Consider the following 57,671-nt stretch of genomic DNA (forward strand, 5'->3'; position numbering starts at 1 on the left):
CCCCCCCCCCCCCCCCCCCCCCCCCCCCGCGGCAGGGGCCTACGCTACCCCTGGCTCATCGCGCCGATGCGCCCACTGGTACAACGCCGGCAGCACCAGCAAGGTCAGCGCCGTCGACGACAGGATGCCGCCGATCACCACCGTCGCCAGCGGTCGCTGTACCTCGGCACCGGTACCGGTGGCAAGGGCCATCGGGATGAACCCCAGCGACGCCACCAGCGCGGTCATCAGCACTGGCCGCAAGCGGGTCAAGGCACCCTCCTCGACCGCGGCGCGCAGGCCACGCCCTTCCTCGCGCAGGTTGCGGATGAAGGCGATCATCACCAGGCCATTGAGCACCGCCACACCGCAAAGCGCGATAAAGCCCACGCCGGCGGAGATAGACAGCGGAATGTCGCGCAACCACAACGCCAGCACGCCCCCGGTGAGGGCGAAGGGAATGCCGGTGAACACCAGCAACCCGTCCTTGAGGTTGTTGAACATCATCAGCAGCAAGGCCATCACCAGCAGCAGCGACACCGGCACCACCACCCGCAGGCGCTCGGCTGCCGACTGCAACTGCTCGAACTGGCCACCCCAGCGGGTCCAGTAGCCAGGTGGGATCTGCACCTGGTCGATCAAGGCCTGCGACGCCTGCTCGACGAACGACCCCAGGTCACGCCCGCGCACGTTGGCGCTGACCACCACCACGCGCTTGCCATCCTCGCGGCTGATCTGGTTCGGGCCCAGCTCGAGGTTCAGCGTGGCCACCTGCGCCAACGGGATGAAACCGATCTGCGTCGCGCCGCTCGCGGCATTGGCGGGCACTGGGATCAGCAGACTGGACAGCCCATCGACATCGGTGCGCAGCGTTTCGGACAGACGCACCACCATGTCGAAGCGGCGGTCGCCCTCATACAGCGTGCCAGCGCTGCGCCCGCCCACGGCGATGGCGATGGCGTCCTGCACATCGCCCACGTTCAGGCCGTGGCGCGCAGCCTTGTCACGGTCGATATCGATGGTCAGCACCGGCAGGCCAGTGGTCTGCTCGACTTTCACCTCCGAAGCCCCCGGCACCTGCTGCAGGCTGGCGGCGATCTGCGCGGCGGTGCGGTTGAGCACCGCCATGTCATCACCGAACACCTTCACCGCGACATCGCTGCGCACCCCGGAAATCAACTCGTTGAAGCGCAGCTGGATCGGCTGCGACAGCTCGTAGTTGCTGCCCGGCACGCTGGCGGCGGCCTTTTGCACCTCGGCGATCAGCGCCTCGCGCGGCTTGCCCGGGTCCTGCCACTGCTCGCGCGGCTTGAGCATCACATAGGCGTCGGAGATGTTCGGTGGCATCGGATCGGAGGCGATCTCGGCGGTGCCGGTACGGGCAAATACGCGCTCGACCTCCGGCACCTGGGCGATAATGGTCTTTTCCAGGCGCTGTTGCATGTCCACCGACTGCGACAGGCTGGTGCCCGGCACGCGCAGGGCCTGCAAGGCGAAATCACCCTCGCTGAGGCTGGGGATGAACTCGCTGCCCATGCGGCTGGCCAGCACACCCGACAGCAGCACTACCAAGGCAGCCGCGGCGAACGCCAGGTTGCGCCGGCCCAACACCCAGTCCAGCACCGGCGCGTAACAGCCGCGGGCGGTGCGCATGACCACGCCCTCCTCCTCCTTGACCTTGCCAGTGACGAACAGGGCAAGCGCCGCCGGGACGAAGGTCACCGAGAGGATCATCGCCCCCAACAGCGCCATCACCACGGTGAACGCCATGGGATGGAACATCTTGCCCTCGACCCCGGTCAGGGCAAAGATCGGCAGGTACACCACCATGATGATCAACTGCCCGTAGATCAACGGCCGACGGGCCTCGCGAGCGGCGGCGAACACCTCGTGGAAGCGCTCGGCGCGGGTCAGCATGCGCCCGTGGCGCTGCTGGGCATGGGCCAGGCGGCGAATGGCGTTCTCGACGATCACCACTGCGCCGTCGACGATGATGCCGAAATCCAGCGCCCCCAGGCTCATCAGGTTGGCGCTGACCTTGTTGCTGAACATACCGGTGAAGGTGAACAGCATCGACAACGGGATGACCATGGCGGTGATCAGCGCCGCGCGGATATTGCCCAGGAACAGGAACAAGACGGCGATGACCAGGATCGCGCCTTCGATGAGGTTCTTCTTCACCGTGGCGATGGCCTTCTCGACCAGGTTGGTGCGGTCGTACACGGTAATCGCCACCACGCCCTTGGGCAGGCTGCGGTTGATTTCCTCGAGCTTGGCCGCCACCGCCTGGGACACCGTGCGGCTGTTCTCGCCAATCAGCATGAACACCGTGCCCAGCACCACCTCGCGGCCGTTCTCGGTGGCGGCGCCGGAGCGCAGTTCCTGGCCCAGGCCGACCTGGGCCACATGGCTGACGCGAATCGGCGCGCCATCGACGCTGGAGATGACGATGCTGGCGATGTCCTCGGCCGAAGCCACCTGGCCCGGCGCGCGAATCAGCAATTGCTCGCCGTTGCGTTCGATATAGCCCGCGCCGACGTTGGCGTTGTTGCGCTCCAGCGCGGCGATCAGGTCGTTGAGGGTCAGCTTGTAGGCTGCCAGGCGCTTGGGCTCCGGGGCGATCAGGTACTGCTTGGCGTGGCCGCCGATGCTATTGACCTCGGCCACGCCAGGCACATTGCGCAGCTGCGGCTTGATGATCCAGTCCTGGATCACCCGCAGGTCGGTGGCGGTATAGGGCGTGCCGTCGTCCTTCAGCGCCCCTTGCGTGGCCTCTACCGTCCACAGGAAGATCTCGCCAAGGCCGGTGGAGATCGGCCCCATGGCCGCCTCGATGCCCTCGGGCAACTGCTCGCGGGCCACCTGCAGGCGCTCGTTGACCAGTTGCCGGGCGAAGAAGATATCGGTGCCGTCATCGAAGATCACCGTTACCTGCGACAAGCCCGAGCGCGACAGCGAGCGGGTCTGCTTGAGGCCCGGCAACCCGGCCATGGCGGTCTCGATGGCGAAGGTGATGCGCTGCTCGGTCTCCAGCGGCGAATAGCCGGGCGCGGCGGTGTTGATCTGCACCTGCACGTTGGTGATGTCGGGCACCGCGTCGATGGGCAGTTTTTGGTAGCTGTGGATGCCCACGGCGGCCATCAGCACCACGGCGAGCATCACCACCAGGCGCTGCTCGATGGCGAACTGGATAAGGCGTTCGAACATGGAAGGCGTCCCCGGTCAGTGGCTGTGTTCGGCCGAGCCTTTGCCCAGCTCGGACTTGAGAACGAAGCTGCCAGCGGCGGCAACGACAGTGCCGGCGGCGAGCCCCTCGCGAATCTCCACCTGGCCACTGTCGCGGCGCCCGGGCTTGACCGGGCGGGCCTCGAAGCCCTGCTCGGTGCGGACGAACACCACGGTCTGCTCCTCCCAGGTCTGCAGGGCGCTTTGCGGCACCACCACGGCGGCGTCGAAGCGCTCGACGGTAACCGCGATATTGACGAACAAGCCCGGGCGCCAGGCGCCGTTGGGGTTGTTCAGGGTGGCGCGCACGGTCGCCGCACGGTTTTGCTCACCGAGCAGGCTGCCGACGTAATTCACCTTGCCCTGCACCTCGGCGCCGAGGTCCGGCGCGCTGACGCTGACGCCACGGCCACTGACCACCTTGTCCAGGTCTCGCGGGGCCACGGCGAAGGTGGCCCAGACCCGGCTCAGGTCGGACAGGGTGAAGGCGTTGCTGGTTTCGTCCACCACCTCGCCCACGGTCAGGTGCTTTTCCACCACCACCGCATCGAAGGGCGCGCGCAACTCGAAGCGGTTGCCCTGGCCGGCCGGGGCCACGGCGGCGACCTTCTGCCTGGCATTGGCGGCGGCGATCTCGGCCTCCTGCAAGGCCTGGCGGGCTTGCAGGTAGTCCTGCTCGGCGCTGATGCGCTCCTGCCACAGTCGCTGCTCGCGGCTGAAGGTCAGGCGGGCCAGCTCCAGGCGGCGCTGGGCGGCCTGCTGCTCGCTGCGCAGTTCGGAGATTTGCTGGCTGGCGATTACCGCCAGCACCTGGCCGCGTTTGACTGCCTGGCCGAGCTCGGCCTGCACCGACTCGACCACGCCCGGCACCCGAGGTACCACATGAGCGGTACGGTCCTCGTCAAAACGGATCTCGCCTGGGAAGCTGATGGCGGTGCCGAGGGTTCGCGGGCCGGCGGTGCTCAGTTGCACGCCGGCGGCCTGGATCTGCTCGGCGCTGAGGTGCAGCTTGCCCTCTTCCTCACCGTGATTTTCGCCCTCGCCTTCCGAGGCGCCATGGCCGTGGCCATCGTCCTGTTCTTCGGCATGGCCGTGGTCGTCTTGCTGGGCCTGGCCGCTGGAGGCCTGGCCGAGGGTGCCGGTCCAGGCCAGGCCACCCAGGCCGAGGGCGGCAATGGCGGCGGCGAGGATGGCGAGTTTGCGTGGGTTGGTCATTGTTGTTCCTGCTGGGAAGGGTCGTCAGTCGAATCGCCGGGGCCGCTGCGCGGCCCTTTCGCCGGCAAGCCGGCGCCTACGGAACCTGTAGGAGCTGGCTTGGCGGCGAACGAATGCATCAGCGGTCTACCGCCAGATCGCCGTAAATCCGCTCCACCTGCGCCCGCGCGGCGGTGGCCGCAGCCAGTGCGTCCAGATACAGCCCCCGCGCCTCGATCAGCGTGCGCTGCGCATCGAGTACATCGAGGAAGGCGAACTTGCCCATCTCGAAGCCACGGGTGGCGGTGTCCACCGCCTGCTGCGCCGACGGCAGGATGGTGCGGTCGTAGGCCTGCACCTCGCCCATGGCCGTGGCCCACTGGTCGAGGGCGCTGCGGGTCTCGCTGCGCAGGCGCAGATCGACGGCGTTGCGCAAGTCGCGGGCCTGGTCGCTGCGCCGCGCGGCGGCCAGCACGTTGCCCTGGTTGCGGTCGAACAACGGCAGCGGCATCGACAGCCCCACCACGTTGACCCGCTCGCGGTCCTCGCGGCTGTACTGGCTGCCCAGGCTGACGGTCAGGTTGGGGATCCGCTGGGCCTTTTCCGAGCCCAGGCCGGCCTCGCCTCGCTCGACCTGCGCCGCAGCCAGGCGCCAGTCGGCGGTCTGCTCGACCTTGGCCAGCAGCGGCTCGGCACGTGGCGCCGGGCCAGGCGAAAGGCTGGCGCTGTCGAGACGCTCGAAACCCACCTCGGCGCTGCCGGTCAGCCGTGCCAGGGCTTGCCAGGCAATGCTGCGTTCGGTCTGGGCGCGACGTACCGCCGCCTGGGCCTGGGCCAACTGAACCTGGGCACGGGTCGCTTCCACCGGCGAAGACTGGCCAGCCCGCACCCGCCCTTCCACCACCCGTAGCCCACGCTCAGTCAAGGCCTGGGACTGCTGCGCCAGTTCCAGCGCGGTCTGCGCGCGCAAGGCCGCATGAAACGCCTGGATCACATCGGCGCGCAGGCCGTTGCGCTGGCGCTCCAATTCAAGCCGGGCCACGGCCTGGCCGGCCTCGGCGACCTCGATGCGCGCGCCGCGCTTGCCGCCCAGTTCCAGGGCCTGGCTGAGGGTCACGGTGGTGGTGCTGGTGTTGCGCCGGGTGTCCTCGACCTCCCAGGACAGCTCGGGGTTGGGCAGCAACCCAGCCTGGCGGCGCTCGCCCTCGGCGATGCCGATTTCACGACCGACAGCGGCCAGTTCGGGGTTTTGCGCGAACGCGGCGCTGAGCGCCTGGTCCAGGCTCAGGCTCTGGGCGCTGGCGGGGCCAGCCAGGAGCAGGCAGAGCCAGGCGATCTTGCGGGGGATGGGCACGGCGGAAGTCCTCGTCGACAAGCGGCGGAATGCTTTGGCGTGGGACTTTAGGGAGCGCTGGTTATCGGGGCGGTGGCATGAACATTACAATTCTGTAATCGACACCAGACGCCGTGTAGGCGCCAACCTTGCAGACGGCTTCGATGTGCGATTATCGCCCGGATCTTGGGCGGCAGCATTTGACGAAACTAACCAGATAGTACAAATATCCAAGGCATCCAAAAACAACAAAGCGATGCCCCACCATGCCCCCCCGAATCCTCGTGCTCAACGGCCCCAACCTGAACTTGCTGGGCTGCCGCGAACCTATCCAATATGGCCAGCAAACCCTCGCCGACCTGGCCAGCCTGTGCGCCGCCAGCGCCCACGAACTGGGCCTTGAGCTGGAGTTTCGGCAGACCAACCACGAAGGCGAACTACTCGACTGGATCCATGCCGCCCGTGGCCGCTGCCACGGCATCGTCATCAACCCCGCCGCCTGGACCCACACATCGGTGGCCATCCGCGATGCCTTGCTCGCCGCCGAGCTGCCGGTGATCGAAGTGCACCTGTCCAACGTGCACAAACGCGAGCCGTTCCGGCATCTGTCGTTTGTCTCGGGGATCGCCGTCGGAGTGATCTGCGGCCTCGGCAGCCAGGGCTACGCCATGGCCCTGAGTTACTTGCGCCAGACCCTGAAGGAGCAAGCGGCATGAACAGCCAAGGCATCCTCGCCGGCCTGATCGGCCGTGGTATCCAGGCCTCGCGCACGCCAGCGCTGCACGAGCACGAGGGCGACGCGCAGGCCCTGCGCTATCTATACCGGCTGATCGACGCCGACCAGCTCGGGCTACCCGACAGCGCTCTGGCGCAGTTGCTCGAAGCGGCGCAACGCACAGGTTTTACCGGGCTGAACATCACCTTCCCGTTCAAGCAGGCGATCCTTGACCTGCTCGATGAGCTGTCGGACGAGGCGCGAGGCATCGGCGCGGTGAATACCGTGGTGCTACGCGATGGCAAGCGAATCGGCCACAACACCGACTGCCTGGGTTTTGCCGAGGGCTTTCGCCGGGGCTTGCCGGATGTCGCCAGGCGCCGGGTGGTGCAATTGGGCGCAGGTGGTGCTGGCGCGGCGGTTGCCCATGCGCTGCTCGGCGAAGGGGTCGAGCGGCTGCTGGTGTTCGAGGTGGACCTTGCCCGCGGGCAAGGGTTGGTCGATAACCTCCGCCAACGCTTTGGCAGTGGTCGGGCCATGCTTGGCAGCGACCTGGCGGGGGCCCTGGCCGAGGCCGATGGGCTGGTCAACACCACGCCGGTGGGCATGGCCAAGTTGCCAGGCACGCCCCTGCCGCCGGAACTGCTGCATGCCGGGTTGTGGGTGGCGGAGATCATCTACTTCCCGTTGCAAACCGAACTGCTGCGCCACGCCAGGGCGCTGGGCTGCCGCACCCTCGATGGCGGCAGCATGGCGGTGTTTCAGGCGGTCAAGGCGTTCGAGCTGTTCAGCGGCCGGGCAGCCGATGCCGGGCGCATGCAGGCGCATTTTGCCCACTTGCAGCAGCGTGGCGTCTTGTAGGCAACCTGGCGACGCGGTGGATGGCCGGCCTTGCTGACGGGCTCAGGCCTTGATGTAACGCATCACCGCCTCGCAGATCATCTGCTTGTGGCGGTTTTTGACCTGTTCATCGGCCAGGTCGATCTGGAAGATATCGCCAAAGGTGTGGCGATTGGACACCCGGTAGAAGCAGAACGAACTCATCAGCATATGCAGGTCGATGACCTCGATGCCAGGCCGGAACACGCCCTCCTCCACCCCGCGCGCCAGGGTTCGCCCCAAAGCCTGCAGCACCAGGCTGCTCATCTCGCGAATGACCGGCGACTGCTTGACGTACTCGCCGTAGTGAATGTTCTCGGTGCAGACGATGCGTACGAAATCGACGTTGCGGTCGTGGTGGTCGAAGGTGAATTCCACCAGCCGCTGGATTGCCTGCTCGGCCGGCAGCGATTCGAGCTCAAGGCTGTGCTCGGTCTTGCGAATGTCGCCGTAGAGCTTGACCAGACACTCGAGGTACAGCTGCTCCTTGCTGGCGAAGTAGTAGTAGATCATGCGCTTGGAGGTGGCGGTGCGCTCGGCGATGGCGTCGACCCGGGCACCGGCCAGGCCCTGCTGGACGAACTCGGTAATGGCGGCCTGGAGAATGTTCTCGCGGGTCTTTTCCGGGTTGTTCTTGCGCGATTTGCGCAGCCCTTCGACTTCGGGCTTGGCTACCGAATCACTCATACCGACTCACAGGCTCGTTTTGGGAATCCGGGCGATTATCCGTGAGCGCGGCGATGCAGGGAAGCGCGGTGTTGGCCGGCCCCAGCAGCGCAGGCGCCAGCCTTGCGGGCGAGCAGCGCCTAAGCGCTGCCCTTGCGTGCCTTGGCCATCGCCGCCAAGCGCACCGCCACGTTGGCCGCGCCATAGCCGGCATAGCCGCCCTTGCGCTGCAGGATCTCGAAGAAGAAGCGCCCCTCGAACGCCTCGGTATACACATGGAACAGCTCGCCGCCCTGGGCATCGCGGTCGTACAGCACGTTGTAATACGCCAACTCGCTGAGGAACTCGTCATCGAAGTCGAAGCGCGCCGCCAGGTCGTCGTAGTAGTTCAGCGGGATCTCCAGCAATGGCACGCCAGCATCCTTGGCCCGCGCCACTTCGCGGAAGACGTCTTCGCAGGCGAAAGCAACATGGTGCACGCCCGAGCCTCGATAACTGGACAAGGCGTGAGCAATCGCGGTATTGCGGTTCTCGGAAATGTTCAGCGGCACGCGCAGGCTGCCGCAGGGGCTGCGCAACGCGCGGCTCTTGACCAGGCCGTAAGGGTCGGGCAGCACCACTTCATCATCGGCGCTGAAGTCGAACAGGCTCTTGTAGAACAGCACCCAGCTGTCCAACGCCTCGGCCGGCAACGCCAGGGCCATATGGTCGATCCGCAGCAAACCGCCGCTAGCCTGGGCTTGGCCGTCCAGATGAAAGTCGCTGTGGTAGATACCCTGCCCTGCGCCCTGCGCTTGCACCAGGTACAACAGGCTGCCATCCGGCGCGCGCAGCGCCGGGATCTCGCGCTCGTTGGGGCCCACCAGCCCACGGAACGGCTGGCCACGGTAGGCCGTGGCGCGCTGCAGCGCCGCCTGGCCATCGCTGACCCGCAGCGCGGTGGCGCACAGCGATGGCCCATGGGCCTCGAAGAAGTTGTGGGCGAACGAATACGGTTCGGCATTGAGCACGATGTTGATATCGCCCTGGCGCAGCAGGCTCACTGCCTTGCTGCGGTGGCGGCCGGCAGTGGCGAACCCCAGACGCTTGAGCCAGCCCTGCAGACGCGCGCCGACGCTTTCGTCGACGGCGAACTCAAGGAACTCCACACCCTCGTAGCGGCTGGCCGCAGGCGGCGCGAACAGCAGGTCCGGCGCCAGGCTGCGCGCCTCGCGCCGCAGCTGCAGGCGGGTCTTTTCTTCCAGGTACAGCAATGAGCGCAGGCCGTCGGCCGCGGTCTGCCGGGCAGGCGCTGCGCGAAAGCCATCGTTGAAGATCTCCAGCGACAAGGGGCCCTGGTAACCGCTGGCCAGGATCGGCGCCAGAAAACCCGCCAAGTCCAACTCGCCCTGCCCTGGAAAACAGCGAAAATGCCGGCTCCATTCCAGCACGTCCATGGCCAGGATCGGCGCATCGGCCATCTGCACGAAGAAGATCTTCTCGCCGGGGATGTCGCCGATGGCCCCTGGGTCGCCCTTGAGCGACAAGGTGTGGAAGCTGTCGAGAATCACCCCCAGGGCCAGGTGGTCAGCCTGGCGCACGAGATTCCAGACCTGCTGGTAGGTGTTGACATGACGGCCCCAGGCCAGGGCCTCGTAGCCGATACGCAGACCGCGTGCGCCGGCGTGCTCGGCTAGAAGGCGCAAGTCGTCGACCAGCAGTTGCTCATCGCCCAGGGCATCGGCTTGCACATTGCTGCACAGCAGCACCAGGTCGGTGCCCAGTTCGTGCATCAGGTCGAACTTGCGCTCGGCGCGGTCCAGGTGCTTGCGCAAACGCTCGCGCGGGCAGCCTTCGAAGTCGCGAAACGGCTGGAACAGGCTGATGGCGATACCCAGGTCGGCACAGCGCTGGCGAATCTCGCGGGGGCTGCCGGCGTAATACAGCAGATCGTTTTCGAATATCTCGACGCCATCGAAGCCCGCGGCGGCGATGGCCTCGAGTTTTTCCGGCAGGGTGCCGCTCAAGGACACGGTTGCAATCGAACGCTGCATGGGGGAGTTCCTTGTTGTTAGGGAGGCCACTGGTGCCAGGGCTAGCCCGTATCCAGGAAAAATGGGGCGGATCTGGCACGTCGCGCCTGGCAGCATCGATTATTCGCAGGTAAAGTCGCCCTCGCAACGCACTTTGTACGGAACAGTTAGTTTTTGTTCGATTATCGAACAAAACCCCGTTTGGCGAATTGCTTCAGCAGCCCTCGTGCACAACCATGAACAGCAGCCGCAGGTCAGCCCGGTCGTTCGGCGGGCCCTGCGCTGCAACGCCCAACGTCACCACATAATAAGTTCAAGAAAACGGGTACCGACCTATGCACACCTTGCTCGCCCTACGCTGCGCAATGCCTCGTTCGTCTTCTCCTCATAGCCGCCGTTCGTGCCTCCAGCACTGACCCACCGGCCCCTGACAAGAACAACGGAGACAACATGGCCCACTCAAGCTCCCAAGCGCGCAAAGCTACTGCCAGCGGCTGGATCGGTTCTGCCCTGGAGTACTACGACTTCTTCATCTATGCCCAGGCCGCGGCGCTGATCTTCCCGCAGATCTTCTTCCCCTCCAGCGACCCGAAGATGGCCATCATCGCCTCGCTGGCCACCTACGGCGTCGGCTACCTGGCGCGCCCTGTCGGCGCCTTCGTGCTCGGCCACTGGGGTGATACCCGCGGGCGCAAGAACGTGCTGCTGCTGTGCATGTTCCTGATGGGCCTGTCGACCATGGCCGTCGGGCTGTTGCCCACCTACCACGACATCGGCCTGCTGGCCCCGGCGCTGCTGGTGGTGCTGCGACTGATCCAGGGCTTCGCCGTGGCCGGCGAGATTTCCGGGGCCAGCTCGATGATCATGGAACATGCGCCGTTCGGGCGCCGCGGCTATTACGCCAGCTTCACCCTGCAAGGCGTGCAGGCCGGCCAGGTGATGGCGGCGGCGGTGTTCCTGCCGTTGGCCTATTTCATGCCCAGCGCAGCGTTCAACGAATGGGGCTGGCGTATTCCCTTCCTGATGAGCGCGGTGGTGCTGATCGCCGGTTTCATCATTCGCAAGGAGGTGCACGAAACCCCGGCGTTCGTCCAGGAAGAGCAACAAGCCAAGGTGGTCAAGTCACCGATCAGCGAAGCGTTCCGCCACAGCTGGCGGCATATGCTGCTGGTGATGTTCATGGCCCTGATGAACGTGATCCCGGTGGTCGCCACCATCTTCGGCGCCGCGTACGCGGTACAACCCGCCTACGGCATCGGCTTCGACAAGAGCGTGTACCTGTGGATCCCGGTGGTGGGCAATATCGTCGCGGTGCTGGTGATTCCCTTCGTCGGCAACCTCTCCGACCGGATTGGCCGGCGCCCGACCATGATCGCCGGCTGCCTGGGTTCGGGGCTGCTGGCATTCGTCTACCTGTACGCGATCAGCATCCAGCACGTGCCGCTGGCATTCGCCGCCTCGATCATCATGTGGGGCATGGTCTACCAGGGGTACAACGCGGTGTTCCCCAGCTTCTACCCGGAGCTGTTCCACACCCGCCACCGGGTCTCGGCCATGGCCATCGCCCAGAACATCGGCACCATGATCACCGCCATGCTGCCAGCGCTGTTCGCCACCGTGGCGCCACCAGGGTCGGATAACATCCCGCTGGTGGTCGGTGGGCTGGCGTTCGTGATCACCTGCGTGTGTGCCTTCGCCGCCTACCTGGCGCCGGAAACACACCGCTTGGCGATGCAAGACCTGGGTAATCCGCACGCGCGGCCGATGGCGCGCGAGGCCTATGAGGCCAATCGCCAGGAGCAACTCAAAGCGCTCAGCCATTGAACTGACCGTGTGCGAACCAGGGGTCGTGCCTATCGATCAGCCGTTCCCCAGGGCACCCTGCCAGGCATGAGCTTGCGCAGGGTGCTTGGACTTCGAAGGCCTCGCTACTCGCGCCTCCTCAAAGCAACAAGTTGCCCCGTTCCTCCTCGGTCAACTGCGCCTTGGCCCGCTCATCCAACACTCCCGCGCCCAGCACCTGCACAGGGCTGTGTCGGTTGTATTGCGGGTTCAGGCTGGCCCCCTCCTGCCCCGGCACTAGCCGCTCGCCACCAAAACCCAGAACCTGCACGGTAATCACCGACGGTTGCCGCTGCCGCGCCGCTGCCTGCTGCTGACGCCCGGCCTCCTCGGCCGCCTGGGTTGCTGAAGACGCCGCCGCGCTGGCCGAAGCGATCGCGCCGGTATTGACTGCCGCCACCACCGGCATGCCCTTGGCATCGCCCTGCACCTGGATGTTGGCGGCGTTGACCACCTGCAAGGCGGCGATGTTGACGTTGCCCGACACGCGGATCCCCGCCTCGCCAGCATCGATGGTGCCCAATGGCGCGATCAGGTCGATATCCCCCGGTGGCACTTCGGCGATCGGGTTGAGCGTGGCGATACCGGCACCGCTGCTCGGCACGCTCGGCGCCAGCCCGACGTTACCCCACAGGTCGTAGGTACGCTTGGGCGGGGTATACACCAACGTGGTCTTCGACCCGCGTCCGGCGTTGATGTCGCCACTGGCCGACCAGCCGAGGATCGAGCCGCCGAAAGTAGTCATGATCCGGCTCTGGCCAAGCAGGATGCTGCCCTGGGAGTACAGCTGGATATCGCCGCTGCCTTGGGTGATCACCCCCGCCGTGGCGGGTGGCGCCTCGCCCTCGATACCGAACACCTGCTGGCCGCCCGGGGTGAGCACCTGAATGGCGCCGCCGAAGTCGGTGTGGATACCGGCGCCGCCATGGAAGGTGGCATTGCCGCTGTAGCTGATCGGGTTGCCGGCCACGTCCTTGGTCGGGAACAAGGTGGCGATGGCCTGGCGGCCACGCAGGTAGCTGCCGCTGCGCGGGCCGTCGACATCGTTGTACTCGCGCCCCCCCTCGCGCAGCTCGGCGAAGTACAACTGGCGAGCGAAAATGCGCTGCTGCTCGGCAGGCAGCGCGGCAAAATAGCTATTCGCCGCCTCGCCATCGCCGTCGAAGGCAAAGCCCGCGCGCAGCCAGGCCAGCAGCTCCTGGTCATAGACCTTGGCCACCTTGCCCGGCTGGCTGGCCAGCGACCGCGACGGGTCGGCCAATTGCTCCTGGCCCAGGTAGCGCGCCAGCAGCCCGGCATAGTCCGGCCCCTGGGCCGCGCCGACAACGATGGCGATGGCTGCGCCATCATTGCCCGCACCGCCGCCGCCCACTCGACCGATACTGCTGATCGCCGCTTCCTGGTAAGCCGAACTCACCCCCGGGCCGGACTGGTACAGGTTGCGCCCGGCCAGCACTTCCAGCTGGCCGGGGCCAGCGACATTGAAGCTGCTCAGACGAATGTCGCGACCAGCGCTGACCAGCGACACGTCGTGACGGTCGCCATGGATGAACAGGTTGCCGGCAGAGCGGCTCTCGCTACCACCGCGGGTATCCACCAGCCCAGCCGCGGCCTGGCGTTGGTTGTCCAGGGTGGTACCGGCGTTGACGATATCGCGGCCAGCGATGATGCGTGCCGGCCCGCTGCCCTGGTAGAGCTTCAAGCCGAGCAAGGGGTACTCGATGATCTCGCCGGTGTTCAAGCCGACGATATCGCCGTCCAGGGCATAGAAACGCACCGGGCTGGCTGGCCGGCTGCCCCGGTCGCTGTAGGTGTTGACGCCAAAGCTGTACAACGGCGCCGACCAGGGCTCGCGCGACAGATCGCCGTGCAGGTTGCTCGAAAGCACCAGGTTGCCTGTGCTGGTGCCCAGGAATGCCGGGCGCCACGGCGTGGCCAGCGCGCTGTCGTCGGTGCCGCCCTGGCTGACTACGTAGCCGCCGGCATAGATCGAATCCCCGGCCAGCAACTGCAAGCGGGTCTTGGCCGAAGGCGCGGTCATCAGGCTGTAAAGCGAGGACGGCCCGTCCGTGCTGCGCACCGAGTCGCCGTAATACAGGCTGCCGTTGACCGCGGTGGCGCTCAGCGCGGTCGGGTAGAACACCCGGCCGCCATAAATGGCCAGGTTGCGCGTGGGCGCCGTCACGTTGTTGTAGGCATTGGGCGCCAGGTCGCCGCCCAGGCTCATCAGCTCGACCGAGGTCTGCGGCGTCCACAGCGTGAACCAGCTGTTGCCGCGCCCCGCCATCGACGCGCCATTGTCGGCGCTGAACGGCGTGCTATTGAACTGCGGTACCCGCCCCGGGTCGCCAACGCCCTTCACCACCAGGTCGCCACGGCTGCGCAAGCGCACGCCGCTGTCGCCCGGCATCAGCGTGATGCCGCCCAGCGCCTGGGCGCGGGTGGCGGTATAGGGGTCGTAGGCACGGGATTCACTGTTGTCGTGCTGGAAGCCGTAGCTGCCGTAGATCGACTTGAGCAGGCCGATGCTGGCGGCGTCCACCTGCAAGGCACCGCGCAGGTTGACCAAGGTGCCTTGCAGGTCTACCAGGGCATCCGCGGCCGTGGCGGCGGCCAGCATCGGGTTGAGCCCGCCGCCGACCCGCAGGTCGAGGTCACCACCACCGGTTTGCACCAGGCGCCCTTCGGCGTTCATCCGGCCAGTACTGGCCACCACCAGGTTCAGGCCCTGGCTGCGCTCGACGTCGCTGGCCGCGGCGCTGTTGGCCTGCAGCAGGCCGGCCGCGCCAGCGACGCGCACGTCCAGGTTGCCGCCGCCCAGCGTGCCAAGGCCGGTGAAGCCGACCAGGTAGGGCAAGCCAGGGTCGCTGGCCGGGTCCTGGGCGAAGCTGGCAAAGTTGAGCCACCAGGCGGCCGGGGTGCCGGCATCGCTCTGGCCCTGGCGCCACAGCCAGTTGCCGACGGCGGCCGAGGGCACCTGACGGCGCGTCAGGCGATCATTGCTCTTGGCCCCGACCAGGTTGCCGGTCAGGTCGCCACCGGCCACCACCAGCAGGTTGCCGCCTTGGTGCGGGTACCAGGCGCGGTAATCGCTTGTGCTCGCCTCGTAGGCCGTCCCCAGCGGGCCCAGCACACTGCCGTTGGCCTGGCGACCGCGAGCCAGCTGGTGTGGATCGCGGCCCTCGACGAGCAGCGCCGGCGCCTGGGTACCGGCGGTGTACACGCCATACAGCGAATCCATGCGCCAATCGCCGGCGCTGAGCAGCTCGAGGTCGCCGGTGCCGGTGCGCAACACGCTGAACAACTGGGTCTGCGGGGTAATCTGGGCCTTGGTGATCCCGCCAGGGGTTTCGATCTTCTGGCACCAGGTCGGCCGCGCGGTACATAACGGCAGCAAGTTGGCCGGCACCGGCTGGCCGGGCACCCGGCCCACGGCCAGGTTGGTCCAGACATAGCTGATGGTCGGCGGCGTGGTCTCGATCACCCGCGTGGCGATGTAGTGCTGGTCGGCCAGGCGCAATGCGCCGGCCTCGGGCTCGACCTGGGTAGTACGGCTGTCGGCGGCGCCCAGGTCGGCACCGGCCACCAGGCGTATCGACCAGGACTGCGAGCCCTGCGCCAGCATCTGTCCCAGCGCCCAATTGCGCCCCTGCTGGCCGGCGATTTCCTGACGCAGATCGACCCAGAATACCCCGCTGGGCAGCTTGACGTCGGTGTCGGCCGGCAACAGCGCGCCAACCGCCAGGGACAAGCTGCCACGCTGGACAAGGCCGCCGCTGGGCAACGCCGTGCCCTTGCGCCACACGCCGCCGCGCACGGAGGCCTCGACCGGCAGGCGGCTGCCGGCGTCCAACTGCGTATCGGCGGCCAGGGTAACCGCCTGTTCGAGCAAGGTGCCTGGCGCGAACAGCACCTTGCCGGCAGCGTCGCGCACGGCGGCGTCGAGCACGGTGCCGGCCGGCAAGGTCAGCGCCCTGGCCAGGCTCAGCGGGTTGTTCAAGCGGGTGTTGGCCGGCAGCGCGGTAGCGGCGAACGGCAGGTCGAAATTCAAGGTGCTGCCGCCTGGGTAGCGGGTCCCCTCGGCCAGCTGGACGCCACTGCGCGGGATGACCAGGTCGCTCTGGAACGGCTGCTTGCCAGGGACCAGGATCCAGCCACGGCCGTCCAGGCGGTCGCTGCCGCTGGCCAGCTCCGGCGGCAGGAAGCCGTCGCTGATACTGCCATGAACCTCCAGGTTGCCACCTGCACGCAGGACCAGGTGGCCGACCTCGCCCGAGCCTCGGATCAAGGTCTGGGGCGTGCTGGGGTTGAGGCTGGCATAGCGATGGCCAGACAGGTCGAGGTCACCGCGCACCACCAGGTCGGTGCTGGCATCGCGGCTGGCGACTTCCAGGCCCGGACGCAGGTGCAGGGCCTGGGCGTAACTGGCGTTGTTCAGGCCGGCAAGGCGGTTGTCGAGCAAGTCGCGGTTGGCCAGCGCGGCATCGATGAACAGCACGCTGCGCCCGTGCTTGGCATCCAGGTAGGCCTGGTCGATGTACTGGTAGGGCCGGCCGCTGGCCGCGGTGCCGCCGTCCGGGGCGTCGCTGTAGCGCTGGTTGCCGACCACGGCGATGGTCTTGGCTCCGAGGATGTCCACCCGCCCACGGGCGTCGATGGCGATATCGCCGGCAATGTCGCCACCCACCCGTGGCGCCGTCAGCACCAGCGAACCACGGGCTTGGCCATCCTGTTGCGCGGCGGCCGCCGCCGTGCCGTGGCGCAGGTCAAGGCGCGCGCCGGGGCGCAGGGTCAGCAGCCCGTCGCCGCTGTCGAGTTCGATCAGGGCACGGTTCGGCGCATCGATGATAGCGCCCTGGCTGTCGACCCGCAGCAGGCTGCCATGGGCGTCGAGCACCGCGTCGGCAGCCAGGGTCAGGCCATGCTTGGCCGCCAGGCGAATACTACCGACCTGGGCGCCACTGGCGTCCACGGTACCGGCCACGGTGAGCTGGCCGTTGTCCAGCGAGACCGTGATCTCCCGGGCCTTGAGTTGGTCGCCGATCACCAGGTCGCCCTGGCTGATCTGGAAGCTGCGCGCGCCGAACACCTGGTCACGGTTCAGGCGCTGGTTTAACCCGGCAAAGTCGTCGAGCTGGCGAGCACGCACTTGCACCGCGCCCTGGGCATAAGGCACCCAGGCGCCGCCGGCATCGTACTCGCCGCTGGCACCGCCGAGAATCTGCCCCAGCAAGGCCACCTGGCCCCCCTGCGGGCCTTGGGCGGTGGCACTCAAGCGGCCAGCGCGGTTGTTGCGGGCACTGAGGTCGACCAGGCTGCCGGCAGCCTGGCGGATATCACCTTCGCGGCTGCTCAGCAGCAGCTCGCCGCCCCAACTGTACTGGGTCACGTCGTTGAAGGTCAGGGTACGACCGGCCAGGTCGATATGCGCACGGTCGTCGAGCAGCAGATCGTCTTGCGCGAGGACGCTCAGTTTGCCGCTGGGCAGGCTGAAGGTACCGTCCAGGCTGACCTGGCGGCCACTGAGCGCCAGCTCCGCGCCCAACCCGTCGCGCCCGCTGGCCAATGCCGTGCCGCCGCCGGTCACGCGCAACTGGCCGCCGGCGCTGATACGGTTGATCGAACCGGCGCTGCCGGTCCACAACGGCGTGTCCACCAGCAGATCGCCGCCGCTGTACTGGAAGCCGCCCTCGGCCTGCCAGGCGCCGCGCTGATGGTAGACCTGCAGCGCGCCGGCATGGTTGGCGCTGACCTGGTGGCTGGCGCGGATATTGACCTGGCGGAAACCCAGGGTCTGGCGGCTCATGCTGGCGGTACCGTCCGGCTGGCTGGCCGGGCCGTAGCCAAAGGTCAAGTCCGCCACCTGCAGTTCGAGCACGCCGTCGCCGCTGCCAGCGCCGCCGGCAATCGGCGCGCCGGGCAGCGTGCGGGCGCCGTTCCACACCAGGTTGCCGGTGCGGATCAGCGCCCGCTCATCGGCCTGGCCCAGGCCATACAGCGCCGGCGCGCCGATGATCAGTTGCTGCACCCGGTTACGCCCGGTCAACGGGTCGTAGGTGTCGAGCTGGCTGTTGCCGAAGAAGTTCAGCGAGTCCGCCGCCGTCAAAGTCAGGCTCTCGAGTGCCGGCACACCCTGCTCGGTGCTGCCCTGGAACAAGCGGTCGAGCACCTGCTGGTTGAGCGTCAGCCCCTGCCCCAGCACCCCGGCGTTGGCCGCGGCGGCCAGCGCTGCCGCCGAGCCGACATTGATCCGCCCCACCGCCAGGCCTAGGTGGCGCGTGCCAAAAAGCACCTGGTCATCGAGGTTGAAGGTGCGGTCGGTGGCGGCGAACAGCGAACCCTCGGCGTACAAGCGGGTCAGGCCGTCACAGCGGCTCGACACGCAGCCGCCGATCAGGATGCTGCCTGGGGCGAAGAAATCGTCGGCCACCGACGGCAGCACGTCGAGGCGGCCATTGGACAGCGCCAGCAAGCCGTGGGCATTGGGGTCGAGCAGGTAGCCGTCGGTGGCATCGTACGGCACCTTGCCCCGGCCCAGGGTGATGATCCCCGCGCCTTGTTCGACGACGATCGCCCCCTGCCCTTTGTTGGTCGCCAGGAACACTTCACCGGCGCGCAGCTCGGCACCACTGCGCAGCAGGATGTCGGTGGACGACTCCATCAAGCGCAGCATGTTGCCACCCTGGCCGTAGCGCACCTCCGGGCGCGCGCCGATGCTCAGCCGTGGCGCCTTGAGCGCACTCAAGTCACTGGCCCGCAGGGCCACGCGATTTGGCTGGTCCCAAGTGCTCGCCTGACCATCGGCAAGCAGCTCGATGGCATCGAGCCCCAACACCGTCACGCTGCCGCCGCGCCCGCCGCTGGCGGCATCGAAGCGCGCCTGGCCGGCGAAACGCAAAGTGCTCTCAGGGTCGCTGTTGGGCTTCAGGCGCAAGGTCAGCCATTTGCCGTCGGCCTCCAGCGCCGCCCGCGGCACCCCCTTTGCCTGCGCATCGGCCTTGACGAAGCCGGCGTAGGACATTTCGTTGTACTGGCTGTAACGGCGCAAGGTGTCGGCGGCGGTGAGGATGACCTGCCCCGACAACGGTTGCGCGATGGCGGTATTGGCCACCGACAGGCTGCCCGAGGTAGTCCAGGAGCCGTTGCGCATGGCCAGGCTGACGTTGCGCTGGCCGGCCATGGCCAGGCCGTTGAGCTCGAGACGAAAGGCGCCCGGCAACAGGGCGTAGCTGGCCGGCAGCAAGGTATAGGTGCCCGCCGCGAGGCCAGGGATGCCCTGGTCGAGGGTGATGCGCTGACCAATGGCCGGGTCGGCGACCCCGGCCTCGCCCGCCAGGGGCGCATAGTCACCGACAAGGCCCGGGACGATGGCGTACACCGGGTTGCTCGAAAGCGTCGGCAACAGCAGGCGGCCGTTGCCGTCGAGTTGCAGTAACGGGTGGTAGCGGGCATCGGTGGAGCCCCCGCGCCCGGAAACGAAGCCGGCACCGCTCAGCTCGCCGCCGCCGGCCAGGTCGATCAACGCCCCGGCCTGGACCTCGATGCGTTTGCCGGCCAACACCACGCCATGGTCGTTGTCGCCGCTGCCGCCGAGCAGCTCCACCGGTTTGCCGTCGTAGAGGTAGCTCAAGCCGTCGGCCGTGCCGCCATAGGGCATGCGCAAGCCCGCCGCGCTGACCGAGGTGATGCTGCCGGGCAACAGGCGCAAGTCCTGGCCGGCTTCAAGGGTATCCCCCAGCAGCACCTGGCCGAGCGGCGCGCGCACCACCCCGCCCTGTTCCACCGTGCCGGCGCTCAGGTGCAAGCGCCCGAACACCGACAACGGCAGCGCTGGCGTGTCCTCGCCAACCCGGCCGATGCGCAGGCTGGCATCGCCGCTGGTCTGGACCCGGGCGTAGGCGCCGGTCACCGGGTACAGCTGGGCGGCCAGCAGTTCCAGGTCGGCATTGCTGCTCAGCACGGTCGGCCCTGAGGTCGAGTCGCGGCCCAGGAAGCGAATGTCGCCTTGGCTGCGCAGCCGAGCCAGGGCGAAACCCCGGCGATCGAAAGTCAATGGCTGGCCATTGCCCAGGGCGAGGCTGCCGTGCGCACCCAGGCTCAGTTCGTCACGCACTTCGAGCAGGTTGGCCTCGACCTGCAACAGGGCATGGGACGCCTGTTGCGACAAACCACCCTTGACCGTCGGACGCACGGTAAAATCGCCACCGAAGTGGTTGCTGCCGGCCAGGCGCACGTAGGGCGCGCGCAGATGGATGCGCGCATCGTCGGCGCTGTCGGCGGCCAGCACCAGCGAGCCGGCGTACAGTTGCAGGCTTTGGGCCATCGCCAGGTCCAACCCACCGTCGAAGGCCAGCACGCCGTCGCTGAGCAGGGCCAGGCTGGCGAAGCCGGCACGTTCGACCAAGTCCATGTCCAGGCGGCCATGACCGTAGCGCAAGCCGTCATCGCCGGCCCCGCGCCCCAGGACCAGTTCGCGGGGCACGTTCAGGCCATCTTCGAGCCCATCCTTGTAATAAAGGCCAGTGTCGAGGGCGACGCCGAGGCTGCCCCCGGCAGCGTTGGCGCCGCCGGCCAGCGCGCTCAGGCTGCCCTCCAGACGCAGACCATAGCTGGAGGCCAGGCTGATGCTGCCACCGGCGCTGGCCACCGTCAGCGGCCCCTGCTCACGGATATCCAGCACCGCGCTGGCGCCATCGGCATGCAAGCGGGCGCCACGGGCGATGTCGACGAACAGATAGGCGCCGTCACTGATGCCCTTGGCGTGGTCGATCTGGCCGCCAATGACAATGCTGCCGCCAGCGATCACCTGGCCATATCGCCGGCCCTGGCTGTCGAGGGCGGTGAAGGCCTGGCCGGACACATCGATCGATGCCGCCTCGCCCAGGCGAATGGCACGCTCATGCAGGCGCTCGCGCACCCCGGACGCGGCGCTTTCCGGTAGCGCCTGGCGCAGGCTGACCCTGCCGCCAACGGCCTGCAAGGCACCCTCGAGGTTCAGTTGCGCAGTGCTGCTCAGCTCGATCGCCTGCAACGGGTCGACACTGATGCGCGCGCCACGCTGCACGTCGAGCACGGCGGCCTCGCGCTGGGCCACGGTCTGCCTGGTATCGCCCGCGGCCAGGCTCAGGCTGGCACCGCCGCGCAGGCTCAGCACGCCCTTGGCTGCGTTGTCCTGCTGCAGCGGTGGCAGCCATGTCGTGGCCTGGTCGCTGACTGGCTGACTGCCATCGAGCAATTCCACCGGCCGCGTGACCTGCACCTGGGCGCCCTCTGCCACGGTCAGCTGGCGCGCGGCGCGCACGCTGTAGCGGGCAAAGCCGCGGCTGAAGAAATCCTCACCCAGGTGCAGGCCGCTGCCGTCGGCTAACCCGCCGATGCGCACCGTGTCCGCCTGTAGGTCGAGAGTGCCGGCGCCTTGGCTGCCATGGCCACGCAGCTCCCCGGCCAATTGCAGGCGCCCGCCCTCGCCGGGGTTGTAGGCGCTGGCGTGCAGCGTCAGGTTGCCGCCATGGCCGCCGTTCAACTGGTTGCGCTCGCCGCGCACGACCCCGGCGGCCACATCCAGCACACTGCCCTGTCCCAACAGCACGTCGCCAGAACTGCGCAGCGACAGGTTGCCGCCATGGCGCCAGGCCATGGCCGGCGCATCGTTGCGCTCGCTGCGCACACCGCTGGCATCCAGGCGCACGCCATCGCCGACCACGACCTGCGCGCCCATCCCGGCCGGGGTGGCCAACACGCGGTCCCGCAGATCGGCGCCGTCGCGCTGATACAGCACATCGCCCAAGGTCATCTGGCCGCCCTTGGCGGTAAGGTTGGCAGCAACCCGTACCTGCGGGGCATATAGGGTCAACTGACCGCCATCGGCCAGGCGCAGCGCCTCGTCCACCTGCACCGACTCGCTGGCGGCCACGCTCAGGCCGCCCAGGGCAAAGCCGTTGAGCAGGCTGCTGTCGAGCAGCAACTGGCCACGGCGTTGCTCGTCCAACGGCGCCTGCAACTGCACCTGGGCACTGGCGCCACGACCGCCGGCGTCGAGGGTGACCTGGCGCATCACCGGCGACAGGCTGAAGACCAGGTCCTTGCTGGCGGCGAGATAGCCTGGAATCTGCTGGCCAATGACCAGCTGGGCGCCTCGGGCAACGGCGCTATGCACCTGTTTGTAGCCATCCAGGCCGGTCACCGGCGCCTGCAGCTGGCGCGGGTCCTGCCAGGTTGCACCGATCAGTTGGCCATCGAGCACGGCGCTCTGGGTGGCCACCACCAAGCTGCCGGCGTCGCGGCCGACGGTATAGCCCTGCTCGAAACGCTGCTGCGGCGCAATCAGCGGGTTGTAGAACAGGCGGGTCTGGTTCCAGCGCGTGGAGTTGTCCTCGAAGCCTTGGTAGACGCCGCTGTAGAGCAAGTCGCCCGGCGCCTTGGACAGTTCGTACAGGCGCCCGTCGGCACCGCGCAACCAGCTTTGCCGGACATAGCCGTCCTGTACCGCCAAAGTGCCACCAGACAGGTTGATCTGCGCGCCAGCACGGGTCACCAGGTCCTGGCCGGTGAAAGTCAGCGTGCCGCCCTGGGCCATCCACTCGCCCACGCCGTGGCTGCGGGTGCCCAGGTAACCGCCGACCTCCAGCAGGCCGCCAGCGGTGTACCAGCGGTCCTTGGCATAGCCATTGACCCCCGCCGCCACGTGCACCAGTTCGCGCACATCGACCCACACATCGCGATTGCCCAGCCCACCCTGGTCACGGTTGCCCGCCGCATCGCGCTGCTCGTTGCCCTGCACGTTGACCTTGATGACGTTGCTTTCCATCGCCACCTTGACTCCGAGGGCGCCGGCCACATCCAGGCGCGCACCGTCGTCGACCAGGCTGCGCCGGCCCGCGCTCACCGCCACCTGGCCACCGCTGGCCAGGGTCAGCGAGCCGTCCTGGAAGTGCACCGTGGCGCCGCTGACTATCTCGACCCGCGACTGCTCGGGGCGGTCGATGACCGTGCTGAGGTTGTCGAAGCGCCCGCTGGCCAGGTTGCCGTTGCTACCGTTGACCACTGCCCGCGAAGCTTCGCGCTGGCTGTCGAGCGCCGCGCTGTCGTCCAGCAGCACGGCGGTGACGCTGCCCTGCCCGAGGCTGACACTGCCGGTGGTGTCGCTGGCAGCGTTGAGCAGGTGGATGCTGCCGCGGCGGTCCACCGAGGTACTGGCCAACGCCACGCCCTGCTGACGCACCTGGTGCCCGGTCAAGGTAATGTCGCCACCGGCGGCCTGGATCAGGCCATTGTTGACCACCGTGCCGGCACTGCTGCCGGCCTGGAGGCTGCCGGCCACTTCGTTGCCGCGGGTGGTCGAGTAGCGGTTGGCCTCGGTGCCCTGGCCGCGGCGGATGTAGAAATCGTCCGCCGCCGCCAGGGTTGCCTGGCCCTTGCTGGTGATGATCTGCCCATCGTTGCCCACCTCGCTGCCAAGCAGCAGCACGTAACCGCCGCCGCTGGTGGAACTGGTCGGTTCCTGGGTGCGGATCTGCGCGCCGCGTTCGACCAGGACCTTGCCGGCGGCCTGGGTGAAGGTGGCCTGGCTGGCGCTGTTGTCGACATACAGGCCGCGCTGGCTGAACTGCTCGTCGCTGATCTGCGCGGCCGCGGCCACCAGGTTGCGCACATTGACCTGGCTGGTGCCGTTGAACACCACTCCGTTGCGGTTGATCAGCATCACCGTGCCTGGCGCCTCGATCTGCCCGTGGATCTGGCTCGGGCGGGCAGCCGGGTCGTTGACCCGGTTGAGCACGGCCCAGTCGGCCTGCTGTTGGAAACGCACGGTGGTGTCGCGACCGACGTTGAAAGTCTCCCAGTTGAGAATGGCCTTGTCGGCCGTCTGCTCGATACGCACCTGGGTCTTGCCACCGGCCTGGCTCTGCTGTGGCGCCTTGGCATTGCGCCAGCCCTGGGTGAGCGGGTTCTCGTCGACCTTCAGGCCGCCCTCGCCCAGGCCATTGGGGATCACTTGCGGCTGCACCTGGGCCAAGGTCCGGCCATTGGCCTGGGCCGCCTGCTGGGCGGCGATGGCTGCCACGGTGCTGTTGAAGTTGCTCACCGTGCGCTGGAACTGCTGGTTCAGCCGTTGCTGCTGGGCCAGCGGCGGCGGCGAACCTGGCAGCGCCTGCCCAGCCCCGCCCACGGCGCCGCTGCCGGCCGGGGCGCTGGCAGCGCCCTTGGCGGCGAACCAGGCCGAACTGAACGGTTGCCCGGCCTGGGCGCTGCCGGCCAACAGCAACAAGGCAATGGCCTGGGCCAAGGGCTTGAGCAGCAACGGCTCGCCGCTGGCAGGCTTGCCGCGACGCAGTGCGGCGGTGGCTGGGAGGGCTGGCTGGGGCATGCCGCGCGACATCGCAGGGTTCCTTGTGCTGGTTCTCGAAAATCGTCAGGCGGCGCTGATGCCGCTTTGCCATAAGGCACTCCGGCCGCTGGGCGACCGAAGCTTTGTCATGCAAAGTTCATCTGGCTGGGGTATGGCGACGCACGCGGGCGGCTCAAGGCCGGCCGATGCCGTTGCACACCGACGGGTTGCCGATATCGGTGCCTTCGCCATAGGCATCGAACAGGAAGGTGCGGCGCAGCTCATCGGCGAATGGCTGTGGCAAGGTCACGAAGACATGGCCCATCACCGCGATCCGCCGCTGGCCGGCGTACAGTTCGCCGAGGAAATCGCGAATCGCCCGGGTATCCGCGGGGTTCTGATAGCACTGGCCGAGCAGCAGGTTGCTGAAACCGACGATGGGGTAACCCGTGCTGGCAACCGGCAGGTCGCCGGCGGCACTGCCATAGGTCGGTACCCAACGCAGCGGGTTGCCGCGCTCGGCGGCGCTGGCCGGCGCCTGCGGGGTACCCAGCCCGGCCTGGGCCGCCAGCACGGTGGGTAGCGCCGCCGTCCCGGCGGCCATGGGCAGCTTGCTGACCCGGGCGACCTTGCTGTTCTTGCCCGCTTCGGTGTAGTTGGCGGCCACGTAGCCGATGGCCCCGTCGTTAAGGTTGACCTGAGCCGTCACGTCGGCACTGGTGGCAACCGCCAGCCAATGGCCAGGCGGGGTGGCGAGGCTGGCGGTGGTGAAGCGGGACGCTACCCTGAATGCCGACGGGCAGCTGTCGTTGAGGAACCGCGACAGCACCTCGGTGGTACCGCTGTCGCCCGCGCGGTACACCACCCGTACCGGCGTGCTGTCGGCAGTGCCCAGCACCTGGCCCCAGGTGGCCAACGCCCCGGAGAACACCCCGCACAACTGCTGAGCGCTGAGCTGGAGCGTATCGAGCCCGCTCTTCTGATAGGGAATCGCCACCGCCATGCCGGCCACCGGCACCTGGATCATCGGCCCGTAGGCGCTTTGCCGAGTGCTGCGATAGCTGGCCAGTTCGCTGGCCGTGAGCACTGCCTCGCCCGCGGCGAAATCGACGGTGCCACCCGCCGCCTGCCAGATCAGCGTCGGATCGTTGGCCAGGAACGCCTGCTTGCCGGCCAGGCTGTTGACGGCGCTGTAGGTGAAACCATCGGGCAACAGCCGTGGCAGCGTGGGGTACAGCGGGTTGCCGGTGTAAAGCCGCTTCACCGCCGTGGAACCGCCACCGTTGACCTCGGCGCAGGCCGTGCCGGCCAGCAGCGCGGCACAGGCCAGGGCGGCCAGTTGCAGGGATCTTTGCTTGAACACGTGTTGGGCTCCTTCATGCACACGAAGAAAACCCCGGCGGCGCCCACGGGCACCGCCAGGGTCATGCCCTCATCCAATAGATGCGGGCCACTGGGGAACAGCCGTATTACGAGCGACCGATACCGTTGCAGACGTTGCTGTTGCCGATATCGAGGCCTTCGTTGCCAGCGTTGCTGATGAAGGCTTTCTTGACTTCTGCGGCAAACGCCGGTGGCACCGGCACGAACGAGTGGATGCCGATGGCCAGGTCGTGGTTGCCGCTGTACAAGTCGTCGAGGAAGCCGCGAACCGCGGTGGCATCGGCGGCGTCCTTGTAGCATTGGCCAACCAGCAGGTTGGTGTAGCCGACGATCGGGTAGCCGGTGGTCGGGACCGGTTTGTCGCTGGCACCACGACCGAAGGTGACAGCCCAGCTGGCTGGGTTGGCACGGTCGGTGCTCGGGGCGGTGGCGCTGCCCAGGGCGATCTGCGCCTGGTCGACGGTCGGCAGCACCGCGGTGCCACTGGCCAGCTTGCTGACACGGGCGACCTGGGCATTGTTGGCGGTGTCGACGAAGTCAGGGCTGACGTAGCCGATGGCGCCGTCGGTAGCGTTCACCGCGTTGACCACATCGGCGCTGCCAGCAACGGCTTGCCAGGTGCTCGGCTCGGTGCCGACGTTGGCGCTGGTGAAGGTGCTGCTGACCGAGAAGGCAGTCGGGCAAGAATCGTTGAGGAAGCGCGCCAGCAGTTCGGTGGTGCCGCTGCTACCGGCACGGTAGATCACCTTGATCGGGGTGGTGTCGCCGTTGCCCAGCAGGGCACCCCAGGTAGCGATGCTGCCGGAGAACACGCCGCACAGTTGCGCGGCGTTGACCTGCAGGTTGCTGACACCGTTGCGGTGGTAAGGAATGGTCACGCTGGTACCGACCGCCGGTACCTGGACCAGCTTGCCCCAGGCAGCGGCGCGGGTGCTGTTGTAGGTCGACAGTTCGCTGGCGCTGAGCACCGAGTCGGAGCCGGCGAAGTCGACGTTGGTGCCGGCAGGCTGGTTGATCGACGCAGGCGCGTTGGTCAGGAAAGCGGTCTTGCCACCGCCGCTGCCCACGCCGGTGTAGCTGAAGCCGCTTGGCAGGATACCTTCCCAGGTGGCGTTGCCGTTGTACAGCGGCTCAGGCAGGGTGGCACCGCCGCCGACCACGGCGGCCATGGATTGGGCCGAAGCCAGGGTAGCAGCCACCAGGGAGGCGGCGATCACAGTACGCTTAAACATGAAGCAATCTCCTATCGTCGTGTTCGTACGTTGAGTGGGTCGCGCATTGCTGTGGCCGAGGCCGTACACCCTGATCCAGAGGGGCTGGAGGCCTGTCCACGAAGGCAACATTCGCAGCTTGTGGTGACAGCCAAAGGAAAAAACATCGGGAGTTCGGCAGGGAAAAACTCGGGTGTCGCGGGGTGGTTCCGGCGGTTTTTCCGGGAGGTGAAGGAGGCAGGCCAGCGGTTATGGGTGATGCTGATCTGGAGGATTACCCGCAAGGCACTCGGGAGGTTGGCCAGGCCGCGAAAAAAGTTTCAATGCAGAGTGACTGATAGGCGCTGCTGGGGTCGTGGTGAACGCCTGGTGGCCCTCCACACGAAATCGAGCTGTTCAGGCGCCAGTGAAATGTTATACGATAACATTTGATTTGAAATGCCATTCCTGTCTGCGACCCAGCCAATGACCAGCGCCACTGCCCCTTCCCCCCTGCCCAACCAACGCCTGCAAAGCATCGACGCCCTACGCGGCCTGGTGATCCTGTTCATGCTCCTGGACCACGTGCGCGAAACCTTCTTTCTGCACCGCCAGGTCAGCGACCCGATGACGATCGATGCCACCGACCCCAGCCTTTTCGCCAGCCGCACCCTGGCGCACCTGTGCGCCCCGGTGTTCGTGCTGCTCACCGGGTTGTCCGCCTGGTTGTACGGCGAAAAGCACCAGGGCCGTGGCGACGTCTCGGCCTTTCTGTTCAAGCGCGGGCTGTTCCTGGTCGTGCTGGAGGTCACCTTGGTCAACTTCGCCTGGACCTTCCAGCTGCCACCCAGTGTGATCTACCTGCAGGTGATCTGGGCCATAGGCCTGAGCATGATCGCCCTGTCGCTGCTGGTGTGGTTGCCACGCCCGGCGCTTATCGCCCTGGGCGCGCTGATCGTCGCTGGCCACAACCTGCTCGATGGCCTGCACTTCGAGCAGGCATCGGCCCTGCATGTGCCCTGGGCGGTCCTGCACGATCGCGGCTGGTTGGAGGTCTGCGACAACTTACGCTTGCGCACATCCTATCCGTTGTTGCCGTGGATCGGCGTGATCGTCCTGGGCTACGCCCTTGGCCCATGGTTCGCCCGCACCAGCCAGGCCGATGCCCGCCAACGGCGGCTGCTGCTGGCCGGGGCTCTGGCCCTGCTGGGTTTCGTTGCACTGCGCCTGCTCAATGGTTACGGCGAAGCGCCCTGGAGCAGTTACCCCAGTGTCACGCAGACGCTGATGAGTTTCTTCAACATCACCAAGTACCCACCTTCGCTGCTGTTCCTGGCCCTGACCCTGGGCGCCGGGCTGCTGTTGCTACGCGCCTTCGAGCGTGCCGGCAGCGCTCGCTGGATCGGCGCGCTGGCGGTGTTCGGCGCGGCGCCGATGTTCTTCTACCTGCTGCACCTGTATGTGCTCAAGGGGCTGTACCTGGCCAGCGTCGGCCTGTTCGGCCGCAACCAGGGCGAATATTTCGGTTTCGAGGGTGTCGCCGCGGTCTGGCTGCTGGCCATGTTGCTGGCTGCCGCGCTGTACCTGCCGGTCCGCGGCTTCGCCCGGTTGAAGGCGCGGCGCCGCGACCTGGCCTGGCTCAAGTACCTGTAAAGGCGTTTCGCCCGGCGGTGCGATGGTCTACCATGCCGCCCGCCGGTTTCCACACGGAATCAAAAGGGAATCCCAGGCGCGTCCAGCGCGCGCCGAACGGAACTGCCCCCGCAACTGTAGGTGCCGAGCCCACGCCATCGATGCCACTGGATGATCCATCCGGGAAGGCCGGCGTCGGGCCTGGACGCACCAGTCAGGAGACCTGCCGGCACGTGTTCACCAACCGGCGGGGTGTCCGGGATGGTCATCCGCCTTGCGCTCGCAGCCCCTCGCTCGTGCCCGGCGATGCCTGTCCGTGCCCATGACCGCACAACGCAAGACAGGAGACCGCCCCACCATGTTGCCCCACCTCGCCACCGTCGTCGCCGGCTTGACCCTGTGCGCGCTGGCCCAGGCCGATAGCCCTGCCAGTGCCACCCAGTATCCGTTGACCCTCGACAACTGCGGCGTGCCCCAGACCTTCGCCCGGGCGCCCGAACGCGCGGTGACCATCGGCCAGGCCGGCAGCGAACTGCTCTATGCCCTGGGCCTGGGCGAACGCCTGGCCGGCACTTCGTTGTGGTTCAACAACGTACTGCCCGAGTTCAAGGCGCAGAACGACAAGGTCGAGCGCCTGGCCGATAACGAACCAAGTTTCGAGGCGGTGGTGGCCAAGCGTCCGCAACTGGTGGTGGTGCAGTTCGAATGGATGGTCGGTGCCCAAGGCGCGGTCGCCACCCGCGAACAGTTCGCCGAATTGCAGATTCCCACCTACCTGCTGCCCTCCGATTGCGAAGGCAAGGACAACCTGGTGGGCGCCGATGGCACCCGTCTGCAACCGTTCAAGGTGCAGAGCATCTACAAGAGCATCAGCCAACTGGCCGAGATCTTCGACGTGCAGGCGCACGGCGCCGCCCTCAACACAGCACTCCAGGGCAGCCTGCAGCGTGCTCAGCAACAACTGGTGGGCAAGGACCTGAGCCACACCAGCGCGTTGTTCTGGTTCTCCAGCGCCGACCTGGCGCTCGACCCGTACGTGGCCGGCCGTCAGGGCGTGGCCGACTTCATGCTGCAGACCCTAGGGGTGCGCAACGTGGTCGAGTCCAACGAGGAATGGCCGACCGTAGGCTGGGAAACCCTGGCCAAGGCCAATCCCACCTGGCTGATCATCGCGCGCATGGACCGACGCCGCTACCCTGCCGATGACTATCAGAAGAAACTCCAGTTCCTGCGCAGCGACCCGCTGACCCGCAACATGGAGGCGGTGAAACAGGACCGCATCATCGTCCTCGACGCCGATGCCATGCAGGCCGGCCTGCGTCTGTTCCGCGGGCTGCAAGTGCTGTCCACGGCCTTCGCCAGCGGTAAAGCGGCGCAACCATGAGTCGCCTGCTGCCCCTTGGCGCCTTCGCGCTGCTCGCCCTGGGCCTGGCCATGCTCGCGGGTATCGCCATCGGCGAAACCCCAGTGAGCGCCGAAGTGTTCTGGCAGGTGCTGGCCAATCATCTGTGGCAAGCGGGCTACCCACTCGATCCGATCGACGCCGGCATCGTCTGGAACTACCGGTTGCCGCGTACCCTGGTGGCCGCTGCCTGCGGCGCGGGCCTGGCCACCTGCGGGGTGATTCTCCAGGCGTTGCTGCGCAACCCGCTGGCAGAGCCGTATTTGCTGGGCCTGTCCGCCGGGGCCTCGACCGGCGCCGTGGCGGTCGGCCTGCTCGGCCTGGGCGGCGCGGCGCTGTCGCTGTCCGGCGGCGCCTTCCTCGGCGCACTGGCGGCCTTTGCCTTGGTGCTGGCGCTGTCCCGGGCCAGCGGCAGCCGCCATGACAATACCCAGGTGATCCTTGCCGGGATCGCCGGCTCGCAGCTGTTCAACGCGCTCACCGCGTTCCTGATCACCAAATCCGCCACCGCCGAGCAAGCCCGCGGCATCCTGTTCTGGCTGCTGGGCAACCTCAGCGGGGTGCGCTGGCCATCGGTAGCCCTGGCGGTACCGATGGCCGTGCTGGGGCTGCTGGTCTGCCTGGGCCATCGGCGGGCATTGGATGCCTTCACCTTCGGCGCCGATTCCGCCGCCTCGCTCGGTGTGCCAGTGCGCCGCACCCAGCTGCTGCTGATCAGCTGCGCGGCATTGGTGACCGCGGTGATGGTGTCGATCGTCGGCGCCATCGGTTTCGTCGGGCTGGTCATTCCCCATGCGCTGCGCCTGTTGCTGGGCCCCGGGCACAGCCGCCTGGTGCCGGCCAGCGCGCTGGGCGGGGCGTTGTTCCTGATCGTCGCCGATATCCTGTCGCGCACGCTGATCGCCGGCCAGGTGGTTCCGGTGGGTGTGGTCACCGCACTGATCGGCGCGCCGCTGTTCGCACTGATCCTGGTCAGCCGTCGGGGGCGCCCATGACGGCGCTGCACACCCCCGCAATGGCCCCCATCAGTTGCCAGGGCGTGCACCTGCGCCTAGGTGGGCGCGAGGTGCTGCATGGTATCGACCTGGCCGTTCGGCCCGGCGAGACCCTCGGCCTGGTCGGCCCCAATGGCTCCGGCAAGTCCACCTTGCTCAAGCTGCTGGCCGGGCTGCGCGCGCCCAGCAGCGGCAGCGTCCAGTTGCTCGGCACACCCCTGGCGGCCCTGCCCCGCCGCCGTGTCGCCCAGGCCCTGGCCCTGGTCGAGCAGCAGGCCGACACCCTGGATGCGATCCGCGTGTTCGACGCCGTCGCCCTGGGCCGCACCCCCTGGCTATCGGCCCTGGCTCCCTTCGGAGCAGGCGACCGCGCCATCGTCGAGCAGGCACTGGCCGACGTCGACGCCAGTCACCTGGGCCAACGCCGCTGGGGTGAGCTGTCAGGCGGCGAACGCCAACGTGTGCATATCGCCCGCGCACTGGCGCAACGCCCGCAGGTATTGTTGCTGGATGAGCCGACCAACCACCTCGACATCCAGCACCAGTTGACTTTGCTCGGCCAGGTCCAGGCGCTGCCGATAACGACCCTGGTGGCGTTGCACGACCTCAATCAGGCGCTGACCTGCGATCGCCTGGCCGTGCTCGATCAGGGCCGTCTGCTGGCCCTCGGCAAACCGGCGCAGGTGCTGACACCCGAGCGACTGCTCGCTACCTTCGGCGTGCACGCCCACTACCTCATCGACCCTTTCGACGGCGCGCGCATCCTGCGCTTTCGCGCCCCTGAGCCGGGAAAACGCCCGTGAAGCCCCTGGCCCTCGCCCTCCCCTTGCTGGGCTTGACACCCCTGGCTCTGGCCGATTCCAGCCAGTCGCAGGCCAAGGGCTGGCTCGCCGACAGCCGTTGGCAGTTGCTCAACCGCAGCGTCTTCGACCAGCGCGACTACCGCCATGGCGGGCGCAACAGCGGCGCGCGCAACGCCTACAAACCCCGCGCCGAGCGCAACGGCAAGGCTGAGGAATGGGCCTATGGTTTGATGGGCACGTTCAACTCGGGCTTCACCCAAGGACCTGTCGGGGTTGGCGTGGATGCCCATGCCTTCCTCGGCGTGCAGCTGGACAGCGGCGGCGGCCGTGCCGGCAAGGCGCGGCTACTGGGGCTGGACAATCAAGGTCATGCCAAGCGCGACTACAGCCGTGGCGGCGCGGCACTGAAGCTGCGGGCCTCCAACACCGTGCTGTCCTATGGCGAGCAGCGGGTCAGGACACCAGTGTTCAGCTCATCCGACAGCCGCCTGCTGCCCGAAACCGCCACCGGCCTGTTCCTCACCAGCCAGGAACTGGATACGCTCAAGCTGGTTGCCGGACACTTCAGCGAAAGCACCGATCGCAACGCCTCCAGCCACGACCGGGGCTTCGTGGTCAACTACTCCAACGCCCGCCAGGGCAAGCAGTTCGACTTGGCCGGCGCCGTATGGAACCCGTCCGCCACGCTCAGCGCCAGTCTCTACACCTCGCGTTATCAGGACAGCTGGAACCAACATTATCTCGCCAGCACCCTGAGCCATGCCCTGGACGCGCGACGCAGCCTCAGCCTGGACCTCAACCTGTACCGCACCACCGACACCGGCAAGGCGCTGTCCGGGCGTATCGACAACACCACCTGGAGCCTGGTCTCGCGTTACGCCGAGGGGCCGCATGCCTTCAGCCTCGGCTGGCAGCAAGTGGATGGCGATACACCGTTCGACTACGTGACCCGCGGCGCGATCTTGCTCGGCAACGCGGTGCAACTGTCCGACTTCAATGCGCCGAACGAGAAGTCGTGGCAGGCGCGCTATGACCTGAACATGGCCGGATATGGCGTGCCGGGGTTGAGCTTGACGGCGCTGTATGTGCGGGGGTTCGCTATCGACGGGACACACGTGGACCCACGCGGCGGCTATGCCTACCTGGGCTATGGCAAGGAGGGTCGGCATTGGGAACGTGACCTGGAGGCGCGCTATGTGCTGCAGGATGGCAAGGCCAAGGGGGTCGCGTTCTCGTTGCGGCACAATGTGCACCGAGGCAACACCGCGCAGGCGGAACTGGATGGGGACCAGATCCGCCTGGCGGTGGAGTGGCCACTGTCGGGTGGATGGTGATTCAGGCCGCTGGGAGCCGAGTCAGGTCGAAGCTCGGCAGGATCATGCCGGCGCAGTCGCCTGGGGTAGCTGCCAGTAGGCCAACTCCTGTGGTGTCAAGCTGGCCAGTACCTGGCGGAAAATTTCGCTGAACTCGCTGCTGACATTGCCGAACGCCTGGTAGTTGCTGAGCAGGTAGCGCTTGACCGTGTTCGGCCACTTTCCGGCCTTGTGCGCGGCGATGATGATGCCTTTGGCGTCCTGGTAATAGGCTGCCGGCTTCACCTCGGTCAGACGCCGCTCGAAATGCCCGCAGGTCCACTCATCTGCACGGGCCTCGAATTCGTCCAGCAGTTTCACTTTGTATAACGCAAGCTCTGGCATGGGTTAGCTCCTTGGCGTTGACGGGAAGGAGACGGTAGGCGATTGCGCTTGGGGTGAAAATGAACGGGGTGTTGAGGGATGCCGCCTGATACGGGAAGGGTCTGACAAACGAGCGAGAGGGGCTGCCAGAGCAGCCTTGCCAGCCAGTAGGCCCTCGTCATGCCAGGGGCCGCTCGCCCAGCCGCTCGCCGAATCGTAGCAGGTAGCCGTCCGGGTCCTGCACCAGAAACTGACGTAGCCCGACCTCGATATCATCGGCACGGTACCAGGCGTCTTCACAGGCCTGGAACAGCGGCCAGCGCCGCTGCTCGAGCCGTGCCAGCAACGGCGCCACGGCCGTCACCTCGATCTGCAGGTTGATCCCCCGCCCCAGGGGTTTGACCAGAGCGGCGGTCAACCAGTGGTCGTCAGCGTCGAACTGTTCGAGCATCACCTGTGCCCCCTCACGTTCAAGAAAGACGAAATGCTGCTCGGGCCGTCGGTAGGCGATCGTGAAGCCGAGCAGGTCAACCCAGAAGGCAACGCTGGTGGCCAGGTCGGTGACGAGCAGTTCAGGGACAAGTGCATTGCGTGAGAGCATCCGAATCTTCCTTGAGCCGCGCATGCGCAAAACCGCCATGATAACGATTAATCAGCCACAGGCATCGACCTTCCACCAGGCCGGCCGGCTGCCTTTGAACGCATGCGCAACCGGTCTAAGGCCCGGCGCCTGTGGGTCGTCGAAACAGCCCAGCAACAAGGCCACGGTCGGCCCATCGTCGACGGCACCCAGGGAGCTGCCGCAGGTGGCGCAGAAGGCACGGCTGGACGCTGACGAGGAACGGTACAGCGCAGGCGCACGCCCCTCCCCGACCCAGCTGACCGCTGCCTTGTCGAACTCGACCCAACACAGGGTCAAGCCACCCGAGTGCCGCTGGCACTGGGAACAGGAACAGGTATGGGGACAATCGGCCTCGCCCTCGGCGATAAAACGGATGCGGCCACACAGGCAGCCACCAGTAAAGCGGGTCATCGCACGCACCTCCTGCACTGACGGGAGCTGGCACGATAGCCAAGGGCGCAGCGATTGTTGGACGGATAAAGTGTTACACCATATGGCATGGGCGCAGGCGAAGACTGCACCCGGCATGCCCCACTGCTAGAGTGCCCGCCCTGATACACAGAGACAATGGAACCTGCTTGATGGACAGAATGATTCAATTTGTTGCCGTGGTCGTGCTGTGCACGCTCATTGGTACCGCTTGCGAGTACTACGCGGTGAATCAATACCTGAAATGGTTGTTGATGGCGCTGCCAGCCATCGTCTGGGTGCGCCTGCGCAATCCATTCCAGCGCTGAACGCAACTGATCGGCACAGGTGCCTCGGGGCCTGGCTTGCAGTAAACTCCCAGGCCTCCCCGCACCCAAGGCCCGCCCATGCCCCGCCTGCGCAAACTGCTGCTTCCCACCCTGCTGCTCGGCGCCCTCACCGGCTGCGACCACCCCCCCAGTCGCGAGGAAAAGATCCTCGCCGAGCTGCCCTTGCAGGACGCCTATAGCCACAACATCGAGCGCATGGCCGGGCTGCTGGCCATGACCCACCGGCAAGTGCCCGAGGACAAGATTCGCGAGGTGCTGCGCAAGCACCTGACCGTCGAGGACCAACGCCAGGACTTGTTCAAGCTGTACAGCGAGCAGCACTTCAGCGATGCCGAATTCGCCAGCATCGTCGCCGCCACCCGCGACCCGGCCAAGGCCAAGGCGCTGGGCGACACCGACGAAGGCAAGCGCCTCAGCGAGAAACTCACCGGATACATGCGTGAAAGCGCCAGCGACCCCAAGGTGCAAGCCCTGGCTGAAAAACGGATGCAGCAGGTGGAGGATGACCTGCGGGCCCTGGAGCAGGCTGCGCCCTGAGTTCAGCGGCACTGCGCAGGGCTTGGCTAGCGCAACAGCGCCTGAATCTGCTCGTGCAAGGTATCCAGGTCGAACGGCTTGGCCAGGATCGGTGCCTGGCGCGCGATCGGGCTGCCAGATTCGAGGATCTCCGCCGGATAGCCGCTGATGAAAATCACCTTCAGATCCGGTCGCAGCTTCACCGCCGGCTCGGCAATCTCCACCCCCGAGATGCCACCGGGCAGGCGGAAATCGGTGACCATCAGGTCCAGGTGCGGCTTGCTGGCGAGGATGGCAAACGCCTGCTCGCCATCCTCGGCCACCAGCACATGGTAGCCCTCGCCCGCCAGGTAATCCCGCAGGATCATGCGGATCGCTGGCTCGTCCTCGACCACCAGCACCACATCTTGTGCATCTTCACTCATGTCAACGCCTTCACATTCGATAAGTTGGCAATCAGACCCCAGGCTTAGGCAGAGGTTGCCTGGGTCTGGTCGCTGTGTTGCAGCACCCCGGACAACGGCAGGTAGACGCTGAACGTCGCCCCGGTGCCGACCTGGCTGTCGACCTGGATCCGCCCGCCATGGGCCAGGACGATCTGCTCGGAAATATACAGCCCCAGCCCTAATCCGCCGCTGGCCTGCTGGGCAGCCACCCGCTCGAACTGCTGGAAGATCCGCTGCTGGTTTTGCCCATCGATGCCGATACCCTGGTCCTGCACTTGCACGCAAGCCATGCCGTCGTTGCCGAACACCCGTACCGTCACCGGCTTGCGCTCGCCGTAACGCAAGGCGTTGGACAACAGGTTGGCCAGCACCTGCTCGATGCGAAACTCGTCCCACTCGCCCTGCAGGGCCTCGCAGACTTGCAGTTCGATATGGGTGTCCAGGGCATGGGCCTGGGCCGCGAAGTTTTCCACCAGCCCGCGTACCAGTTGGCCGAGGTCGAAGGCCTTGGGCCGAATCGACAGCTTGCCGGTGCGAATCCGCGACACATCGAGCATGTCCTCGACCAGGCGGATCAGGCTGTTGATCTGGCGCTCGTCGCGCTCGACCATGGACTTGAGTTTTTCCTCGCTGAATGCCGCCAGGTTGCCCCGAGACAGGTGCATGCGCCGCAGCTGGGCCTCGAGGATCAGGCCGTTGAGCGGGGTGCGCACTTCGTGGGAGACGATAGACATGAAGTCGTCACGCATGCGCACGGCATGCTCCAGTTCGCCGCGGGCCACCTGCAACTGCGCCAGCAATTGTTCCTGTTCGGCGCGGCTGCGCTCCAGGGCCTGCAACTGGCGGTCGAGGGCCTTGCGCTGGCGGAACAGGTCGACGAACACCGACACCTTGCTCTTTACCGCCAAGGTGTCCAGCGGCTTGTGCAGGAAATCCACCGCCCCGCTTTCATAGCCCTTGAAGGCGTAGTTCATCTCGCGCCCGGCGGCGCTGACGAAAACGATGGGAATGTTGCGGGTTTTTTCCATGCCGCGCATCAGCTCGGCCAGTTCGAAGCCGTTCATGCCCGGCATCTGCACATCGAGGATGGCCAGGGCGAACTCGTGCTCGAGCAGCAGCGACAAGGCCTGCTCGGCGGACTGGGCCTGGTGCACCTCACGGTCCTCGCCCTGAATCAGGGCAGCGAGGGCCAGCAGGTTTTCCGGCAAGTCGTCGACGATCAGCAGTTTGGCGGTGATATGGCTTAGCATGCGCTGGGTTCCAGGGTAGCGAGCAACTGCCCGATACCGCTCAGGGGAAGAATGTGGTCGGGGCAGTGCAGGGCCAAGGCGGCCTCTGGCATCAGCGCGACCTGTGCGTCGCGAGGGTCCTGGACGACGGTCCGGCCTCCGCTTTGTCTGATCCGCAGCAGCCCGCGGGCACCGTCCTCGTTGGCACCGGTGAGCAGCACGCCGAGCAGCGCCGGGCCATAGGCATCGGCCGCCGACTCGAACAACAGATCGATTGCCGGTCGCGAGAAATACACCGGCTCCTCCTGGCTCAGGGAAAAGCTCAGGTCACGCTCCACCGACAGGTGATAGCCCGGCCCGGCCACGTAGATCAGGCCAGGCTCGATGGTGGCCTTGTCCTGCGCCTCGCGCACGGGGCGGCGCAGGCGCCGCTGCAGCACCTCGGCCAGTTGGCTGTGGCGGTCGTCCGGCAGGTGCAGCACACACAGCACCGGAACTGAGAAGCCGGCCGGCAGCGCGCCGAGCACGCTGAACAGCGCGGCCACGCCCCCCGCCGAGGCACCGATGACGATCGCGCCCACGCCGCTCATACCTTGCGGTAGATCCGCTCAGGCCGCACCAGCGGCTCGAAGCGTTCGCCATAGGCCGAGAAGTCCACCGACTCCTTGCTGCCCAGCACCAGGAAACCACGGTGGCACAGCGACTCGTGGAACAAGCCCAGGGCCCGGTCCTGCAAGCCCTTGTTGAAATAGATCAGCACATTGCGGCACGACACCAGTTGGGTTTCGGAGAACACGCTGTCGGTGGCCAGGCTATGGTCGGCGAAGGTGACGTTCTCGCGCAGGCTGGAATCGATGATGGCGTTGCCATAGGCGGCGGTGTAGTACTCGCTGAAATCCCGGCACCCACCGGCCTTGCGATAATTTTCCTGGTAATCGCGCATGCTCTGCATCGAGTAGATGCCTTGCTTGGCGCGCTCCAGCGAATGAGGGTTGATGTCGGTGGCATAAATGATGGTGCGTTCCAGCAGCCCCTCCTCGCGGAGCAGGATGGCCATGGAGTACACCTCCTCGCCAGTGCTGCAACCGGCGATCCAGATCTTCAGCGACGGCCAGGTGCGCAGCAGCGGCACCACCTCGTTGCGCAGCGCCAGAAAGTGCCCCGGGTCGCGAAACATCTCGCTGACCGGAATCGTCAGGAACTGCAGCAGCTCGAGGAACATGCCCGGGTCGTGCAGCACCCGTTCCTGCAAGGCCGACACCGTGCGGCAATCGAACTGACGCAAGGCATGGAGGATCCGGCGCTTGATCGAGGCGCCGGAGTAATCGCGAAAATCGTAGCTGTACTTGAGGTAGATCGCCTCGATCAGCAGCCGGATCTCGATATCGGTGTTGCGTTCGCTGGTCAAGATTTCAGATTCGCTCCAGTTGCGGCAGCCAGACCCGGATCAACGAGAACAAGCGATCCAGGTCGATAGGTTTGGCCAGGTAGTCGTTGGCGCCGGCCTGCAGGCAACGCTGCTGGTCGTCCTTCATCGCCTTGGCGGTCACGGCGATGATCGGCAACTTGCGCCAGCGCGGCTGCTGGCGGATCAGCCGGGTCGCCTCGTAGCCGTCCATTTCCGGCATCATCACGTCCATCAGCACCAGGTCGATGTCATCGTTGGCCTCCAGGCACTCCAGCGCCTCGCGGCCGTTGCGCCCGATCTCGACGATGGCGCCCTTGTGCTCCAGGGCGCTGGTCAGGGCGAAGATGTTGCGCACATCGTCGTCCACCAGCAGGATCCGCCGCCCTTCGAACACCTTGTCGCGGCTGCGCGCGGTCTTGAGCATGCGCTGGCGTTCGTTGGACAGCTGCGACTCGACCTTGTGCAGGAACAGCGTGACCTCGTCGAGCAGGCGCTCGGGCGAACGCGCGCCCTTGATGATGATCGAGCGCGAGTACTTGAGCAGGTCGGCTTCCTCCTCGCGGGTGAGGTTGCGCCCGGTGTAGACGATCACCGGCGGGAAACTGCGGATGTCTTCGGCGGTCATGCGCTTGAGCAGCTCGTTGCCGAGCATGTCGGGTAGCTTGAGGTCGATGATCATGCAGTCGTAGATGTTCTCGCGCAGCAGCGCCAGGGCGTCCTGGGCCAGGGCCACGGCAGTGATCTCGATATCGTCGTCGCCGATCAGGCGGGCGATGCTGTCGCGCTGCAGGTCATCGTCCTCGACCAGCAGGATGTGCTTGAGCTTCTGCGTGAGCTTGGCCTCCAGGCGGCCGAACACCACCTTGAGCTCCTCGCGACTGGTGGGCTTGACCGCATAGCCCACCGCGCCCATGTGCATCGCTGCCTCGACACGGTCTTCCACCGAAATGATGTGCACCGGGATATGCCGGGTGCTGGCCTGCTCCTTGAGCCGTTGCAGCACCGTCAGCCCGGAATGGTCGGGCAGGCGCATGTCCAGCAGGATGGCGTCGGGCAGGTATTGCGCGGCCAGCTCGAAGCCCTCGTCGGCGGCGTGAGCGACCAGGCAGCTGTAGCCCAGTTCATGGGCCAGGTCGTAGAGGATGCGGGCGAAGTTCGGCTCGTCCTCGATCACCAGGATGCAGCGGTTGCCGAACGGCGCTCGCTCACGGTCGTCGGCGAAGGTCGGGGTCGGGCGCTCGGTCCTGACCGGGGCGCTGGCCGGCGGTGCCGGCGGCAGTTCGTCGACCGCCGGGCGCAGGCTATGAACCTCGGCCTGTTGCGTGCCGGCCTCGAAGTGCTCGGGCAGGATCAGGCTGAACACGCTGCCCTGCCCCGGGCTGCTGTCGACGCTGATCTGCCCGCCAAGCAGGTGCGCCAGGTCGCGGGAGATCGACAGCCCCAGGCCGGTACCGCCATAACGGCGGTTGCTGGTGCCGTCGACCTGGTGGAACGCGCCGAAAATCGCCTGCTGCTGGTCGGCGGCAATGCCGATGCCGGTATCGCGCACGGCGAACACGATGCCCATGCCGTTCTGGTGGCTGATGCGCAGGCCCACCTGACCGCGCTCGGTGAACTTGATGGCGTTGGACAGCAGGTTCTTGAGGATCTGCTCCAGGCGCTGGCGGTCGGTGAACAAGGTCGCCGGCAAGGGCTGTTCAAGGTGCACCTCGAAGGCCAGGCCCTTGTCCTGGGCCAAGGGCCGGAACATGCCCTGCAAACCTTCGACCAGGCGCTCGAGGGGCGTGGTCTCGGCGCGCACTTCGAGCTTGCCGGCTTCGACCTTGGCAATGTCGAGGATGTCGTTGATCAGGTTGAGCAAATCGTTACCGGCCGAATAGATCGACTCGGCGAACTTGACCTGGTCCGCGCTCAAGTTGCCTTCGGCGTTCTCGGCCAGCAACTTGGCCAGGATCAGCGAGCTGTTGAGCGGTGTACGCAGCTCGTGGGACATGTTGGCGAGGAATTCGGACTTGTACTTGCTCGAACGTTGCAGGTCGTCGGCACGGGCCTGCAACTCCACCTGGGCCTGGTTCAGTTCGCCGTTCTTGCGGTCCAGGGCCTCGGTGCGCTCGGCCAGTTGTTCGTTGGTCTGTTCAAGTTCCGCCTGCTGGGTTTCCAGGTGGGCCTGGGACTCCTTGAGCACCCGCGACTGCTCTTCGAGCTCTTCGTTGGCGGTCTTGAGCTCTTCTTGTTGCACCTGCAGCTCTTCGTTGAGCTGCTGGGTCTCGGCCAGCACCTCTTGCAGGCGCTGACGATAGCGGGCGCTCTCTATGGAGATGCCCAGGTTGTCGGCGACGCGCTCGAGCAACTCGCCATCACGCGCTTGCAGGGGACGCAGGAAACCGAGCTCGAGCACGCCATTGACCAGGCCATCGTTCCTCGCCGGGATCAGCAGGCCACTGCGCGGCAAGCCGTTGCCCAAGCCCGAGCTGAGCCGGTAGTAATCCTGTGGCAGGTCGTCCAGGCGCAGCAAGCGGTTCTCCAGCAACGCCTGGCCCAGCAACCCGGCATGGTCCCCCGTGCGCGGCTGCAGCGCCTGCTGTTCGGCGTCCAGGCCATAGCTGGCGATCCGGACCAACTGACCGTGCTCGTCGCGTACGTACAACGCACCCACCACACTGCCGAGGTAACCGGCGAAGAAGCGCAGGATATTGTCCCCCAGCAGCGGCAGGGTCAGTTGCCCCAGCACCTGCTCGGCCAACTGGGTCTGCCCGGTGCGCAGCCAGGCCTGATGCTCCAGGCGCTCGGCGCTGCGCTGCTGGGCCTGCAGGTTGTCGACGTAACTGGCTGACAGCGCCAGCAGGTCGCGGCGGCCCAGGTAGGCGAGCAAGGCGCTGAGGGTAACGATGAACAGCACGAATGCGCTGATGGCAATCACCGTGACGCTGCTGACTGTCTCGGTACGGGCCATGCGCAACTGCTGCTCGGTGCCGATCAGGCCATCGAACTCCTTGCGGATCTCGTCGGTGATGCGCTTGCCACGCCCATTGCCAATGGAGAGCTGGACGTCGCCCTTGTTGCGCCGCAGGCCGATCATCTCGCTGGCGAAATCGTTCCAGGCATGCTGCAAGGCCACCAGGCGATCGATCCGGTCAACCTGCTGGGGGTTGTCCGCGACCATGCCCTTCAAGCCCTCGAGGCTGCTGAAGATACGTGGTTTGGCCACTTCATAGGGATCGAGAAAGCGCTCGTCGCCGGTGATCAGGAAACCGCGCATGCCGGTTTCCATGTCGATCGACAGCTTGACCGTTTCGTTGGCGTTGCCGATGACCCGGTCGGTGTGCTCCACCCATTGCATGGCCGAGAGCAGGTAGTTGATCACCGCGACGAACGCCACGGCGCCCAACAGCCCCACCGCCAGGGGCAGGCCAACGTTGCGGCTGAGCAGCTTGCGAAAGCTGCGCTGGTCCATCGAGGCTGCTTGAATCATCAGAAAATGCCCGCGTGAAAAAGTCCATTGAACAGTGTGGCGATACGTCTTGTAGGTCTTGCCCTGCGCCAGACCGACCGGGAAATACAGCGAGTCTAACCAGCTTTCGCCATTCTGGCAGGGCATTTAGCCAGTATTTGAAGGCGCAGGCCGCCAATCGTTCCATCTATTTGCCCATGCCGGTAAGCTTGGGAACTTCTGCCCTTGCCGCGGGCACAGAGTAGAGACCATTCATCGAAACAGGATCCACCCATGCACCTTCTGGTAGTCGAAGACGACGACATCGTTCGCATGCTGATAGTCGAAGTGCTCGACGAACTGGGCTACACCGCCATCGAGGCCGACAGCGCTGCCGCGGCCCTCAAGATCATCGAGAATCCCGCGCAACCGCTGGCGCTGTTGATGACTGACGTGGGGTTGCCCGACCTGCGCGGCCAGGAATTGGCGGCCAAGGCCCGGGAAACCCGGCCGAACCTGCCGGTGCTGTTCGCCAGTGGCTACGCCGAGAGCGTCGAGGTGCCGCCGGGCATGCACCTGATCGGCAAGCCGTTCAGCATCGAGCAATTGCGCGACAAGGTGATGGCCATTCTGGGCAGGCCCTGAGTTCTCGCAAGTCGGGCTTCGGCGCAGAGACGCCTACAGCTCGCGGCGCAGCAGGTAGGTGTCCATGATCCAGCCCTTGCGCCGCCGGGCCTCTTCACGCAGCGACAGGATGCGTGCCTTGACCGCCAGCAGCGGCCCATGCACCAGCAGCTCATCCGCCGTGCCCAGGTAAGCGCCCCAGTAGATCACCAATTGCGCATCCTCCAGTTCGGCAAAGGCACCCCGGCCGTCGAGCATCACCAGCACATTGTCGATCCGCGCCTGCTCGCCCAGGCGCCGGCCGGGCAGCACGGTCAACGGCTCGCCGATGCGGTTGAGGGGTATCTGATGGCGGGCAGCCAGGGCCTGGATACTGCTGATCCCGGGAATCACCTCAAGTGACAAGGCCACGCCGCGCTGCCGGACCAACTCCAGAATACGCAGCGTGCTGTCGTAGAGTCCTGGCTCGCCCCACAACAGGAAGGCGCCGACCTCATTGTCCGCCAGCTCCTGCTCGAGCAGCCTGGCGTACAACGCGGCGCGCTGGCCATGCCAGTCGCGCACGGCCTCGACATAGTCGCTGGCCATGCTGTCCCGGCAGGGATCGGCGACCTGCACCAGGCGGTAGCCGCCCTGGGGCAGGTAGCGTTCGAGCAGGGCCCGACGCATGCGCACCAGGTCATCCTTGTCCGCGCCCTTGTCGAGCACGAAGAACACCGCCGCACGGCGAAGCGCGTCCACGGCCTCATAGGTGACCTGGCGCGGATCGCCGGGGCCGATGCCAATCAGTAGCAGCTGTTTCATCGCCTGCCCTGCTTAAGAAACGGGTGGTCATTGTCGGCCGACCACCCGCCCTTGGCAAAGGCGATTTAGAGGATCGAGAAATTGTAGCTGACGATGACCCGGGTCTCGTCCATGTCACGCGCCCACTTCTCGTAGTTGCTGCGATAGGTGGAGTTACGCAGGCGCACGCTGACATCCTTGAAGGTGCCGCTCTGGACCTGGTACTTGAGCTCGGTGTCGCGTTCCCATTCCTTGCCTTCGGCGTTGCTGCCCGGGACCTTGATGTTGTCACCGTTGATATAACGGGTGAAGAAGGTCAGGCCAGGCACGCCCATGGCCTTGAAGTCATAGTCGTAGCGCAGTTGCCAGGAGCGCTCCTGGGCGGCGGCAAAGTCGTTGACCTGGGCATAGTTAACCAGGTATGGGTTGGTGCCATCGAGGTACGGCATGGCGCTATCGCCATACATACGCTGCCAGCCAGCACTGATCTTGTGGCCACCCAGGCTGTAGCCGAGCATGCCGCTGAAGGCGCGGTGGTCGATCTGGCCGGCCCGGGCGTTACCGATGTCGTCGCTCTTGATCACCCGCAGGTCGGCGGACAGGGTGCCGACGTCCAGTGGCTGGCTGGCCACCAGGCCGAGGAAATGCTGGCGGTAGATATTTTCCAGCTTGGAGACCTGGTACTGGGCGCTGATGCGCTCGTTGAAGCGGTAGTCGACGCCAGCCAGGTCGAAGTGATCGGCCTCGGTGTCGCAGGCGTAGCGCTTGTTCTTGCAGTGCACACGCAGGTCCTGGCGGTCGGTGGAATCCCGCGCGGTGTACTGGTTCAGGCGGGCCAGGGTGAACTTCAGGTCGCGCACTTCCTCGCTGGTCAGCCAGGCGCCATGGAACATGGTTGGCAACAGACGGCCGTCGTTGTACTTGAGCAGCGGTACATCGGGCATCATCGAGCCGTATTTGAACACGGTCTGGGAAACCTTGACCTTGCCGGCGATGCCCATCTTGGCGTATTGGTCGGCGGAGTGACGCGGATCGTGGCCGGACGATGGCAACAGACCGCTGTTACTGTCGGCAGGGCTCGAGTCCAGTTTGAACCCGACCATGCCCAGGGCATCGACGCCAAAACCTACCGGGCCCTGGGTATAACCGGACTGGACATTGAGGATGAACCCCTGCGCCCATTCTTCGCGTTTCGACGCGCCCTGGCTGGAACTGCTGTGGCCGTCGCGAAAGTCCCGGTTGAAATAGACATTGCGTGCTTCGACCTTGGCACTGCTGTCTTCAAGAAAACCAGCGGCCTGGGCGTTGGCACCGACACACAGGAAGAACAGGCCGGCAACTCGGCGCCCGGGGGCGAGGGGGAAAGGGGCAAACATGCGAACAAAACATCCAAAAGAAGGGCAAAAAACGATCCGGGCAATCGACTGCACCGGCACTACGTGATGAGCGAATACATTTCGACCATCATCCATAATTTTCACCCAGGGCCTCTAGCCTGCGCCATGGGACCATGGTCTAAGGCCTCGGCCAGATACCCTGGCAGGGAAGTTCGAATACCCCGCGAAAAATCGGCAAAGTTCCCGGTTTATTGATTGAAAGTTTGCTGTTTACCCAGGTGCGGGCGATGTCTACACTGACACTCAGCGAACAGCTATACCCATCCGCGTGGCCGGCGTTTAGTCCAGTTTATGTTCGTCACGTCATGCCACCGCAGACTTACAGGAGTGATGACAGTGTCCAGACTTGCAGAGTTTCGTGCTGCCGAAAAAGCGCTTCAGGAACAGATGGCACAACTGGAGGCGCTGAAAAAGGATGCCGGCCTTAAACGCGAAATCGAATTCGAGCAGAAACTAGTCGGCCTGATGAAAAGCTACGACAAGAGCCTGCGCGATATCATCGCCATCCTCGACCCAAAGGCCACCCAGCGCGCCCCGACCGTGGCCGCCAAGCAGCAGCGCCGCCCGCGGGTGGTGAAGGTCTACGAGAACCCGCACACCGGCGAGTTGATCGAGACCAAGGGTGGCAACCACCGCGGCCTGAAGGCCTGGAAGCAACAGTACGGTGCACAGACGGTGGAAACCTGGGTGCGCTGATGAAACCTCGACACCCGCTTCACACTTTTTTCACAAGCACTGGCTCAGTATCGAACCAGCTAAAGGACTAGCGACCCCATCACGCGCCCGCACATGCGGGCCTCTAATTCCAGCGCCCCGCCCTCGTGCGGGGCGCTTTCATTTGCGCTGCTGGCTGACTGCCGTATCATGACCCGCCTCTACCAAGGCCCTGATTCTGGAGTACCCCATGAGCCTGCACGATCTTCAAGCGCTGCCCGGCGTCACCGCCCAGCCAGACACCGCCACCTCCCAGTTCGTCTTCAACCACACCATGCTGCGGGTCAAGGACATCGAGAAGTCCCTGGACTTCTACACCCGCGTCCTGGGCTTTCGCCTGGTGGACAAACGCGACTTCCCGGAGGCGGCCTTCAGCTTGTACTTCCTGGCCCTGGTCGACCCGGCGCAGATTCCGGCCGATGATGCCGAACGCCACCAGTGGATGAAGTCGATCCCGGGCGTGCTCGAGCTGACCCACAACCACGGCACCGAGAACGATCCGCAATTCGCCTACCACAACGGCAATACCGACCCCCGAGGTTTTGGCCACATCTGCATTTCGGTGCCAGACGTGCGGGTTGCCTGCGCGCGTTTCGAGGCGCTGGACGTGCCTTTCCAGAAACGTCTGCAAGATGGCCGCATGAACCACCTGGCCTTCGTCAAGGACCCGGATGGCTACTGGGTCGAAGTGATCCAGCCGACCGACCTGCAAGGCTGACGCCACGCTTCACGCTCGTCGGGCCGGACACTTCCGGCCCCTCGCTGTGGTATACGGAAGGAACTGCTTTCCAGCCACAGCGAGGTCAGGACGATGCAAACCCTTCACTGTGAATACCGCGATCACCACATCACCGCCAGCGTGATGCCCCACCCCGACTCCCCCCTACCCTATGCGGCCGGCTGCCTGATCACCGATCCCCATGGCCATACCAGCAAGCGCATTTCCATGCCGATGAAATTCTTCAGCGACCTGGAGAATGCCCAGCATGTCTCCCTGGCTCATGGCCGGGCGCTGGTCGATCAGCGGTTGGACCAGGGCCACAAGACGTTCTAGGCAGCGTCACGGTCGGAGCCGGCCTTGCCGGCGAACACTGGCGTCCAGACAGCGTTCGCCAGCAAGCACCTACAGTATGAGGTGGGGCTAAATATCCCGGGCGTACGCCACCGCCGCCGCGACTTGTTCAGCGTTTGGCCGCACACCGGTGTACAACACGAATTGCTCCAGCGCCTGCCGGGCAATCACCTCAAGCCCGGTGATCAGAGGCTTGCCCAGCGCTTGGGCCACCTGGATCAACGGCGTGCGCTCCGGCATCGCCACCACGTCGAACACCCGCTCGGCTGCGGCGATGGCCGTCTCGGCGAAGGCCAGCTGCCGCGCCTCGGGCCCGCCGGCCATGCCGATCGGGGTGACGTTGATCAGCATCGGCGGGCATAGGTCGCCCAGCTCGGGCAGCCAGCGATAACCGCAGACATCCGCCAACTGGCGCCCGGCCTGCTCATTGCGCGCGACGATGGTGCCTTCGGCGAACCCGGCGTCACGCAGCGCGCTGGCCACGGCCTTGGCCATGCCACCACTGCCGCGCAGGGCGAAGCCGGTCGCCGGGTCGACCTGATGCTGCGCCAGCAACTGGCGCACCGCCAGGTAGTCGGTGTTATAAGCCTTGAGATGGCCGTCGTTATTGACCAGGGTATTGACCGACTCGATGGCTGCCGCCGAGGGGTCGACTTCGTCCACCAGCGCCATGCAGGCTTCCTTGTACGGCATCGACACACCGCAACCACGCACCCCCAGGGCGCGAACGCCCGCCACTGCCGCCGGCAGGTCCTGGGTGGTCATGGCCTTGTAGTAGTAATCCAGGCCCAACTGCTGGTACAGGTGGTTGTGAAAGCGCACGCCGAAGGTGCCGGGGCGACCGGCCAAGGAAATGCACAGGACCGTGTCCCGGCTGGGTGGAATGATCATCGCGACTCCTGAAAACATGGCTGAAACGATTGCGCCAGCGTAGCAGACCCCGCCGCCGGTCGCCCCTTACACAACCTTTACCCTTTGCCTGCGCTCGCTTTACCGGGCGCGCGGTCATAGTAGTCAGGCCCCAAGCCTGGGGTTGTCTTGCGAGGTGTCAGCATGAAACGTCTACTCCCCGGTATCGCCCTGCTGGTAGGCGCGCTGGCCGTTAGCGGCCAGGCCGCCGCCCATGGTGGTGGCTGGTATGGCCCGGGGCCGGTGATCGGCGCGGCCGTGGTTGGCGCAGTGGTGGGCGCGGCCGTGACCGGCGGACATGACCGCACGGTGTATGTCGAACGCCAGCCGGCCTACTATGCGCCGCCACCGCCGGTCTATGTCCAAGCGCCCCCGCCGCCGGTGTACTACCAGCCCTATGTGGTCGAGCGCTATGTCCCCGCCCCGCCACCGCCGGTCTATCGGCGCTATTACGGACCACCACCGGTCTACTATGGCCCACCGCGCTGGTGAACAGTACAACTCGGGGCTCGCCTTGACCCGCCGCCAGCTTGACGTATACGTCAAGCTGGCATTAGGTTAGCGGCATTCCTTACCCCGAGCCCGAGCATGAGCAGCCAGACCTACAGCATCTCCGACCTGTCCCGCGAACTGGACATCACCACCCGCGCCATCCGCTTCTATGAGGAGCAGGGCCTGCTCAGCCCCGAACGCCGGGGCCTGGAACGCATCTACTCGGCGCGCGACAAGGTCACCCTCAAGCTGATCCTGCGCGGCAAGCGCATTGGTTTCTCGCTGGCAGAATGCCGCGAACTGATCGAGCTCTACGACCCCAGCGGGGGCAACCAGAAGCAACTGCACAGCATGCTGGCCAAGATCGCCGAGCGCCGCGCCCAGCTGGAGCAGCAAATGCTCGATATCCAGCAGATGCACCTGGAGCTGGACACCGCCCAGGAACGCTGCGAGCAGGCCCTGGCCGCCACCTTGAATACGCCGCACAACCACCGTTGATCCGCCACAGGAAGCCCGCCATGTCATTGCCCGAGAAAGTCCGCCTGGTCGAAGTCGGCCCGCGCGACGGCCTGCAGAACGAAGCCCAGCCCATCAGTGTCGCCGACAAGGTACGCCTGGTGGACGACCTCAGCGACGCTGGGCTGGCTTATATAGAAGTGGGCAGCTTCGTGTCGCCCAAATGGGTGCCGCAGATGGCGGGTTCCAGCGAGGTGTTCGCCGGCATTCGCCAGCGCGAAGGTGTTACCTATGCAGCGCTGGCCCCCAACCTGCGGGGCTTCGAAGACGCCCTCGCCGCCGGGGTGAAGGAGGTGGCGGTATTCGCCGCCGCGTCCGAGTCCTTCTCGCAGCGCAACATCAACTGCTCGATCGGCGACAGCCTGAAGCGCTTCGAGCCGATCATGCAAGCGGCGCGCGAGCATGGCATACGGGTGCGCGGCTATGTGTCCTGCGTGCTCGGCTGCCCCTATGAGGGAACTGTCCAGGCCGAACAGGTCGCGCCAGTGGCCCGTGAGCTGCACCAGATGGGCTGCTACGAGGTATCGCTGGGCGACACCATTGGCACCGGCACCGCCGGTGCTACCCGCCGGCTGTTCGAGGTGGTCTCGGCGCAGGTGCCCCGGGCGCAGCTTGCCGGGCATTTCCACGACACCTATGGCCAGGCGCTGGCCAACGTCTATGCCAGCCTGCTCGAAGGCATCAGCGTGTTCGACAGCTCCGTGGCGGGCCTGGGCGGCTGCCCGTACGCCAAGGGCGCGACCGGCAATGTTGCCAGCGAGGATGTGGTGTACCTGATGCAAGGATTGGGCATCGACACCGGCATCGACCTGGACCGCCTGATCGCCGCCGGCCTGCGCATCAGCGAAGTACTCGGCCGCGCCAGCGGTTCGCGCGTGGCGCGCGCGCGGACCGCGCACTGATTCATACGGTTGTCACACAGGTGTGGGTGGAGTGTTACCGCCTACACGCCCGCCAGCGAAAAATCGGGTAACAGGGAAACAAATCGACAAAATTTCACGTGCCACGATTTACTCAAAAACGTTCAACCATTTGATTTTAAAAGATTTTTAAAAGTTGGCACGGCACCTGCTATATGTTCTGGCATAACAAGAACAAAAAACGCGATACCCAATAAAAACAATAGAGAACGGCTCTGACATAACAAGAACAACACGGCAGAGGCGTAGCAAGCAGATTTTTTTGGAGTCGACGTGCTTTCCTGGGGTACAGGCCCCGCAGCCGGACACAGAACAACAAAACTACCTTCGAGGTAGCGGCAGTCCAGGTTGGATCACGTGCGATGAACGCAGGTCAGCGCTCAAAAAAATACGTTTGCTCTTGGCCCCGGTTGGGGGCCCCGCAACACCGAGACAACGGCTGACAAAAACAACAACAGGCCCGTCTCCAATAATAATAAAAGAGCAAGCAACAACGCTTATGAGGGGAGCTTCGGCTCCCCTCAGTGCTTCCTGCCCTCCTCCCGGCGTTTCTCCTCCTGCTCTCCCTCCACCTTGTCCACCAGCACCGGCATGCTCGCCAGCACCAACAGTGCCAGCACTGTGCTGATCAACGCCGTGGCTTCACGCCCCATGCCGGCGGCGGTACCTATGGCCGCGGTCATCCACAGCCCGGCGGCGGTTGTCAGCCCTTTGACGTGGCTGGGGTCCTGCCCGTTGCCCTTGAGGATGGTGCCCGCGCCGAGAAAACCGATCCCGGCGACGATGCCCTGGATTACCCGACTCAGGGCCTGCTCATCGGCCCCGGCCATGCCCGGTGCCAGCACGAACAGCGCCGCGCCCATGGACACCAGCATGTGGGTGCGCACCCCGGCCGACTTACCTTTGCTTTCACGCTCGAAGCCCAGCACCGCGCCCAGCATGGCGGCCATCAGTAGGCGCACGAGGATGCGCGTCACTTCGCCTTCGTCGGTGATATCAGCGAATTCGGCCTGGATCGCCGCCCCTATCGATTGCAGTAGCATTTCCATCCCGACCTCCTGCAGAACCTGAAGGAGCCAGCCGTGCTGGCGAACCAGACGCCGCGGTGAATGATGGCACCGGCTGCACCGGTGCGCACCGGCACAGCAGGCTCCTACAGAGATGACCCTCCAGCCAGCCCCGAGTGCCCACCGCACCACCCAGCGTAACGATGCAACATCTGCCACCGCGGCACTGTCCACTCCTGTAACCGTCACACCGGAGGTACTTGCCATGCCCGTTGAAGTCGACCCCAGCACCCGTCGTTGCACCTTGATCGGCGACCATATACGCCTGGAGGGCAGCGGCCCCGAAATCGAGATCGTCACCGATGAACAGTTGCGCATGTCGCTGGCCATCCTGGCCGGCGAGCGCATCCCCATTACCGAAAGCGAAGCCGACGCGCTGACTGTCGCAGGTGCGGTGGATAGCCGCAGGCATCTGAAGAGCAGCGCTCCAGGCTCGGTAATTTAAGGGCCGGATGCCAAACTAGGAGAATCTGATACGGTTTTTATCGCTATAGCTGAGTCTGTGCTGCAAACAGATCGGGGGCCATAGTGCCCGGGCCTGATCGAGGCCTGATGAGCGATGAACCATGAGCGATAGAATCCCCTTCCGAGTCATCGAGATTGACCCCGCCGCCAGCCACAAGAGCAAAAGCCACAACGCTGGCGGCATCCACACCCGCAGTTTCAGCGGCTTCTACCGTAACCTGCGCATCGTCTTCGCCGGCGCGCTGTTCGTGCTGTTCTTCGGCACCGCCTGGTTGCAGTGGAACGGGCGCCAGGCGGTGCTCTGGGACCTGGCTGAAAGCAAGTTCCACATCTTCGGCGCCACCTTCTGGCCACAGGATTTCATCCTCCTGTCGGCATTGTTGATCATCTGCGCCTTCGGCCTGTTCGCCATCACCGTGTTCGCCGGCCGCGTCTGGTGCGGCTACAGCTGCCCACAAAGCACCTGGACCTGGCTGTTCATGTGGTGCGAGAAAGTCACCGAAGGCGACCGCAACCAGCGCATCAAGCTGGCCGCTGCGCCCTGGGGAATGGAGAAGATCGCCCGGCGCACCCTCAAGCACGGCCTGTGGCTGGCCATCGGCCTGCTCACCGGCCTGACGTTCGTTGGCTACTTCACCCCGATCCGGCCCCTGGCCGCGGAACTGTTCAGCCTCGAGCTGGGTGGCGTGGCACTGTTCTGGATCCTGTTCTTCACCGCCGCCACCTACCTCAACGCCGGCTGGCTGCGCGAAGCGGTGTGCATGCACATGTGCCCCTACGCCCGCTTCCAGAGCGTGATGTTCGACAAGGACACCCTGGCGGTGGCCTACGACCCCAGCCGCGGCGAAGCCCGTGGCCCGCGCAAGAAAGGCAGCGACCCACGCAACCAGGGCCTGGGCGATTGCATCGACTGCACCCTGTGCGTGCAAGTCTGCCCCACCGGCATCGATATCCGTGACGGCCTGCAGATGGCCTGCATCGGCTGCGCCGCCTGCATCGACGCCTGTGATGGGGTGATGGACAAGATGGACTATGCCCGCGGCCTGATCGGCTACAAGTCCGAGCACAACCTGCAAGGCGGCAAGACCCACTGGTTGCGCCCGCGTCTGCTGGGCTACGCCACGGCCCTGACGGTGATGATCGGCGCGCTGGTGATCGCCCTGCAAATGCGCCCGATGGTGTCGATGGACGTGATCAAGGACCGCGGCCTGTTCCGCGAGAACGCCCTGGGCCAGATCGAGAACATTTACTTGCTCAAGATCATCAACAAGACCCAGGAGTCCCAGCACTATCGCCTGCGCCTGGTGGACGCCGACGGCTTCGAGCTGCATGGGCGTAGCGAAATCACCCTGGCCGCCGGCGAGATGAGCGAGTTGCCGGTATCGGTGGCGATGCTCGCCGAGCGCCCGGCCAGCAGCTCGCAGACGCTGACCTTCGAGATCCAGGACAGCGACCAGCCAGGCGTACGCAGCACCGCCAACAGCCGTTTCGTCGCGCCGATGAACCGCTGATCCCTTACACTGAGCCGACCTTGCCTGCCGAAACCACAATGAAACGCTACGAACGATTCGCCGACGACATTGCCGAACTGATCCGCTCCGGGGTCCTGGGCCCCGGCCAGCGGGTGCCTTCGGTGCGCTATGCCAGCCAGACCCACGGGGTCAGCCCGTCCACGGTATTCCAGGCGTACTACCTGCTGGAACGCCGCGGCCTGATCCGTGCCCGGCCGCGTTCGGGCTACTTCGTCAACGCCCATGCGCCACGCCCGTTCAACGAACCCCAGGCCCAGGCGCCGGCCAGCGAGTCCACCGAGGTGGACGTCAGCGGCCTGGTGTTCTCGATCCTCGACTCGATCAAGGACCCGCATACCGTGCCGTTCGGCTCGGCATTCCCTAGCCCGGCACTGTTCCCGCTGCAGCGCCTGGCCCGCTCGTTGGCCAGCGCCAGCCGCGCCATGGACCCGCGCATGGTGGTCACCGACCTGTCGCCGGGCAACCCACAGCTACGCCGGCAGATCGCCCTGCGCTACATGGTCGCCGGGCTGATGTTGCCGATGGAGGAACTGCTGATCACCAACGGCGCGCTGGAGGCCCTCAACCTGTGCCTGCAGGCGGTGACCCAGCCAGGCGACTTGGTGGCCATCGAAGCGCCGGCCTTCTATGCCTGCCTGCAGGTGCTCGAACGCCTCAAGCTCAAGGCCGTGGAGATCCCGGTACATCCACGTGAAGGCATGGACCTGGGCGTGCTGGCCCAGACCCTGGAGAAGCACCCGGTCAAGGCCGTGTGGTGCATGACCAACTTCCAGAACCCAGTGGGCGCGAGCATGCCGGAGGCGAAAAAACAGCAACTGGTGGAACTGCTGCGTCGCCATCAGGTGCCGCTGATCGAGGACGATGTCTACGCCGAGCTGTACTACGCGCAACAGGCCCCCAAACCCGCCAAGGCCTTCGACACCGAGGGCCTGGTAATGCATTGCGGTTCGTTCGCCAAGAGCCTGGCACCGGGCTATCGCATTGGCTGGGTCGCCGCCGGGCGCTTCGCCCAGAAAATCGAACGGCTCAAGTTGATGACCTCGCTGTGCGCCTCGATGCCGGCCCAGGCCGCCATCGCCGACTATCTGCAGCATGGCGGCTATGACCGCCACCTGCGCAAACTGCGCTATGCGCTCGAAGGCCAGCAGGCCAACATGCTCGCCGCCATTGGCCGACATTTCCCAGCGCAGACCCGGGTCAGCCAGCCTTCCGGCGGCTACTTCCTGTGGCTGGAGCTGCCCGAGCAAATGGACGCGTTGAAACTCTTCCACATGGCCCTGGCCCAAGGCATCAGCATCGCCCCGGGGCCGATCTTCTCGCCGACCCGGCGCTTCGGCAACTGCATCCGCCTGAACTACGGTAGCCCTTGGGGCGACGGTCCAGAGCAGGCCATGGAAACCCTCGGACGCATCGTGCGCTCGTTCTAGCCGAGCAACGGGCAAGCAGGCTACAGTTGGGCACCGCTCAGCCCCGGACCCCTGCATGCCCGAACCTGAAATCCTCGCGTTGCGCCAGCGCAACGCCGAACTCGAGTCCCGCCTGGCCCAGCGGGAAAGCGACGACAACCTGTACCGTTTCCTGTTCGACACCATGGACGAGGGGTTCTGCGTCATCGAGTTCTTCGATGGCCCCCACGGTCCGTTGAGTGACTATGTGCATTTAGTGGCCAACGCCGCCTACGCTCGCCATGCCGGCATTGCCAATGTGGTCGGGCAGAAGCTTCGGGAAATGGTGCCCGACGAGGCCGACGGCTGGGTCGCGCGCTACGGTTCGGTTCTGCGTACGGGCGAGCCGCTGCAGTTCGAGCAGGAGCTGGTGGCCACTGGCAGGGTATTGTCGGTCACCACTTTCCGTATCGAGCCAGCCGAACGTCGCCAAGTGGCGGTACTGTTCAAGGATGTCACTGAGCGGCGGCGTGCCGAAGACGCCCTGCAACAACTCAATGATCAGCTCGAACAGCGGGTTGCCGAGGCTTTGGCCGAGCGCGGCCTGTTCGCCGAGCTGGTGGAGAACAGCGTGGCCCGTGTACAGGTGATGGATACCGAGCTGCGCTTGCTGGCCGTCAACCATCGTGCGGTGAAAGACTTCGAATTCCTCTTCGGGCATCGCCTCAAAGCTGGCGATAGCCTGCCCGAATGCCTCGCCAACTTCCCCGCAGAGCGTGCTCGATCTGAAGCCATGTGGCGCAGGGCACTGGCTGGCGAAAGCTACATCGAGACCATCGAGTACGGCCGTGGTGCCCGCCTGCGCCATTTCGAGCTGCGCTTCAACCCGCTACGCGAGAGCAGCGGAAGGATCACCGGGGCCTACCTGTTCATCTACGACGTCACCCGCCAGGTCGATGAGCAGCAACGTCGACTCCAGGCCGAGGACGCCCTGCGCCAAGCGCAGAAAATGGAAGCAGTAGGCCAACTCACCGGAGGCATTGCCCACGATTTCAACAACCTGTTGGGCGGCATGCTCGGCGCCCAGGAACTGCTGCGCCAACGCCTGGAACAGGGGCGTCTGGCCGAGATCCCGGCCCTGCTCGACACTGCCGGGCACTCGGCCAGGCGCGCCGCCGCGCTGGTCCACCGGCTGCTGGCCTTCTCCCGGCGCCAGACCTTGCTGCCCCAGGCCACGGCTGTCGGCCAACTGGTGAAGGGCATGGAGGAGTTGATCCATCGCAGTGTCGGGCCAGCCATCAGCGTGCAGGTGCAGTGCGATGCCGAGCTATGGCCATCCTTCATCGACCCGCCGCAACTGGAAAGCGCGCTGCTCAACCTGTGCATCAACGCCCGGGACGCCCTGCCGGCCGGCGGCATGATCGACATCAAGTGTGACAACCGCTGGCTGGACGACAGCACAGCCTTAGCCCTCGACCTGCCCTGCGGCCCGTACCTGTGCCTGAGCGTCCAGGACAATGGTCGCGGCATGACGCAAGAGGTGCAGGAAAAAGCCATCGATCCGTTCTTCACCACCAAGCCGCTGGGCCAGGGTACAGGGTTGGGGCTATCGATGACCTATGGCTTCGTGCGCCAGTCCGGTGGTCAGTTGCAGATCACCTCCAGCCCGGGCGCTGGCACGCGGGTCGACCTGTACCTGCCGCGCCACGGCGAAACACCCATCGCACGGCGTCCGCCTGGCGAGGCGCGCGCCCAGGTGCAACGCGCCGCAGCCCGGATCCTGCTGGTCGAAGACCAGGCCGCGCTGCGCCTGGTCATCGGCGATGTGCTTGAAGAGCTCGGTCATAGTGTCGAATGCGCGGAACATGGCCCCGCCGCGCTGGAGCTGCTGGAAAGCGGCTATGTACCGCAACTGCTGATCAGCGACATTGGCCTGCCCGCGGGGCTCAGCGGCCGGCAAGTCGCTGAGCGCTGCCGTGCCCGGTTTGCTGATTTACCGGTACTGTTCATCACCGGCTATGACCAAAGCGCTGCGCAGAGTGACGGTAGGCTGCCGCCGCGCACCCAGGTCCTGCTCAAGCCCTTCGAGCTGCCCGACCTGGTCGACAGGGTCAACACGCTGCTGGGCTAACGGCCACCGCTGAGGTCGATGAAACTGCCCGTCGAATACGAGGCTTTGTCCGACAGCAACCAGAGGATGGCCTCGGCCACCTCCTGGGGTTGACCACCGCGCCCCATCGGCAGGCCCGGCTCGAGCTTGGTGACACGGTCGGGATCACCGCTCAAGGCATGGAAGCCGGTGTGGATGTAGCCAGGCCGCACACCGTTGACCCGTACCCCCTCGCCCGCCACTTCCTTGGCCAGGCCGACCGTGAAGGTATCCAGCGCGCCCTTGGATGCGGCGTAGTCCACGTACTCGTTGGGCGAGCCCAGGCGTGCGGCCACGGATGACACATTGACGATCGCCCCACCCTGCCCGCCATGGCGCCGGGCCATGCGCAGCAGCGCGTGCTTGGCGCACAGAATCGGGCCGACCACATTGCTCTTCATTACCTTGAGCAAGCGGAACTCGGACATGTCCTCGACCCGGCTCTGCTGGCCGATGGTGCCGGCGTTGTTCACCAGCGCGGTGACCCTGCCCAGCTCCTGGTCGACCCGTTGGAACAAGCGCACCACCTCATCCTCGACGCTGGCGTCGGCGCGCACGGCGATGGCCTTGGCGCCCAGCGCGCGAACCTGCGCCAGCACCGCCTCGGCGGCATGGTCATCGGCGTGGTAGTTGATGCAGATGCGGTAACCCTGTTGCGCCGCCAGCAACGCGGTGGCGGCGCCAATGCCCCGGCTGGCGCCGGTGATGACGATAACCCTGTCCATGAGTCTTCCAAGTAACGTGGAATAGACCTACAAGACTAGGGGAAAAGAACTGTCAGGAGCAATGAGTAACTGCAGGCGCCAGCCTTGCTGGCGCCTGTGCTCAGTGGCCTGCCGAGGCGGGGCCGGCCTTGGCGGTGAACGGCGGCTTGGCCAGCCATACCAGCAGGATCAACCCGGCGAACACCCAGGTCAGCAGGGTGAAGTAATCCACCGTCGACATCATGTAGGCCTGGCTGTTGAGGATCTGCTCCAGCTTGGCGTACCCCTGCGGCCCAGCACCGCCCAACTGCTCGAGGGTTTGCCGGGTGGCCGGATCGAAACTGCTGATGTGCTCGCTCAAATAGGCATGGTGCTGGTCGGCCCGGCGGATCCAGATCCAGGTGGTCAGCGAGGCGGCGAAACTACCGCCCAAGGTGCGCAGGAAGGTCGCCAGCCCCGAGCCGTCGGCGATCTGCTGCGGTGGCAGGTCCGAGAGCAGAATGCTCAAGGTCGGCATGAAGAACAGCGCCACGCCGATCCCCATGAACAGCTGCACCAGGGCGATGTGCAGGAAGTCCACCTCGTTGGTGAAGCCAGCACGCATGTAACAGCTGGTGCCGATCGCCAGGAAGGCGACCCCGGCCAGCACGCGCAGGTCGAAACGGTGCGCGTACTTGCCCACGAACGGCGACATCAGCACCGGCAGCAGGCCGATCGGCGCCACCGCCAGGCCCGCCCAGGTCGCGGTGTAGCCCATCTGCGTCTGCAGCCACTGCGGCAGAATCAGGTTGATGCCGAAGAAACCGGCATAACCGCCCACCAGGACCAGGGTGCCGATACGGAAGTTGCGGTGCACGAACAGGCGCAGGTTGACCACCGGGTGGCGATCGGTCAGTTCCCAGATCACGAACACCGCCAGGAACACCACCGAGATCAGCGTGCCGATGACGATGAACGACGACTCGAACCAGTCCAGGTCGTTGCCCTTGTCCAGCACCACCTGCAGCGCACCGACCCCGACGATCAGGGTCAGCAGGCCGATGTAGTCCATCGGCTGGCGGCTGGTGACCACTGGCCGCGCACGCATCTGCTGGCGCACCACGGCAGCGGCGAACAGGCCGATTGGGATATTGATGAAGAAGATCCACGGCCAGCTGTAGCTGTCGGTGATCCAGCCACCGAGGATCGGCCCGGCGATGGGCGCCACCACCGTGACCATCGCCAGCAACGCCAGGGCCATCCCCCGTTTCGCTGGCGGATACACGGCGATCAGCAGGGTTTG

Annotated in this window: 43 protein-coding genes and 1 riboswitch (1 of these 44 running past the window's edge); of the genes, 21 read left to right on the top strand and 22 right to left on the bottom strand. The window is 65.9% G+C overall.

Going from position 1 to position 57,671, the window contains the following annotated elements:
• Window positions 1-39 precede the first annotated feature (39 nt).
• The 3 genes from ACODS5_RS04295 to ACODS5_RS04305 form a co-directional block, all read right to left on the bottom strand.
• Entirely contained in the window at window positions 40-3,186 is a 3,147-nt protein-coding gene (locus ACODS5_RS04295) for a CusA/CzcA family heavy metal efflux RND transporter (protein WP_489108025.1), read from the bottom strand.
• A 15-nt stretch (window positions 3,187-3,201) separates the two neighbouring features.
• Entirely contained in the window at window positions 3,202-4,419 is a 1,218-nt protein-coding gene (locus ACODS5_RS04300; protein ID WP_134692943.1) for an efflux RND transporter periplasmic adaptor subunit, read from the bottom strand.
• 118 nt (window positions 4,420-4,537) lie between these two features.
• Complete coding sequence (locus ACODS5_RS04305; protein ID WP_489108026.1) at window positions 4,538-5,752, bottom strand: TolC family protein; 1,215 nt, start codon at window positions 5,750-5,752, stop codon at window positions 4,538-4,540.
• A gap of 245 nt (window positions 5,753-5,997) precedes the next feature.
• On the opposite strand from ACODS5_RS04305, the gene aroQ reads away from it, so the two are divergent.
• Both aroQ and ACODS5_RS04315 read left to right on the top strand, forming a co-directional pair.
• Window positions 5,998-6,447 (top strand): type II 3-dehydroquinate dehydratase, encoded by a 450-nt coding sequence (gene aroQ / locus ACODS5_RS04310; RefSeq protein WP_134692941.1) that lies wholly within the window; start codon window positions 5,998-6,000, stop codon window positions 6,445-6,447.
• The gene (locus ACODS5_RS04315; protein ID WP_134692940.1) at window positions 6,444-7,307 is read left to right on the top strand and encodes a shikimate dehydrogenase; all 864 of its coding nucleotides are present in this window, start codon (window positions 6,444-6,446) and stop codon (window positions 7,305-7,307) included. The genes aroQ and ACODS5_RS04315 overlap by 4 nt, the downstream gene beginning before the upstream one ends.
• Before the next feature lie 42 nt (window positions 7,308-7,349).
• On the opposite strand, the gene ACODS5_RS04320 is transcribed toward ACODS5_RS04315, so the two are convergent.
• Entirely contained in the window at window positions 7,350-8,012 is a 663-nt protein-coding gene (locus tag ACODS5_RS04320; RefSeq protein ID WP_134692939.1) for a TetR/AcrR family transcriptional regulator, read from the bottom strand.
• A 119-nt stretch (window positions 8,013-8,131) separates the two neighbouring features.
• Entirely contained in the window at window positions 8,132-10,024 is a 1,893-nt protein-coding gene (gene quiC / locus ACODS5_RS04325; RefSeq protein WP_489108027.1) for a 3-dehydroshikimate dehydratase QuiC, read from the bottom strand.
• A 429-nt stretch (window positions 10,025-10,453) separates the two neighbouring features.
• On the opposite strand from quiC, the gene ACODS5_RS04330 reads away from it, so the two are divergent.
• Window positions 10,454-11,827, top strand: a complete 1,374-nt coding sequence (locus ACODS5_RS04330) for an MFS transporter (RefSeq protein ID WP_489108028.1) — start codon at window positions 10,454-10,456, stop codon at window positions 11,825-11,827.
• A gap of 118 nt (window positions 11,828-11,945) precedes the next feature.
• On the opposite strand, the gene ACODS5_RS04335 is transcribed toward ACODS5_RS04330, so the two are convergent.
• From ACODS5_RS04335 to ACODS5_RS04345, 3 genes are all read right to left on the bottom strand, one after another.
• Window positions 11,946-24,209 carry a putative filamentous hemagglutinin family protein gene (locus tag ACODS5_RS04335; protein WP_489108029.1) on the bottom strand — a complete coding sequence of 4,088 codons (12,264 nt, stop codon included), beginning with the start codon at window positions 24,207-24,209 and terminating at the stop codon, window positions 11,946-11,948.
• Window positions 24,210-24,363: 154 nt separating this feature from the next.
• Window positions 24,364-25,533, bottom strand: a complete 1,170-nt coding sequence (locus ACODS5_RS04340) for a substrate-binding domain-containing protein (protein ID WP_489108030.1) — start codon at window positions 25,531-25,533, stop codon at window positions 24,364-24,366.
• Window positions 25,534-25,639: 106 nt separating this feature from the next.
• Window positions 25,640-26,785, bottom strand: a complete 1,146-nt coding sequence (locus ACODS5_RS04345) for a substrate-binding domain-containing protein (protein ID WP_134692934.1) — start codon at window positions 26,783-26,785, stop codon at window positions 25,640-25,642.
• Between the two features lie 444 nt (window positions 26,786-27,229).
• On the opposite strand from ACODS5_RS04345, the gene ACODS5_RS04350 reads away from it, so the two are divergent.
• From ACODS5_RS04350 to ACODS5_RS04370, 5 genes are all read left to right on the top strand, one after another.
• Complete coding sequence (locus ACODS5_RS04350) at window positions 27,230-28,396, top strand: acetyltransferase domain-containing protein (RefSeq protein ID WP_489108151.1); 1,167 nt, start codon at window positions 27,230-27,232, stop codon at window positions 28,394-28,396.
• Between the two features lie 26 nt (window positions 28,397-28,422).
• A riboswitch (cobalamin riboswitch) is annotated at window positions 28,423-28,620 on the top strand.
• A gap of 113 nt (window positions 28,621-28,733) precedes the next feature.
• Window positions 28,734-29,759, top strand: a complete 1,026-nt coding sequence (locus tag ACODS5_RS04355; protein ID WP_489108031.1) for an ABC transporter substrate-binding protein — start codon at window positions 28,734-28,736, stop codon at window positions 29,757-29,759.
• On the top strand, window positions 29,756-30,772 hold the full coding sequence (locus tag ACODS5_RS04360; protein ID WP_489108032.1) for a FecCD family ABC transporter permease: 1,017 nt from the start codon (window positions 29,756-29,758) through the stop codon (window positions 30,770-30,772). The genes ACODS5_RS04355 and ACODS5_RS04360 overlap by 4 nt, the downstream gene beginning before the upstream one ends.
• Window positions 30,769-31,575, top strand: a complete 807-nt coding sequence (locus tag ACODS5_RS04365; RefSeq protein ID WP_489108033.1) for an ABC transporter ATP-binding protein — start codon at window positions 30,769-30,771, stop codon at window positions 31,573-31,575. Before ACODS5_RS04360 ends, ACODS5_RS04365 begins: the two co-directional genes overlap by 4 nt.
• Entirely contained in the window at window positions 31,572-32,909 is a 1,338-nt protein-coding gene (locus ACODS5_RS04370) for an OprD family porin (protein WP_489108034.1), read from the top strand. The genes ACODS5_RS04365 and ACODS5_RS04370 overlap by 4 nt, the downstream gene beginning before the upstream one ends.
• A 42-nt stretch (window positions 32,910-32,951) precedes the next feature.
• Here the strand turns inward: ACODS5_RS04370 and ACODS5_RS04375 are convergent, their stop codons facing one another.
• The 3 genes from ACODS5_RS04375 to ACODS5_RS04385 form a co-directional block, all read right to left on the bottom strand.
• Window positions 32,952-33,272 carry a hypothetical protein gene (locus tag ACODS5_RS04375; RefSeq protein WP_489108035.1) on the bottom strand — a complete coding sequence of 107 codons (321 nt, stop codon included), beginning with the start codon at window positions 33,270-33,272 and terminating at the stop codon, window positions 32,952-32,954.
• A gap of 157 nt (window positions 33,273-33,429) precedes the next feature.
• Window positions 33,430-33,852: a bleomycin resistance protein gene (locus ACODS5_RS04380; RefSeq protein WP_134692927.1), complete on the bottom strand. Its 423-nt coding sequence runs from the start codon at window positions 33,850-33,852 to the stop codon at window positions 33,430-33,432.
• Between the two features lie 51 nt (window positions 33,853-33,903).
• A complete protein-coding gene (locus tag ACODS5_RS04385) occupies window positions 33,904-34,284 on the bottom strand; it encodes a GFA family protein (protein ID WP_134692926.1) in 381 nt (126 codons plus the stop codon).
• A 170-nt stretch (window positions 34,285-34,454) separates the two neighbouring features.
• On the opposite strand from ACODS5_RS04385, the gene ACODS5_RS04390 reads away from it, so the two are divergent.
• Both ACODS5_RS04390 and ACODS5_RS04395 read left to right on the top strand, forming a co-directional pair.
• Complete coding sequence (locus ACODS5_RS04390) at window positions 34,455-34,610, top strand: hypothetical protein (protein WP_167659504.1); 156 nt, start codon at window positions 34,455-34,457, stop codon at window positions 34,608-34,610.
• Between the two features lie 78 nt (window positions 34,611-34,688).
• Window positions 34,689-35,168, top strand: a complete 480-nt coding sequence (locus ACODS5_RS04395; protein WP_489108036.1) for a hypothetical protein — start codon at window positions 34,689-34,691, stop codon at window positions 35,166-35,168.
• 26 nt (window positions 35,169-35,194) lie between these two features.
• Here ACODS5_RS04395 and ACODS5_RS04400 read toward each other — a convergent pair whose 3' ends face one another.
• The 5 genes from ACODS5_RS04400 to ACODS5_RS04420 are packed head-to-tail and all read right to left on the bottom strand — an operon-like array spanning window position 35,195 to window position 41,702.
• Window positions 35,195-35,572 carry a response regulator gene (locus tag ACODS5_RS04400; RefSeq protein WP_060513295.1) on the bottom strand — a complete coding sequence of 126 codons (378 nt, stop codon included), beginning with the start codon at window positions 35,570-35,572 and terminating at the stop codon, window positions 35,195-35,197.
• Window positions 35,573-35,616: 44 nt separating this feature from the next.
• Window positions 35,617-36,843, bottom strand: coding sequence for a hybrid sensor histidine kinase/response regulator (locus ACODS5_RS04405; RefSeq protein WP_489108037.1), 1,227 nt, complete (start codon window positions 36,841-36,843; stop codon window positions 35,617-35,619).
• Window positions 36,837-37,412: a chemotaxis protein CheB gene (locus ACODS5_RS04410; protein ID WP_489108038.1), complete on the bottom strand. Its 576-nt coding sequence runs from the start codon at window positions 37,410-37,412 to the stop codon at window positions 36,837-36,839. Before ACODS5_RS04410 ends, ACODS5_RS04405 begins: the two co-directional genes overlap by 7 nt.
• Complete coding sequence (locus ACODS5_RS04415; RefSeq protein WP_134689593.1) at window positions 37,409-38,230, bottom strand: CheR family methyltransferase; 822 nt, start codon at window positions 38,228-38,230, stop codon at window positions 37,409-37,411. Before ACODS5_RS04415 ends, ACODS5_RS04410 begins: the two co-directional genes overlap by 4 nt.
• Before the next feature lie 4 nt (window positions 38,231-38,234).
• Window positions 38,235-41,702 carry a response regulator gene (locus ACODS5_RS04420; protein WP_489108039.1) on the bottom strand — a complete coding sequence of 1,156 codons (3,468 nt, stop codon included), beginning with the start codon at window positions 41,700-41,702 and terminating at the stop codon, window positions 38,235-38,237.
• 252 nt (window positions 41,703-41,954) lie between these two features.
• Here ACODS5_RS04420 and ACODS5_RS04425 point away from each other — a divergent pair, with 252 nt between their 5' ends.
• Window positions 41,955-42,305: a response regulator gene (locus tag ACODS5_RS04425; protein ID WP_134689595.1), complete on the top strand. Its 351-nt coding sequence runs from the start codon at window positions 41,955-41,957 to the stop codon at window positions 42,303-42,305.
• A gap of 33 nt (window positions 42,306-42,338) precedes the next feature.
• On the opposite strand, the gene cobF is transcribed toward ACODS5_RS04425, so the two are convergent.
• Together cobF and ACODS5_RS04435 are read right to left on the bottom strand one after the other, a co-directional pair.
• The gene (cobF, locus tag ACODS5_RS04430) at window positions 42,339-43,088 is read right to left on the bottom strand and encodes a precorrin-6A synthase (deacetylating) (protein ID WP_134689596.1); all 750 of its coding nucleotides are present in this window, start codon (window positions 43,086-43,088) and stop codon (window positions 42,339-42,341) included.
• A 65-nt stretch (window positions 43,089-43,153) separates the two neighbouring features.
• Complete coding sequence (locus tag ACODS5_RS04435) at window positions 43,154-44,443, bottom strand: OprD family porin (RefSeq protein ID WP_489108040.1); 1,290 nt, start codon at window positions 44,441-44,443, stop codon at window positions 43,154-43,156.
• 357 nt (window positions 44,444-44,800) lie between these two features.
• Between ACODS5_RS04435 and ACODS5_RS04440 the strand changes: the two genes are divergently transcribed.
• The 3 genes from ACODS5_RS04440 to ACODS5_RS04450 all read left to right on the top strand — a co-directional run bounded on the left by ACODS5_RS04440 (window position 44,801) and on the right by ACODS5_RS04450 (window position 46,232).
• On the top strand, window positions 44,801-45,160 hold the full coding sequence (locus ACODS5_RS04440; protein WP_134689598.1) for a histone-like nucleoid-structuring protein, MvaT/MvaU family: 360 nt from the start codon (window positions 44,801-44,803) through the stop codon (window positions 45,158-45,160).
• A 208-nt stretch (window positions 45,161-45,368) separates the two neighbouring features.
• Window positions 45,369-45,896: a lactoylglutathione lyase gene (gene gloA / locus ACODS5_RS04445; protein WP_134689599.1), complete on the top strand. Its 528-nt coding sequence runs from the start codon at window positions 45,369-45,371 to the stop codon at window positions 45,894-45,896.
• 93 nt (window positions 45,897-45,989) lie between these two features.
• Window positions 45,990-46,232, top strand: coding sequence for a hypothetical protein (locus tag ACODS5_RS04450; protein ID WP_134689600.1), 243 nt, complete (start codon window positions 45,990-45,992; stop codon window positions 46,230-46,232).
• 87 nt (window positions 46,233-46,319) lie between these two features.
• Here the strand turns inward: ACODS5_RS04450 and ACODS5_RS04455 are convergent, their stop codons facing one another.
• Window positions 46,320-47,141: a shikimate 5-dehydrogenase gene (locus ACODS5_RS04455; protein WP_489108041.1), complete on the bottom strand. Its 822-nt coding sequence runs from the start codon at window positions 47,139-47,141 to the stop codon at window positions 46,320-46,322.
• 162 nt (window positions 47,142-47,303) lie between these two features.
• On the opposite strand from ACODS5_RS04455, the gene ACODS5_RS04460 reads away from it, so the two are divergent.
• The 3 genes from ACODS5_RS04460 to ACODS5_RS04470 all read left to right on the top strand — a co-directional run bounded on the left by ACODS5_RS04460 (window position 47,304) and on the right by ACODS5_RS04470 (window position 49,069).
• Window positions 47,304-47,651 carry a hypothetical protein gene (locus ACODS5_RS04460; protein ID WP_134689602.1) on the top strand — a complete coding sequence of 116 codons (348 nt, stop codon included), beginning with the start codon at window positions 47,304-47,306 and terminating at the stop codon, window positions 47,649-47,651.
• A 96-nt stretch (window positions 47,652-47,747) separates the two neighbouring features.
• Complete coding sequence (locus ACODS5_RS04465) at window positions 47,748-48,149, top strand: MerR family transcriptional regulator (protein ID WP_134689603.1); 402 nt, start codon at window positions 47,748-47,750, stop codon at window positions 48,147-48,149.
• A gap of 20 nt (window positions 48,150-48,169) precedes the next feature.
• Window positions 48,170-49,069 carry a hydroxymethylglutaryl-CoA lyase gene (locus ACODS5_RS04470; RefSeq protein WP_489108042.1) on the top strand — a complete coding sequence of 300 codons (900 nt, stop codon included), beginning with the start codon at window positions 48,170-48,172 and terminating at the stop codon, window positions 49,067-49,069.
• Between the two features lie 539 nt (window positions 49,070-49,608).
• Here the strand turns inward: ACODS5_RS04470 and ACODS5_RS04475 are convergent.
• Window positions 49,609-50,130, bottom strand: coding sequence for an MgtC/SapB family protein (locus tag ACODS5_RS04475; protein ID WP_372239472.1), 522 nt, complete (start codon window positions 50,128-50,130; stop codon window positions 49,609-49,611).
• Window positions 50,131-50,359: 229 nt separating this feature from the next.
• On the opposite strand from ACODS5_RS04475, the gene ACODS5_RS04480 reads away from it, so the two are divergent.
• The 4 genes from ACODS5_RS04480 to ACODS5_RS04495 all read left to right on the top strand — a co-directional run bounded on the left by ACODS5_RS04480 (window position 50,360) and on the right by ACODS5_RS04495 (window position 55,667).
• Window positions 50,360-50,599 (top strand): DUF3203 family protein, encoded by a 240-nt coding sequence (locus tag ACODS5_RS04480; RefSeq protein WP_217847809.1) that lies wholly within the window; start codon window positions 50,360-50,362, stop codon window positions 50,597-50,599.
• Window positions 50,600-50,720: 121 nt separating this feature from the next.
• The gene (ccoG, locus tag ACODS5_RS04485) at window positions 50,721-52,130 is read left to right on the top strand and encodes a cytochrome c oxidase accessory protein CcoG (protein ID WP_489108043.1); all 1,410 of its coding nucleotides are present in this window, start codon (window positions 50,721-50,723) and stop codon (window positions 52,128-52,130) included.
• Window positions 52,131-52,168: 38 nt separating this feature from the next.
• Window positions 52,169-53,578, top strand: coding sequence for a GntR family transcriptional regulator MpaR (mapR, locus tag ACODS5_RS04490; protein ID WP_489108044.1), 1,410 nt, complete (start codon window positions 52,169-52,171; stop codon window positions 53,576-53,578).
• A 55-nt stretch (window positions 53,579-53,633) separates the two neighbouring features.
• A complete protein-coding gene (locus ACODS5_RS04495; RefSeq protein ID WP_489108045.1) occupies window positions 53,634-55,667 on the top strand; it encodes a PAS domain-containing protein in 2,034 nt (677 codons plus the stop codon).
• Here ACODS5_RS04495 and ACODS5_RS04500 read toward each other — a convergent pair.
• Together ACODS5_RS04500 and ACODS5_RS04505 are read right to left on the bottom strand one after the other, a co-directional pair.
• Window positions 55,664-56,410 (bottom strand): SDR family oxidoreductase, encoded by a 747-nt coding sequence (locus ACODS5_RS04500; RefSeq protein WP_489108046.1) that lies wholly within the window; start codon window positions 56,408-56,410, stop codon window positions 55,664-55,666. The genes ACODS5_RS04495 and ACODS5_RS04500 overlap by 4 nt on opposite strands.
• 100 nt (window positions 56,411-56,510) lie before the next feature.
• Window positions 56,511-57,671, bottom strand: partial view of a DHA2 family efflux MFS transporter permease subunit gene (locus ACODS5_RS04505; protein ID WP_489108047.1) — the 3' portion only. 375 nt of this gene lie beyond the right edge of the window; only the last 1,161 of its 1,536 coding nucleotides appear in the window; its start codon lies beyond the right edge, outside the window; its stop codon occupies window positions 56,511-56,513.

The organism is Pseudomonas sp. FG47 (assembly GCF_057809115.1).

Coding starts and splice junctions, on each gene's coding strand:
- ACODS5_RS04360 (WP_489108032.1), top strand. CDS start 29,756: ATGAGTCGCCTGCTGCCCCTTGGCGCCTTCGCGCTGCTCGCCCTGGGC.
- ACODS5_RS04295 (WP_489108025.1), bottom strand. CDS start 3,186: ATGTTCGAACGCCTTATCCAGTTCGCCATCGAGCAGCGCCTGGTGGTG.
- ACODS5_RS04480 (WP_217847809.1), top strand. CDS start 50,360: ATGCCCGTTGAAGTCGACCCCAGCACCCGTCGTTGCACCTTGATCGGC.
- ACODS5_RS04425 (WP_134689595.1), top strand. CDS start 41,955: ATGCACCTTCTGGTAGTCGAAGACGACGACATCGTTCGCATGCTGATA.
- ACODS5_RS04400 (WP_060513295.1), bottom strand. CDS start 35,572: ATGAGTGAAGATGCACAAGATGTGGTGCTGGTGGTCGAGGACGAGCCA.
- ACODS5_RS04300 (WP_134692943.1), bottom strand. CDS start 4,419: ATGACCAACCCACGCAAACTCGCCATCCTCGCCGCCGCCATTGCCGCC.
- ACODS5_RS04385 (WP_134692926.1), bottom strand. CDS start 34,284: ATGACCCGCTTTACTGGTGGCTGCCTGTGTGGCCGCATCCGTTTTATC.
- ACODS5_RS04355 (WP_489108031.1), top strand. CDS start 28,734: ATGTTGCCCCACCTCGCCACCGTCGTCGCCGGCTTGACCCTGTGCGCG.
- ACODS5_RS04375 (WP_489108035.1), bottom strand. CDS start 33,272: ATGCCAGAGCTTGCGTTATACAAAGTGAAACTGCTGGACGAATTCGAG.
- ACODS5_RS04330 (WP_489108028.1), top strand. CDS start 10,454: ATGGCCCACTCAAGCTCCCAAGCGCGCAAAGCTACTGCCAGCGGCTGG.
- ACODS5_RS04365 (WP_489108033.1), top strand. CDS start 30,769: ATGACGGCGCTGCACACCCCCGCAATGGCCCCCATCAGTTGCCAGGGC.
- ACODS5_RS04450 (WP_134689600.1), top strand. CDS start 45,990: ATGCAAACCCTTCACTGTGAATACCGCGATCACCACATCACCGCCAGC.
- ACODS5_RS04380 (WP_134692927.1), bottom strand. CDS start 33,852: ATGCTCTCACGCAATGCACTTGTCCCTGAACTGCTCGTCACCGACCTG.
- ACODS5_RS04320 (WP_134692939.1), bottom strand. CDS start 8,012: ATGAGTGATTCGGTAGCCAAGCCCGAAGTCGAAGGGCTGCGCAAATCG.
- ACODS5_RS04455 (WP_489108041.1), bottom strand. CDS start 47,141: ATGATCATTCCACCCAGCCGGGACACGGTCCTGTGCATTTCCTTGGCC.
- ACODS5_RS04420 (WP_489108039.1), bottom strand. CDS start 41,702: ATGATTCAAGCAGCCTCGATGGACCAGCGCAGCTTTCGCAAGCTGCTC.
- ccoG (WP_489108043.1), top strand. CDS start 50,721: ATGAGCGATAGAATCCCCTTCCGAGTCATCGAGATTGACCCCGCCGCC.
- ACODS5_RS04350 (WP_489108151.1), top strand. CDS start 27,230: ATGACCAGCGCCACTGCCCCTTCCCCCCTGCCCAACCAACGCCTGCAA.
- ACODS5_RS04460 (WP_134689602.1), top strand. CDS start 47,304: ATGAAACGTCTACTCCCCGGTATCGCCCTGCTGGTAGGCGCGCTGGCC.
- ACODS5_RS04335 (WP_489108029.1), bottom strand. CDS start 24,209: ATGCCCCAGCCAGCCCTCCCAGCCACCGCCGCACTGCGTCGCGGCAAG.
- ACODS5_RS04395 (WP_489108036.1), top strand. CDS start 34,689: ATGCCCCGCCTGCGCAAACTGCTGCTTCCCACCCTGCTGCTCGGCGCC.
- ACODS5_RS04390 (WP_167659504.1), top strand. CDS start 34,455: ATGGACAGAATGATTCAATTTGTTGCCGTGGTCGTGCTGTGCACGCTC.
- quiC (WP_489108027.1), bottom strand. CDS start 10,024: ATGCAGCGTTCGATTGCAACCGTGTCCTTGAGCGGCACCCTGCCGGAA.
- ACODS5_RS04475 (WP_372239472.1), bottom strand. CDS start 50,130: ATGCTACTGCAATCGATAGGGGCGGCGATCCAGGCCGAATTCGCTGAT.
- ACODS5_RS04315 (WP_134692940.1), top strand. CDS start 6,444: ATGAACAGCCAAGGCATCCTCGCCGGCCTGATCGGCCGTGGTATCCAG.
- ACODS5_RS04470 (WP_489108042.1), top strand. CDS start 48,170: ATGTCATTGCCCGAGAAAGTCCGCCTGGTCGAAGTCGGCCCGCGCGAC.
- ACODS5_RS04410 (WP_489108038.1), bottom strand. CDS start 37,412: ATGAGCGGCGTGGGCGCGATCGTCATCGGTGCCTCGGCGGGGGGCGTG.
- ACODS5_RS04500 (WP_489108046.1), bottom strand. CDS start 56,410: ATGGACAGGGTTATCGTCATCACCGGCGCCAGCCGGGGCATTGGCGCC.
- cobF (WP_134689596.1), bottom strand. CDS start 43,088: ATGAAACAGCTGCTACTGATTGGCATCGGCCCCGGCGATCCGCGCCAG.
- ACODS5_RS04345 (WP_134692934.1), bottom strand. CDS start 26,785: ATGTTTAAGCGTACTGTGATCGCCGCCTCCCTGGTGGCTGCTACCCTG.
- ACODS5_RS04435 (WP_489108040.1), bottom strand. CDS start 44,443: ATGTTTGCCCCTTTCCCCCTCGCCCCCGGGCGCCGAGTTGCCGGCCTG.
- ACODS5_RS04465 (WP_134689603.1), top strand. CDS start 47,748: ATGAGCAGCCAGACCTACAGCATCTCCGACCTGTCCCGCGAACTGGAC.
- gloA (WP_134689599.1), top strand. CDS start 45,369: ATGAGCCTGCACGATCTTCAAGCGCTGCCCGGCGTCACCGCCCAGCCA.
- mapR (WP_489108044.1), top strand. CDS start 52,169: ATGAAACGCTACGAACGATTCGCCGACGACATTGCCGAACTGATCCGC.
- ACODS5_RS04405 (WP_489108037.1), bottom strand. CDS start 36,843: ATGCTAAGCCATATCACCGCCAAACTGCTGATCGTCGACGACTTGCCG.
- ACODS5_RS04495 (WP_489108045.1), top strand. CDS start 53,634: ATGCCCGAACCTGAAATCCTCGCGTTGCGCCAGCGCAACGCCGAACTC.
- aroQ (WP_134692941.1), top strand. CDS start 5,998: ATGCCCCCCCGAATCCTCGTGCTCAACGGCCCCAACCTGAACTTGCTG.